This is a genomic window from uncultured Clostridium sp. (assembly GCF_963527835.1).
In the GTDB taxonomy this organism is placed as follows: Bacteria; Bacillota; Clostridia; order Clostridiales; family Clostridiaceae; genus Clostridium.
Genome location: NZ_CAURTC010000024.1, coordinates 1 through 55,362 on the forward strand (window position 1 = coordinate 1; position 55,362 = coordinate 55,362).

Consider the following 55,362-nt stretch of genomic DNA (forward strand, 5'->3'; position numbering starts at 1 on the left):
GTCACCAATTCAAGCATTCTTACACGAGGTGTCGCACTTAACTTGACAATTCATCTTATATTAAAATTATCTAATATTAATATTCCATGATTATTAATTAATCTACAAATTTGTTCAATAATAATTTCTGATTCATTATAATAATTATTTTCTATTAATGTATCTTTAAATATATTATTTATATATTCAATTAAATGATTGGATTGAATATCTTTTAAATCAATATATAACATATATTTATTAATTCTACGTGCTATTAATCCTGATAAAATAGTCTTTCCAGAATAAACAAATCCATAAATATTTAACAAATCTACATCACAAAATTTTCCAACAATATCATTAACAAATCCCTTTCTAGAAGATATTTTTGTTGGCATTACAATACTCGTATTATTTTTATATTCATCGAATAAAAGATTAATTTGTGGCAATTCATTAAACTGTGTAATAACATCATCTGAAGATATAGCTTTAAATATATCTTTTATATTACTTTTTTTCTTTTCATAAATAATATTATTCTTTTTAAAAAACTCTTCAAACTTTACAAAGCTTGCTGACTTTAAAGGTGTATCTCTTTCACTTAATTCCTCTTTTATAATCATTCCTACAATATTTTTACCAATTATTAACGGTGTACCTGAACATCCTCCAAATCCACCATACATTCCAGCTTTACTAAGATATTCTCCACCAAGATGTATGTTGTACACTTGTTTTCTAAATTCCTCATTCTGATAAATTTTTCCCTTTACCATTTCTTTTTCATAACTATTCTTTGATCCCTCATAAGGATCAAGGCAAGTATAGCTTCTCCATTCTTCGCTTTCATAAATATCTTTAACTAAAAGAGGAATTTCCTTTAAGATTCTATTATTATCAACTTTTATTATTGCTATATCAAGTTGTTTATCAAAATCAATAACCTTTCCTAAAGATTCATCTTCTCCTAAAATATCATTAATTATTTTTATCTTATCACCTTGAATCGCTTCATTTTCGACTACATGATATGCAGTAATTAATGTATTTTCGTCTATATAAAATCCAGTGCCTTCTTTTACTCCTTTTATTCTAACAACAATATTGAATAGTCTTTCATCAATCCCCAAAATCTCTCCCCCTACAATACAATATTGGTAGTTTTACATTTCTTGTTTGAAATGTTAATATCATTAGTAAATTCAATTGAATAATTGTATTTCTTCATTAATTTATTGTTTATAAATTTCTTAACTGATTGTGTTTTATAGTTTAGATATATTTTTTTGTGCTTTCCTTCATTACTATTTATTATTCTTGCTAATGTTTCTTCGTCTGGATGACTAAATTTCTTCCCATTTGTACATATTAAAAAATTATCACAATCTATCAATTCTAATAATTTAGTACTTGTATTATAACCACTTCCATGATGTGATATTTTAACTAAATCAAATTTTAATTTTTTCTCTTTTGTACTTAACAATATACTTTCAATATATTTTTCTATTGTATCTGAATGTGAATCTCCCAAAAACAACATTTTCTTTCCTTCACATTCTATAGTAAATGCTATTGAACTTCCATTTACTTGGCTTTCATCTTCATAAAATCTATCGTTAATAATTATTTTTTCTATTATGTCTTCCGAAGTAGAACAATTATTTAATTTTTTCTTTTTAACTAAATCTACAATGTTAATCATGATTTTTTCAAAGGCTTCATTAACTTCTTCATTGCTATTAAGTTCTTCATCTACACCCATTTTTATTAATTCCTCTATCCAGAGTTTCTTTAAATTTTCTATTTTGCCCTTTGTAGGTGATAGTACCTTTATTTTTATATATTCATCCAAATTAAAACATTTAGATCTACTAAACTCAACCATCTCTTTATTAATATTATATCCGCCATCACTAATTAATTTAGATAATGTCAAACTTTGTTCTGCACTTACATCATTTAAAACAGAAGTAAACAATTCATTTGGATATTTCTTTTCTAATATAATTTTTAATTTCTTCTTTGTTTTTTCATTTAATGGTAATTGCTTCTCGCTATAGAAATCTAATTTATTTATCCCATTAAGCCATATATTTTTTATTGATATAATTTTTGACTCATCATTACTTTTGTTATCTTTAAGCAAACTAATACCGCCACCTATATGATCTGCATCGAAATGAGTAAACACTAATAAATCAAGTGCTAAATTAGCTTTTTTCAACTCTAATAACTTATTTTTAATATGATTATTATAAGTACTAGCAAACCCTGTATCTATTAGCATATTTTTTTTTGATTCATTCTCACCTAAAGTTATCAATATACTTTCTCCATATGATGCTGGAAATGCTTGTATTTCTATCATAGTTTCCTCCTTGTTTTTACTTATATTATATATATTAACATAAAATTATCAATATAATTATTACCGCTTTAACAGCGTATCATATAACTATAGCTTAACAAAACATTAAAATTTAAAAATAACTGTTGAAAAATAAACACAATATCACCATTTCTTTATTCCAATTCTATATCATCACTTTTACATGGTTTTATGATACCTATTTTATATTCTCTCAAATCAACCCTTCCACAACACAAAACCCCTGATTTACAGCAATATTATAAACTGGCATGACTTCTTTCTTTATCATCTTATAAAATTCTTCAATAGTTTTTTCTTCTTTAAATTTCTTAGCATCTTCTATTCTTAATAGTTCTCTATACTCTTCAATCTGATTATCTCTTTTTTTATCTACTACAAATGAAAAAGCCTTATATTGCAAATCACAGAACTTGTCTATGTATTTATCATAATTTAATAAGTTATCACTTTTCTTGCTGTTTATGTTCTTAAATGTAGGTACTAAGTTCCATATCTGATCATGAAGTACAAAGCTCCAAGGTATAAAATGATCCATGCTTAAAACACCATACTCATCATAATTTTCTTTTGTAAATTCTAGTCCTGTATAAATATCATTAATATTATTAGTTTCTATTATTTTTTTCCAAATCTTTGTTTGAGCTATAAGATTTCTCTTCTTTGGAGCTTCTAATTTCATTGCTATTCCTGGTACATTAAGATTTCTTTTTTGAAGAAAGATAACAAGCTTATAATATGCCCACCCTTGAAGGATTCTATAGTTATTCTTTAAATAATTGCACCAATTTTCTCTAATTTTGATTTTTTTTCTCTTATTTGCATCTATATAAATTTCATAAACACAATTTTCATCAGTTCTTGAAAGTTCTTCAATTATCTTTTCAACCTTTGATCTTTCTCCACGGGTATGTTTTTTAAAAAATGGTGATAAAAATCTATATGGCACATTATAAGTTAAATCTCTAAGCATTTTATTTAATACCTTATCTTCACAACTATATATAAAATCTAATAATTTCTTATCATCATAATTACTTCCTAATTTATATATATCCTCAATATAATTAACTACTTTAACTAAATTGTCACACAAACCAAAACTAAGCTTGTACTTAAGTATTGGATACCAAGCAAAAGTTACCATCCTACTTATAAGTTTTTTAAAATCTATATCAAAATTATCAAGTTGTATTTCTTCTAACAAAGCTAAAAGCCAATACATTTTATATGTTGCAGACATTTTATTATCATCTAATACTGCTGAAAATGTTCTATAATCAACTTCATTACTATAAGGTACAAAACTTATTTCTTTAGGTAATATAATGCCTTCTGTTTCTGTGTAAATCTTATTCATTAAAATTCTCCCTATGTACATTTTACTTTCATGGATATTTTACCATAAAACTCATATTTTATTATACAAAAATAAGAGCCTGCATTACACAGACTCTTATTTATATTTACTTTATAATAATCACTAAATCTTATTATATCTCTTAACTATTTAATTAAATTCTCAATTCTTATTGCAAAAACATTTCTAATATTATCTTCAACTTTACATTCCTCTAAGAGTTCTAATAGTTTTTTTCTTAACTTTTTAATAATTAATTCATACTCCATCAATTCTTCATTTGTTATTGTCTCAATATTCCATTCTGAATATTGAATATGGTAATAATATATTGCATCAGCCAATATATAGCATAAGTATAATAAAAAGAAATTTACTTCTAAATATAAAGCATACGATTCCACCAAATAATGTGCATCATCTTTATTTCTATAATTTCCTGAACCTAGCATGTTAGGATGAATATGCTCAGATAAATACTTATAAATAATTTTATGAACTTTAATATCAAACTTATTAATACTACATTTAACACGCTTCCCATTACTTGTTCCATGTGGATATTCTTTTTCAGTATTTAAATCTATTACTACATTATAATTTTTCTGCTTATTCTCTTTAATTTTATAACTATATTTTCCGAACTCTAATCCAATAGTCTGTTCAACATATTCTCTAATCATTTCAGGTTCTTTTAAAACATGTGCAATATGTAAATAATTTTCATATACTGTTCGTAAAATAATCAAACAATCTTCTCTATAATATTTTTCTGCAAGATCAATAGATGCATATAAACTTCTTATTGATTTTGTAAAACAATAATAAATAAAGTCATGATATATATACTTTTCTTCATTGCTTCTATCATTTCCATATTTTATAAATTTCACCTCACCATGTTGTTCAACTAAATAATTAAAAAAATCTATAATATCCCTAGTAAATTTTAAAGCACTTTCATAACCATTCTTATCCATATACAGTCCTCCAAATAACACGAAATCATTTTAAAATCACCTATGTTACTATTTTCATTATCAAAATCATTTGACTTGTTATATCTATATTCTTTTAAAATAATTTCTAATATTTCATCACCATATTTATTTTACCATATATATTCAATTATAAAAAATAAGAGACTGAATTAATCAGCCTCTTTCATATTCTTAATAAACTAATAGTTTCTTTCTCATTCACATATTATCTCTTAATATATTACATCTTAACTACTTTACTTATAAATTCAACTTCTTCTTAAAGCTTCATTTCTAAAAGCTTATATTTTTCTTCTTTAAAATACAATTCCTATTTCATATTCCTTATTATCTCTTTGATAATTTCAAGTATTCTAGCTCTTCAAGTTTATTATATTCTTTATAATTTTTCTTCATAATAAAACGTTTCTCACCAAATGTATTTTCAAAAATATTGGGGTATAAAAAAAAGAAGATCCTACATTACATAGACTCTGAATAATTAAATACAATTACTACTTTGGTTGTATGAAGTTATTTCTATATCAATATATTTTTTCAATAATTCCTCTTTAACATCTTTTGCTTTAAATGTTGAGTCATCTACAATATTTACTATTTTTAAACAACAACCTTTTATATAACTTAATTCTCTTATAGGAATATCTATTTCTTTTTCATATTCACTATATGAATATATATTTTCTTCCACTAAAGTAACTTTTGATATAATGTCATATGAAATATTGTCTTTTACAAAATTACAAATAATATTAAAATAATCTATTTCTTTATCGCATAAACTCTTAATATTAATTTTCGTATACTCTTCTTTATAATTATCTGCAATAACATTTATATCGTTTAATTCAGGTTCTTTCATTAACTTTTTATAATAACTATTTAATAATACTATAGCTGTAACTCTATTATTCTCATTTAAAATTCTATAAAGCGTAATTAATTTGCCTTTACGTTGAGATGGAAAAATTACTATTTTTATATTATTTATAACTGTATATTTAATAGCACCTACTTGAGCCTCTGAATATATTAATTCTCCCTTTAAACTTCCATCTCTGCTCTTAATAATACTTTTATAATATTCTCCTAAAACTTTTTCATTATTTATATGTTTAATTATTTGTTTTAAACTATCCCTATACACCTCTCTACTAAGTTCAGTTCTTTCTCTAGAAATTCCATTTTTCAATTTATTGTCTTCACTTTTTATATTGTAAGAATATAAAAATGTATTTTCATATGCAATTTTAATTCCATTTAAATAAATTGTTCCGTTGTTATTACTATCATCTTCTAAAATTACATTCCATATTTTGTTTTGTCAATAACAGTAATTTTTTCTCTATACCTAATAAAATATGATTTTGCTTCATTTATAAAATTATCACAACAGTTATCTAATATGATTTGTGTACCTATCCATTTACTTTTGCTTTTAGCAATTTTAATAAAAAGACATTCTTCTTTAATAAGATTAATTTTCTTTTGGTATTCTGCTATATACTCATATTCACTTGTTATAATAGCAACTCGAATTCCTTTACTCATTAGCACACCAATAGCATCTTTTAAACCTATGCCAAACTTACCTATTTTTCCTTTCTTTTTCGATTTTTCACCCTCTTTAATAATAAAATATTCTGGTTTTATTTCACTCCCTTCATTCCGTATGCTCCACTTTTTATCACTTAACTTTTCAATGTCTATATCTCCATCTTCTGTTTCATCTATAGCATTAGCAAACAATTCTCTAATTGCCATAGCCTCATTCCACTGAGATAAATATATTTTTCCAATATTTAAATCTATTCTTTCCATTTTACATATAAATCCCTTTGATATTACTATAATAAATACTATTATAAATTTACTTATTATAGTACAAAAAATAAGAGCCTACATTACATAGACTCTTCTTCATATCTCATATTATTTACATTTAATAGGCTTCTAAGCTTTTCTCTTATTTTACTTTCCTCGTCACTACCATTAGTGCTAAATCTCAAAATTTCAATTCCATATATTTTAAGTATATGATCTTTCATTTTATCTCTTTTAAGTTGCTTATTATCTTCAGCATGATAAGCATACCCATCAACTTCAATTGCTAAGACAGGCATTTTATTCATCTTATTAAATAACAAAAAGTCTATATGAGTCAAGTTATTCATTGCAAATTTATATTCATCATCTTCTATTAATTTTGATGTATCTTGTATTAAACTTCTAAGTGGATAATGTAAAGCATAATCTAAACTTTTAAATTCTTCTTCACTTAAAACTTTTTCTAATAAACCATTCATCAAATTTTCTGAATTAAATTCTGATACCTTCTTATTCTTCTTTAGAAATTCTACTAATTTTTCATAATAACTCTTATAAAGTAAGTCAAATACAGAGTTTATATTACTATTAGCTACTTCTAGATTATTATATTGTATATATTTTATTAAATCACCTATATTGCTATTTTCATTATCAAAATCATTATCTGGAACTACTAAAATAAGTTTGTTCACAGCTCTTGATACTGCTACATTTATTAGATTAGGATTATCAATAAAATCATTAGTTTCATTAGCAACTGTAGTAATAATTATCACATCTTTTTCTCTTCCTTGGTACTTATGTACTGTATCTGCTTCTATGTGACTAATTCCAATAATTTTCTTGAGTTCATCAGCTTGTGATCTATATGGTGATATTATTCCTATGGATTCTTTGCTTATATCTATATCTTGCTTTGGAATCACTTCTTTAAAAATCACATCTATTTGTCTTTGATTGATTCTTTTTCTTGCATGATTCCCCTTAACTGTTTTATATACAACTAATGGCTTATCTTCACTTTTAGAATCTGTTAGTATTATAAGTTCATCATTATAAAATTTTTTGTTACAATATCCAATAATTTGTGGATGACATCTATAATGTTCCCTAAGTAATGTCTTTGGAATTTCACTATATAATTTAACAATTGATGATAATAAGCTATTATCAAAGTAACTATATGCTTCATTAAGATCATAGCTATCAAATATCTTCTTAGTTTTACTTGCAATATCAGAAGAAACTACATTAGGTAATTGTTTTAAATCTCCAACAATAACTGCATTTTTCCCACAAGATAATGCCAGTGCTCCTGTAACTATATCAACTTGAGATGCTTCATCAATAATTACATAGTCAAATAAATAATTTTCACTTGCACAGCTTCTCAAAGAATGTGTTGTACTAAGAATTACAGGATATTCAGATATAAAGTTTATAAAGCTATTTTTCCACAAATCATCTTTAGAAAATTGTGGTCTTACTTCTTTTCCATTGTGGCCTTCTGCTAGTATTGCTTTTAATAAATTCATTGATGTATTGCTATATTTTTTCATGTACTTGTCAAAATTAAAGTTATCTAATTGTTTTTCTAATTTGCCTATTTCTTTATTTAATTCTTCTATTTTTAAGTCATAATATTTATTTTGTAAAAAATCTACTATATCATCAATAGAATTATCATAAAACTTAAAAGTATAAATTCTGTATAATATGAAATTCTTAATCTTATTCTTCAATGAAAAATAGCCCTTTTCTTTTAATGTATATTTGTATTCAACTAGCATTTTCATTATTGAATTAGAAGTCTGATTAAATAAGTATTTATATGATAAATTTTCTTGATCTTTATAATACTTTTTAAAATGTTCATCTTCTATACTAATTGCTGAAAGCTCTTCTTTTAAAATTGCAACTTGATTTTGTATTTTAAGCATTTCATCAAGTTTCTTTTGAGAATTTACTAAATTAGATTTAAGTTCTTCTATTTTATCTTTCTCTAAAATCCAATCATTCATATCTGAATATGATAAATCTTGATTTTCGAAAAACTTCTCTTTATTATTGTTGTTTCCTAGAAAAGCTGCAATAAAGTCTACATTATACTTTTTTAATTTTTCATATACATTTTCAGTTGCAGAATTGTTATTAGAAACAACAGCTACTGTTTTACCTTGAAAAACAGCATTAGCAATAATATTTAGTATTGTTTGTGTTTTTCCTGTACCCGGTGGTCCTTCTATAACACTGATTTGACTAGTAAATGCATTTTTAGTAGCTTCTTTTTGGCTTATATTAAATCCAAAAGGAAATAACAAGTTAACCTCTTCATCATAAGATTTTAATTTATTATGTTCTAAATATTTAGCTAATACACTTTCTTTGCTAACTTTATTTAACTTATTATACTGTTTGCTCAAAAGACTAATTCCATCATCTATAGTTATGCTAACACAATTTGATAGCTTTTTTAAATAATCAAAACAACTAATAGATATCTTACTCTTTAAGCAACTCTTCTCTATTCTTATTTGGCTTTTAGAATAAAGTTTATTATACCCCTTCTTAAAAATCACTCTAACATATTGTCCATCAAATTCTATTATTTTAATTAAGCCTGATATCGGACTATTTTCTTCATATATTATATTTTCTTCTGGATCATATTCAATAACATTATTAAACCATTGAACACTATTATAGCCATATGTATATACCTTATCTGTGTTATTAAATGTTATTTTATATTTACCACTATCATATTTACAATATTTAATCTGCTCAGTTTTGTCTTTGCAGTTTAAAAATACAAGATTCTTTTCAATGTTCAATATCTAAATCTCCTTAAAATTTATCTGGTCCACTTACTTTATAATAATTACTAAATTTAATTGTATCTCTTAACTATTTCTAAAATGTCATTTCCATACTTATCAATTTTAACTTTTCCTAATCCCTTTATAATTATTAGTTCATCTTGATTTTTAGGACACTTTTCAACTATTTGATTTAACACATCATTAGTAAATACCATGTAGGCTTGTCTTTCTTCTTCCTTTGACTTGTTGTATCTATACTCTTTCAAATCTAAATGAAGTTTTTCTTTAGGATCGTTCCTTGAAATAACTTCTAATATTTCATCACCATATTTGTCCACTTTTACTTTTCCAATACCTTTTATATTTAATAATTCTTCTTTGCTTTTTGGATTATTCTTTATAATTTGCTCAAGAACTTCATTACTAAATATCATATATGGCTGTATTTTCTCTTCTTTTGCTTTACTATATCTATATTGTTTTAAATTTGAATACACTAAATTATAGTTATTGACTTGTCCATTAGTCTCAACTTCTTCTTTCTCAACATCATTTGCAGATAATTTTTCTTCTTCTATAACTTCTTTTACATTTTCTATTATAAGAGCTTTAGAACTCTTAGATTCATTATTACTTTCTTGTATATCTATATTTTTCTCACAATCCTGAATTGTGCATTCATTATTATAATTGTGCTGAATATCCTTATTTTCTATTTCCTTATTGCTTATACAATCTTCATCAATTAAGTATTTAGCTTTATAGTCATACATAGTAACCTTATTATTTGCTATTAAAAAGTTAGCTATATTATATAAATACTTTTCTAAAAGATCTCTTTCAATACTTGTATCTTCAAAATCCTTCTTTAATATACTATTTAATTGATCATACTTTACAACAATATCTTTTATATGTTTTGGACACTCTGCTTTTTTTATTATAGTTTTTGGATTTGCTATGACAACAAGTGATTTAATTGGAAAGTTATTCACTAAATTCTCTTTTCTTAAAATCTCTTTAAGTATATTAATATGTCTTTCATTTTGAGTAATTGGACTTTCCATGCCCTCTTTATAAAACTTACCTTGCTTAGTTCTTATAGTTCTTATGAAATCCCCATCTTCATTTATTTCAATATTTCCACTTAACTTTTTAGTTTCTAATACATAAATACATTTCTTGGTTATAAGTATAAAATCAAATTGAGCTGTATATTCCTCATATTCTAGTCTAATATCATGCAAAGCAAGCATTGGAATAAAGGAATTCTTTATTTGAAAATAAACATTTTGTTCTCCTTTTGATCCTTCTTTTAATAAAAGTATATCTTTATCAATTTTCTCTTTGCATTCTCCAGAAACTTTTTTGGAAAGTTCTATAAGTTCTTTTAACTGTGTATTTTCCTCTTCAAATTCCTTTAAAAATATAGTACTGTTAATGGTTCTTCTACCATTAAACATTCTATATAACCCTTTTTCTAATAATGACACCCTATTCCCCACCTATCTTTATAATTAACATATTTATTTTACCATATTTTATGTAACTATTTAGTATTTAAGAATAAGTAACTTCTAAGTATATGTATATATTATAGTTAAATACAAAAAAATAAGAGCCTGAAATTAATCAAGCTCCTTCATATTTTTATTTACTTTTGTGTAACCACTTCTTAAAACTATAAATACTGCAAATAAACTTAATAGAACATTTATCCAACTAAAGCTTGGTGGAAAAAATGTAAATACATAATAGTCCTTCATCTTAAATAGCAACTTAAAGGTTATTTCTGTATAAACACTTACAAAATATATTGCTGCTAAAAGTATACAAAATATAGCTGATGTTAAATATTTCTTATTACGTTTCTTTCTTTCAAGCAAAACTATTTTACCTTTTCTAACTTTAATAATAAAAATAACAATAAGTAGCGTTACTATTGCAAATAATACTGCTATACATTTATATACCATATTTACAAATACATTAATTTGTTTATCTATAACCTTTTCTCCTATTGTTTTTCCACTCCATTTTTCCATTAATTCATAAGTTAGAAAAAATGCTTTATCAGAGTTAGTAAGAATAACAATTCCATCCTTACTAATTGGCTCCATTACCATTTGTGCATTCCAACCAGTTAATGTTCCATTATGCTCATATACTATTTTCCCGCTTTTAAGCTCTCTTGGTATTATACCCAATCCATATTTACCTGCAACACTTTCAGTATTTTTTTGAGCTTTAAAAATCTCACCATTGCTATTATTATGGTAATTAATTAATTCTATTGTGAATTTTGCTAAATCACTTGCTGTAGTAGAAACCCCTCCACCACCATTCATTACAATTGGTGTAACCTTAATAGGCTTGTTAATTCCCGCATATGGCACAGCTAATAAACTTTCTCCAATTTCATTAGCATAATTGGTATTGTTCATACCTAGTTTTTTAAATACTTCATCTTCCATATATTTTTCAAATTTTTCGCCAGTTACTTCTTCAATAATTAGCTGACATATACCTAGTCCTGCAAATTCAGAATACTCAAAAACCTCCCCAGGTTCTCTTTTTAGTTTTATATATCTCTCCCTTAGAGCATCTTCTATTGTTGGCAGTGGATACTCATACCCAATTTCATCACTTCCTGTAATCCCGCTTGTATGTGACATTAACGTTCTAAGAGTTAATTTATTTTCATCAAACTCCGTGTCTGGTAGTTTCCATTTTGTTAAATATGTGTTGATTGGTTCATCCAAATTCAATTTTCCTTCATCTACTAATTTCATTACTGCATAAGATGTTATGGTTTTTGATATAGAAGCTATTTTAAACTGTGTTTCATTGTTAACTGAAATTTTACTTTCTACATTTGAATATCCATAATTTCTCACTTCAGTAATCTCACCATTTTCAATTACTGCTATTGCTGCCCCTTGTGGACTATATTTTTCTATTAATTTATCTATGTAATCATTGTCTTTATTTTTAATTACATTAAATACGCTAAAAGCAATTCCCATTAATGCAACTATTAAAATGATACTTTTCAATAGCTTCTTTTTTCTTTTCATTATATTCCTCATGTCTCCCATACTCCCTTTTATTTGCTCATTGTTCTTTACTTTATCATAGTTTGCCAATTCTTCTGCTAATTTTATCTTTGCTTCATAAATATCTTCACCTTCTTGTTTTGTTTCCTTTATCATTACTTTATCTCTAAATTTATTTACTAACACCTTTTAATAAAATTCCTTTTTCAAAGCCTCCACGTTCAACTTTCTTTTTATGTCTAGCCTTTAAAAGGTCTTCTTCACTATACCCTAAAGAATTAGCAAGTCCAAATATTACCTCCATTACATCTGCTAATTCCTCTAAATTTTTATCTTCAATAAATTCATTAACTTCTTCTTGAAGCTTCATTTCTAAAAGTTTATATTTTTCCTCTTTAGATACAATTTCTATTTCACATTCCTTATTATCTCTTTCTATAATTTCAGGTATTCTATCTCTTACAAGTTTATTATATTCTTTATAATTTTTCCTCATAATAAAACTTTCCTCTCCAAATGTACTTTCATGAATATTTTACCATAAATATCACATTTAATTATAAAAAAATAAGGGCCTGAAATTAATCAAGCTCCTTCATATTTTTATTTACTTTTGTATAACCACTTCTTAAAACTATAAATACTCCAAATAAACTTAATAAAACATTTACCCATATAAAGCTTGGTGGGAAAAACGTAAATACGTAATAGTCATTCATCTTAAATAATAACTTAAAAGTTATCTCTGTATAAACACTTACAAAGTATATTGCTGCTAAAAGTATACAAAACATCTGACTTACGGACAGTTATTTTCCATATATTTTAAAATCGATACTAAAATGTATTTTATGTAAATATAAATAAAATAATTTAATTGATATATTTAATTTTATATCTTTTGCCACTTCCCATAATGGACACATCCTTTCTTAACTAAATATTATTTTACTTAGTTCGACTTAATGTGTCCACTACTTTATACTAACACCAGTTAGTATCTTCTTTAATTGAGCAAATTTCATAAAATCTTAATATTGTATTCACTTATTCTTAAATTTTTGTTGATATTATAATCATGTCAATAATTAAATTTTGATTCAACAAGGAGAATTATTATGTTGCTAATTCAGTATTTATTTGTCTATATTCGTATATGTATTATGTATGTTACTCATACTGATTATTTAATTAACATTATTCGCATATGTATTTTATGTATTGTATTTCAAAAAGGATTTTATCTAAGGGCTAAGAAGAAGGAAGGAGGAATTTCCCGCAAGCATTTTCTAGGAGTATTTATTTTTTTATTGTATTTGGCAGCTGTTTATGGCGTAACAGGTATAGGAACACTTTGGGATGTGCAAAGGTTTGTTACCGCATCTACATCTGAATTTGATCGAATTTTTTTAGTTCCATTCTCTAGTTCCGAGGTAATAATGCCGTATGTTTTGAATATTATAATGACCATACCATTAGGATTCTTGTTACCATTGATTTGGAAACAATTTCGAACAATTAAAAAGGTTGCATTGTCGGGCTTTTTGTTATCTTTATGTATTGAGTTAAGTCAATTGTTCACTCAAAGTCGAACCACAACGACAGATGATTTAATTATGAACACTCTAGGAGCTATTATCGGATATTTCATCTTTAAAGCATTCTTTCACATCATCTTGAAAAAAAATAGCAACGAAAAAGATGAAATAACATCATCTTCAGTTGTCATCAAACACGAAGCAATATTTTATTTAGTATTATCATTTTTTGGGATGTTTTTATTTACTATTTAGGGCTTTTTGCCATCAATAATACTTGACAAAAAATAAAGTCAATATATTATAAATGACAGACTACAATCGAATGGGAGTAGTACATATAGTCTTAGGAACTTGGTATTATCAATGTTTCCAAGACTCTTTTCTTTTTATATAATTTTGTTATATTAATAGCTCTAAATGCATTTTTATCTCCTCCTTATGAACTTGTCTTTATAATAAACAATGTTACATAAGAAAACTTTACTAAAACCTTTCAAAGTTCTTAAATCTTATAAGTTGATTAAATGAATTAACAAACTAATGATTTATTAATCTATTTAATCAACTTATATCCCATTCCCCAAATTGTTTCTCATAATTTTTATTGTTAACACTTCCCAACTTGTTTCTTAACCTACTCATATGTACATTTACAGTATTGTCATCACCTAAAAATTCTTCCCCCATACACTCGCAAAAATATTAGATTCACTATATACCTTTCTTGGGTTAGTTAATAATAATTCTAATATTGCAAATTCTCTTGCTGTTAATATAATATTGCTTTGTGCAACTTTTACTTCGTTACTTTCTATATTTAAACTAATATCTTTAAACTTCAAAAATACTACAAAGTAATTTGTTTATATCATTTTCATCTTCAACAATTAAAATCTTAGTTTTTTTATTCATATCGTCCCTATCTCTACATATATAGCACATTTTATATATTTGCATTTATCTATTCCAGCTGTCATGTCTTTATAATTTTTGCTCATGCTAACACTTTCCTTTCAAATATACTCTTTATCAATATTTTACCATAAATATTGAAATATAAAAAAATAAGAGCCTACATTACATAGACTCTTCTTCATATCTCATATTAATTTTTAAGCTCTATTTTAAATATGTGTTGATATATGCAATATGTAAAGTGACATTGTAATTGGACTTTGAGAATCGTTAAGTGAGAGTCAAAATTTTATATTTTGTTTCTCGAACTTACTCAGGGAAGTCGAGTTTCCTTTTAATAATCACATTTACTGCTTGTCTCAATTTTATATTGGGAGCAAGCTAAAATGGGACTATACTCATTTTAGTATTCCTAAGTTCAATTACTCAGTTCACTTTACTTATGCATACATCAACACTCTACTAAAACTAATCCTAGAATATATTTACGTAAACTAAAGCTCCTGCTATTGCTCCTAATATTGGTGCTACTACTGGTATCCATGCATAGCCCCAATCTGAACCACCTTTATTTGGTACTGGCAATAAAAAGTGAACAAGTCTTGGTGCTAAATCTCTAGCTGGATTTATAGCATATCCTGTTGGACCACCTAAACATAATCCCATTGCTAATATTATTACACCTATAGCTACTGGCTGAGTTCCACTTACAAATGGTTGAGCTGTTGCTCCCATTATTGCAAAAACTAATATGAATGTTCCTACAAACTCAGTTATAAAGTTGAATACAGGTTTTCTTATTTCTGGAGCTGTACAAAACACTCCTAATTTTGTAGCTTGATCTTCAGTTGCTTCAAAATGATTATAGTAAGAAATAAGAACTAAAGTAGCTCCTATAAATGCTCCTATAAGTTGTGCAGCTATATACATAGGAACATCAGCCCATGGAAATTGTCCAACAGTAGCTAATGCTATTGTAACTGCAGGGTTAAAATGTGCTCCACTAATATTTGCAAACATATATACTGGAATTGCAACAGCTACAGCCCATCCACTTGATATAACCATCCATCCTGAGTTGTGACCCTTTGTTTTCTTAAGTATTACGTTAGCTACAACAGCATCTCCTAATAATACTAATATTAAAGTTCCAAACATTTCTGCAAAAAATGTTTCCATGTTCATTATATTAGTCCTCCTAAAATCTTATGTTTTTTTATTAATTTATCTTATGAATTTATATAATTTCATTTAAAGAACCCCTTTAAAAGTAAAGGGGTTCTCATAATAGTTATGTATTATCTACTTTTTAATTATCTTAAAATGCAGCTTTAAATATTGCAACTATATCTTTTTCATTTCCTTTTCTTGGGTTACTGAATGCATTTCCATCTTTTAATGCCATTTCAGCCATGTATTCGAAATCTTCTTCTTTTATTCCCATTTCTTTTAAGCTTGTAGGAATTCCGATATCAGTTGAAAGTCTGAACATAGCATCTATAGCTTTTTCTGCTGCTTCCATAACTGATAATCCTTGTATGTTTTCTCCCATGAATTCTGCTATATCAGCAAATTTTTGTGGGTTTGATATTAAGTTGTATTTTTCAACATGTGGAAGAAGCATAGCATTAGCTACTCCATGTGGCATATCGTATAATCCACCTAATTGGTGAGCCATAGCATGAACGTATCCTAAGTTAGCATTATTGAATGCCATACCAGCTAATAATGAACCGTATGCCATATTTTCTCTTGCTACTAAGTTTTCACCTAAAGCAACCGCCTGTCTTAAGTTGTTTGATATTAATTTTATTGCTTGTATAGCAGCAGCATCAGTTACAGGGTTTGCATCTTTTGATACATAAGCTTCGATAGCATGAGTTAATGCATCCATTCCTGTAGCAGCTGTTAAACCTGCAGGTTTTTTAACCATTAATTCTGGATCGTTGAATGAGGCTAATGGTAAGTTTCTCCAGCTAACTATAACATATTTAACTTTAGTTTTAGTGTTAGTTATAACACAGTGTCTTGTAACTTCACTTGCTGTTCCAGCTGTAGTATTAACTGCAACTATTGGTGGAAGAGCTTTAGTTAAAGTTTCTATTCCAGCATATTCATAAAGATCTCCTTCATGAGTAGCAACTATACCAATACCTTTACCACAGTCATGAGCACTTCCGCCTCCAACTGTAACTATCATATCGCATTTTTCGTCTTGGAATATTTTTAATCCATCAGCAACATTAGTATCTTTTGGATTTGGTTCAACTGCATCATAGTATGCAACTTCTATTCCAGCTTCTTGTAATGATTTAACAGTTAATTCTACTGCTCCACCTTCCATGCTTCTTAAAAATTTATCTGTTACTATTAGAGCTTTTTTTCCGCCTAATATTTGACATCTTTCTCCTACTAATTTTACACATCCAGCGCCCATAAAGTTAACACTTGGTACTAAATAATCGTACATTCTCATTGTAAATTCCTCCTATTAGTTAATTATATATTTAATCTTTTATATATTAATTTAAAATATATTTGCATTGTTAATACTATAGATATTTAAATTTAAAATATCTTATATAAAAATTATTATTTTAGATATCTTTTACTTATTAAAAGCATCTACTGCTGCTTGAGCTATAGCCATATCTTCTTCTACAGTTCCGCCACTTACTCCAACAGCTCCAACAACTTTTCCATCAACTATTATTGGTAGTCCGCCACCAAATGGAACTATCCTACAATTATTTGTAAGTTGTAGTCCATAAAGGCTTTCTCCTGGTTGAACACATTCAGCTATTCCATGACTTCCTTGTTTTAAACATGCTGCTGTATAAGCTTTATTTATTGCTATATCAATGCTTGTTATGAAAGCTTCTTCCATTCTGTGCATTAACATTAAATTTGCTCCAGCATCTACTGCTGCAAAAATTACTGGAACATTCATACTAGCTGCTTTTTCCTCAGCTGCTTTAGCCATTTCTTTAACTATTTCTAAACTTAATTGTTTGATTTCATTTAACTTTTTCATTATCTCATTCCTCCTCAAACTATTTTTCTTCTTCATATCTAGCAAATGCAAATAAAACATCTGATAGTCTATTCACATACATTTTAACTTGTTCACGTACATTTTCTTCTTTGCAAAGTGTAGCAATTCTTCTTTCTGCTCTTCTAGTTACAGTTCTTGCTACATGCAAAGCTGCTGATATTTTATTTTTTCCTGGAGTTACAAATCCTTTGAAAGGTCCTGCAAGCTCCATATATTTATCTATTAGAACTTCTAGTTTTTCTATATCTTCATCTGTTATTACTTCTTTTAAATATGTTAATCCCTTTTCATCACTAGCAAGTTCTGCACCTAGTACAAATAATTTTTTTTGTATTTCTTCAAGTGCATTTTTTTCTTCTTTATCTTCAATCTCAGCACAAGCTAAGCCAATAAATGAAATAACTTCATCAACAGTTCCATATGCTTCAACTCTTAAACTATCTTTATCTACTCTACTGCCACCATACAAAGCGGTAGTTCCTTTATCACCTGTTTTAGTATAAATTTTCATAATATAACTACTCCTAAAATACTATTTGAAAGCAATTCCTTTAACTAATCTTCCAGCATTAGCACCTAATTTTCTTAAGGCAGTGTCCCCATCATTAAAATTTGCAGTAAATAATGGTTCATCTTTTTCTAATTTATTAGAAGTCAAAGTTACCTTGCCAGCATAGTCTATTCCGATGCCTACTGAAAGTTTTGATGCTTGTGATGCTAAATAACTTAATTCTTCTGATGTAAATTTCTCTTTTTTACATAAAACTTCACATGGAATACCTTCTTCTTCTATACCCCATAAAATTTCATTTAAACGCTCTAAGTCTTTTAAATCTGAATCATGATACAACCATACACTAGGTACGTCGTATTCAAAATATCTCATCATCATTACTTATTTACTCCATTTCCATCAAAAGCTAATACAAGTCCCGTTGCAACAGCATTTCTTGGACCTTCTGTACCTCTTATGTTTCCTCTTCCAGCAACTACTCCATACTGTGATAAAGCGTCTGTTACTAATTGAGGAACCTCAAAGTCTAAAGAAGAACCTCCCACTAAAACAACGAATTCAATGTCTCTTATATTTCCTGTAGGTGAAACTATTTCTAATGCTCTTAAACAGTTAGTTACAAATACCTTTTCTTTTGCTGATCTTCTTATATTTTTGATTTTTTCTAATGATTTTTGGCCATCTATTGGAACCAATAAACCATCTTTTATTATTACAACTTTAGCGAATACTGCTGAATCTAATGGCTTCTTAAAGAATTCAACACTTCCATCTTCATGTCTTATGTGGAATAAACTTTCTACTTTAGCTAAAGGGTGTTTTTTTATATCTTCGGCTAAATTGAAATCTTCTAATCCAAGCTCAGATTTTATAAGCATAGTTACCATATTTCCTGCTCCAGCTAAGTGGATAGAAGAAATTTCACCTTGCTTATTTATAATTGAAGCATCTGTTGATCCTGCTCCCATATCAAGTATAGCAAGTGGTGTACTACTTCCTGGAGTTGTTAAAGCACCTCTTATAGCCATATCCGCCTCTACTCCGCCAACTTCTACAGGAACTTTAAGATTTTCTTTTAACTTATCTGCTATCATTTCCATTTGTAATTTATCAGCTTTAACCATTGCAGCTATTCCAACAGCATTTTCCATTGAAAACTCTTCTGCAAGACCACCTTTAACTTTCTGAGGAATAAAAGTATCCACTGCTACTAAATCTTGTATTGTTATATCAGAAATATTTTGCTTAGTAAGATTTGCCATGACCTGTCTTACTCTTTCAAGCATACCTCCAGCATTTGTACCTGGTTCTCCTTTAATATCCTGTATAGGAACACAAAGTTTTACTGCATCCATTATTTTTTCAGCACCATGTTCAACATCTACAGCTTCCTTACGTTTCAATCCATTTATATGAATTTTACCTGCTGGGATTCTTTTCTCTTGAACGTCTCCTTTAGGAGTTTTTATGACTACCGCTGATCTGTTTCCTATAAGTGCTCTTGAAACTGGAACTATCATTTTTGTTTCTTCAGATGTAAGATTAAATACAGTAGCTATACCATATGGATTTGATAAAGTTTCAACTACATTTCCTTGACCTGCAACTTCTACTGCTGCTCTCATTCCTACTGGAACTTTTTCTAAAAGCATAACCTCATCAACTATAGGTATCTTTTTATCTAATCTATTATTAATTAAAACTCCATCATCTCTTTGAACAACTGCTGATGTTATATTTATTCCTCTTTTAGTTGCAGCATTTATTCTAGCTGCAGCTTCTAAAAAGTTTATTTTACTTAAAATAAGTGGAATAAATTCATTTTTTTCTATAAATTCAATATCTAAATTATCTAAATCTTCTATGTATATAGTTTTACCTATTCCGACTCCTATTCCACCTGGTGTAGATGGATTATGTCCTATCATAGTCGATTCTGTAATTATAGTTTCCGTTATAGTTTCCATAGCCACATCACCTATAACTGGTGCTGCTTCATTTATTCTAACTAAATCTAAATTTTTAAGTCCTAAAGATGCCTTACCTAAAGCTTGTTTTAAGGAAGAAAAAACTCCTTCTATATTTTCTTCAGTTCCTTTAATTCCTGTTGTAGGAACTATTCCACTTGAAAGAAATTTTATTTTATCATTTTCAACACTAGATAATGCTACTTCCGTTGTAGCATTTCCAATGTCTACACCTGCTATTATTTTCATTATTTTTCCTCCCTAAATTACAGCTCTCTTATTCTTGTCTTAATTTTTCTCTTTTTTCGTACACTTCAACAGCTTCTCTTACAAAGTTTGCATTAACTTTTGCACCATATACATTTTCAAGTTCTTCAGCCATTGCTAAAAGTTCTTCTCTTGTTGAACGATATGGTCTTAAAGCATTATACATTTCTAATATTCTATCATCTGGTACTTTTATAAGTTCTGCAGCTCTTCTAAAGTTTCTAGCTATAGCATCTCTGTTCATTCCCTCAGCTATTTGAGCTTGCATTTCTAAAGTTTCTGGTGATATTCTAACGTCTTCTGGTTTAACATTTCCGTTTAATACATTTTCTAAAGTTATATCTTGTAAATTCATCCCTGTTGGAGTCTTTATATACTCTGGACTTTTTGTAGCCAAAGGATAATCTTTAGGACTCATCTTTCTTTGTTCCATGAATAATTCTCCCTTCTTACTATTAAAATTTAACTTCTATTTGTACAGGCTTAGCACCAACTACTACATATTTAGTTTCTTTTATGTGAAGTAAAGCAGCTATTGCCATAAATTTTGGTCTTGCCATTTGATCGTTCTTTGTTGGAACTGGTGTTGGAGATTCTCCCTTAGCATATTTTGCCGCATTTTTTCCTATTAATCTAAATGTATCAAGGGTTAAAAGCGGTGCTTGTGGAAATAATTCTAAGTTATTTAAAGGAAGTAAGTCTTTTTGATGTATAACTGTCGTTCCTTTTGATTGAATTCCTATTCCTATTCCTGATCCACTTAACTTAGCTGCATCATTTGATATAAATGAAACGTCTGAAGTTCTTGTTATTCTAACAACTCTAGCAGTTAATCCTTCTTCTTCTACACCTGCTATAAGTTCTGTTAAAACATCGCTATGTGATAATCCTACTATTGTTTTGTTTTGATGCTTAAGAAAAGCTGGTGCTAATCCTATAACAACTTCGTCTGCCTTAGCTGCAACCTTAGCTTCCCCTACCTCTGTAAGTTTAAGTTTTGGCATAGCATATTGATTTGTTGTTTTTTCCATATTTCTCACCTCTGCCTATTATTCTATATCTTCTGGTTTTATTACGTTAGGGATGTTCTTTATTTCGTTCCATCTCTCTTCGCTCATTCTATAACCTGTTCCTGGTCCCATGTAATCATTTTTATCATTAACAGCACTTATAACATCAAAGTCTGTATCTAATATAGCTGATGTTTGTAAATAATCACCTGTTACTCTTTGCTTAAGCATGTTTAATATGTTATTTGCAACATCATCAAATCCATTTGCACTTAAAGCTTTAACTATATCGATTCCTGTCACTCTGTTTTTAAGCATTTCTTCAGCTGCTTTTAAGTCTTCAACTACGTTTCTTTCAGGCATATCCTTACTTCCATGAGCATAAGTTGCTGCTTCAACTTCTTCATCAGTTATAGCAGGGAAACCTAATTCTCTAAATACTACTTGTATTGCTTTAGCTGCTTTATTTCTTATAGCTATAGTTTCTTCTTCTGATACTGGTCTTAATCCACCATCTACCATTAAGTCTCTTTGAAGAACATTGTAATCATCAAAATCTTCTGCATCAAAGTTTGAACCTGCAAACATATTATCATAATTTGGAACTGCACTATATCCTGAGAATATAAAATCTGTTCCTGGAAGCATTTGCATTAATGTTCTTGCAGTTCTTCTTATGTCTGAATGTGAGAATGTTTGGTCATTTGCTGATGCAACTTCTATATCAAGCATTGCTGCTATTAAGTTTTCAGCAAGTACAGCTCTTATTCCTGATGGAACAGCTCCTGTCATACCGATACAACTAACAGCACCATTTTGAAGTCCTTGAACTCCAGCGCCCTTAGTTATGTATATACATCTGGACTCTAAGTAAAGCATTGATTTTCCTTCTGAGTATCCCATTAATGCTTCTGAACCAGTTCCTGATGTATATCTCATCTTAAGTCCTCTTGAAGCATAAGCTGATGCTAAGAAAGCTTTTGACCATGGAGTATCATCTCCATCTGTAAATACTGACTCAGTTCCATATACTGAAACAGTTTCTGCATAACTTGTAAGTCCTCTCATTCCTAGGTCTAATTCTGTAGCTTCCTCAACTGAACATTGAGTTAAAACTCCACCTCTACCTACTTGTGAACCTATAAGTATTGCTAATGCATTAAAAGGCGCATATCTTACTATACCAACTGTAGTTTCTTGTTCTGAGAACCCTCTTATTCCAGCTTCTGCTGCATCTGCTGCAATTTGAACTGGATTATCTTTTAAGTTTGTGACATGACATTGATTTGATGGTGTTTTTCTTGCTCTCATTTTTTGAAGAGCCATCATCATTTCAACAACGTTCATGTGTGAAACAACATCTACAACTTTAGCTGGTGTTATTGCTGTTGTTAAATTAACGATTTCATCTCTACTAACATTTATATCTACAAGTTTTTTAGCGATTTCTAATGACTCTAAGCTCATTGCAGATTCTGCTCTATCTAAATTAATTGCATAATCTGCTATAAATCTATCGATCATATCAAATTCGTCTCTTTTTTTACTATCTAATTCTACTACTATTCCATTTTCAATTTTTATTGAAGGTTTAGGATCGTTAGGACTGTGCATTGCCACTAAGCCCTCTTCTGGCCACTCTCCGATAAGACCGTCTTGATTTACAGGACGCTTAGCTAAAACCTGGAATCTTTTTGATTTCACTTGCATTTCCTCCCTTGAACATAACATTTTATATTTTGATTTAAGTTATGTTTGCTTTGTTATTTTTTTATCATGCTCTGATTGTACTAAATTTTTCTACAAAACTCATTGCATTTTTTTGTTTTTTTCTTGTATTTTATTGTTTACTTTTTAGTTTAAAAATATAAATTTTTTGCTCATTTTCTTTTTTTGAAATTTTTAACTATAAAAAAATAGTCCTAAAATTTAACGTTATAGGACTATTTCTATATGAATGCAGTCAAAATTCAATAATATTCATTATATTTTTTAACATTCTATTTTGTTTTAATAATTTCTCTATATTTTTTAGGAGTAACTCCCTCATATTTTTTAAAGACTCTAATAAAATATCCACAATCTTCAAACCCCAAATCTAATGATATATTTAAAATTGGCATATTTGTATTTTCAAGTATTTCCTTTGCTTTTCCAACTTTCTTTTCATTAACATAAACTGAGAAATTCACTCCCATTTCTCTTTTGAAAAGCTTACTAAAATAGCAAGTACTTAAATTACATATAGATGCCATTTTTTCTAAACTCACCTTTTCCTCAAGGTTATCTTGTATATACTCTATAGCTGCTTTAACAGGCATTTCCTTGAGCTCATTTACTGATTTTTCCATATAAGTATCTTTGTTAATTTTTAAATTAACAAAGATATTATTTAAGGCATCTATTAATTCAGTTGGTTTTATTGGTTTCAAAATATAATCATCTACACCTAAAACTAGTGCTTTACGTACTAATTCGAAATCATCATAAGCTGTTATCATTATAATAATCTTATTTTTGTTTTGTTCTTTTATAACTTGCGATGCTTTTATTCCATCTATTCCAGGCATTTTAACATCCATTATTATAACATCAGGATTAAATTTCCTATCTAATTCTATAGCTTCTCTTCCATTACACGCTTCAGCTATAACTCTTCCGCTATCTGAGTTATTTATAATCATCCTTAAAGCCTGTCTTTCCAAAATTTCGTCATCAACAATCATTATCTTAAGCATTTATTCAACTCCTAGCTAGACTTCTTTCTTAATAGTTATTTTTACTGAAGTTCCTATTCTTATTTTGCTAGTTATTTCTATTTTATATTCATCTCCATAATAATAATCCATTCTTTTATTTGCATTGTTTATTCCTATTTTATCTAAATTATTATCATTTCTTATCTCTAGTTCTTCTTGCATTAAGTTAAGTTGTTCTCTAGGTATACCTGTTCCATTATCTTCTATATGTATTATTACATACTCATCTGAATCTTCTACAAAAATTTTTATATAGCCACCTTCTTCTTTTGTTTCAAGTCCATGTACAACAGAATTTTCTACAAAAGTTTGAATAACCATAAAAGGTAATCTTATATTTTTAAATTGTTTATCAATATTAATTTCATACTTTAGTCTATCTGAAAACCTTACCTTTTGAAGATTTAAATATGAATTTATATAGTCAAATTCTTCTTCTAAGCTAACAACTTTATTTGCCTTTTTTAAAGTGTATCTTAGCATATTAGATAGATTGTATATAACTTCTTGAGTTTTAGGTGCATTCTCAACTATTGATAAAGATGATATGCTATTTAATACATTAAATAAAAAATGTGGATTTATCTGAGATTGAAGGGCTTTTAATTGAGATGCTTTATATTCTTTTTCTAACTCAGCTTGCACCTTTTCGCTTTCTGCAAACTTTACTTTTTTTTCATCTAGCTCTCTTTGAACTATTTTAGCCACAGTTTCTTCTACAATATAGTTGCTTATATGAAACATCATTTGCGCCACTGCTTGTATTCTTTTAAAACTAACTACAGGCAATTTATTATAAGCCTCTAATAGCTTTTCTTTTTCTTCTTTTTTTAAACTATCAAAATTATTTTCTGAGTTTACTATTTTCTCTAAATTAACTTTTGAATCATCTTCCATTAACACTTGACCTGCCATTACTGAACCTAAGTACTGACCATCAACAATTATAGGAGTAGCAAAATCTATTAATCCTTTATGGCATTTATATATATATGGCTTTTCTAATCTAGCTGCTTCTAAACCACCACGTGAATCGCAACGTTCACACAACTGAGAATATGATTCACTTGCTCTCATAAGCTTACAGAATTCACTACATCTACTATGCTTAGTTGCACATTTTCCCATATAATCAACAGTTATTATAGACATTTCTGTAGCATCTGATATATCATCTTGTATTTTTTGAAAAGCATTTATATCAATAGCATCTTTCAAATGCAATACTTTTTTCATATTTTCATCTCCTTTCTCATTATTCTAACAAATTTTTAATTATTTTATTTAATTTTATTATATTATTTTTTATATGTAAATTATAAATTAAAATTAACTATCTATTTTTTGAGTATTTATGTCTTAAATCTATACATTTTGTCTGTTATAAACTTTTAAATATACTATTTATGAATATCTTACGTTATTACATATTTTTAGCAAAATAATTATTATTTTAATAATCAATATAGTTTTATTTATAAAGCATTAACAAATTTTCCCGATAAATATATGTAATAAAATATATTTAAATCTATAAATGTATTATTATGTAAAATACTTAACTACAAAGGGGAAATACATTAAAATGAAAAAAAGAAATCAAATTATTTTAAGCTTAATAGCAATAGCAATTACTACAAACATTACTAGTACCGTTGCTTATGCTGACGACAAAAAAACTAATGATACAGTTAACACAAAAACTTATAATAATGAGTTAGATAAAACCACTTTAGAATTAGAACAAGTTAAAGTTACTACTGGTGCAGCAGCCTTTATTAATCCAATAAAAAATAATGATGATGATGAGGCATTTCAAGAAAATAATGAAGAAGCTATTACACTTGAAACTAGTGCTCGAACTTTAGATGAATATTTAAAATCAAAACTGCCTAGAAATAATAGGCGTGTAAAAAGATATTCTAGTCTTAGCCTTTTTCAAAGTAATAAGGAAGATATTAAAGAAAGACTTAAAGATGGAATTGAAAATTATAAAACTGATATTGATATAAAAGATCTTATTAATCTAGATGATATAAATAACAATTCTAATAAAATTCTAGACTTATACTTTGATGTAATATATGAAAATCCACAAATTTTCTATTGTAATCCAACATATGTAAAATTTGATAATTGTACATACAATCCTTCAACTGGAAAATTAAATTCATGTGACATAAAGGTTACTTATGAATATAGTAATGATGTTATTGATAAAATGAGAGAAAAATTAAATAACAAAATAAACTATATCAAAAAAAGTTATTTAGATGAGTGTTCAACAGACTTAGAAATAGAATATGCTATCCATGATTATATTACGCAAAATTGTACTTATGACAAAGATAATTATGACAAAAAAACAGTTCCTAATATTTCGCATACATCATATGGTGCACTTATTAATCAAATAGCCGTTTGTGACGGATATTCAAAAGCTACTATGTTGCTATTAAATGAATATGGTATTGAGGCTGGGATAGTCACAAATGATAGCCATGCATGGAACTATGTAAATATAGATGGAAATTACTATCAAACAGATTTAACATGGGATGATCCTACTCCAGAAACTAATAGAATTACTTACAAAAATTTTAATTGTTCAGATAATGTGATGCGTAAAATACATTCATGGACATCTACAATACCTGAAAGTTGTACCGATACAACCTTTGATGATTTATTTAGAATAATAAATGGAAATAACGTTAATGGCAAAAATAGTGTACGGATTAAAGATAAATTATATTATTTAGCTGGAACTGATTTATGGAAATGCAGTTTAGACGGAAGTAATAAAACTTTATTTAGTAAAAACATAACTAAAAGTGCTAATATGGTAAATTTAGTGGCAGATGATAAAGATATATACTATTTATCTGAACTTGAAATCAAAAAAATTAATGTAAATGATAAAAAAATAGATACTTTTAAAGATTTAAGTGATGAATTTAATTTTACAAGTGGAAGATATTCTGTTCAATTTTATATAAAAAACAGTAAATTAAATATCAGATTTGGACAAAGCAAAAATGATAGTAATCTTAAATTTACTACAAAAGAATATGAATTAAATACTAGTACAGATACTAATACAGAAAGGTCAGAAGATAAATCTGAAAATATAACAAAAGTTGATAAATCTAATTTACAAACTATCTATAATCATAATAAAGATACATTAAAAGGAACTTTTACTTATGAAACTTGGATTGTTTTCTTACAATCATTAAACCAAGCTAAAAATGTATTAAATAGAGATGATGTAACTCAAGTTGATGTAAATAATGCTTTATCTAATTTACAAGCCGCAATTAATAATTTAAAAGATAAGCCTCAAAATATAGTAAAAGTCGATAATATAGATCATAGTTCTTCTGGTGGCAGTTCAAGAGGTGGTGGTTCTACTGGAAAATCATCTGAAAACAAAACATCTATGACAAATGAAAATAATGCTACTATTGGTGCTACTAAGATCACTGCTGTAATCCATCAAATTTAAGTGTAATAACCACAGTGAAAAATGTAGCTCAAACATTAACTGCAATTAATAATGTTAATAAAGAAATCTCTGTAGATGAAATTTATGAAATTAATAAGTTAATATTTATAAATACTGTTCAAGATGATTTAATCGAAATACAAGCTAACAACCAAGCTCAATATGTATTATCAGATACTGAAATACAATCCTTAAAAAATAATGATTGGAATAAAGTAAACAATGATTGGCTATATGTTGAAAATGGACACGCAGTAACTGGTTGGTTTAAAGAAGTTGATGGAAATTGGTATTATTTAAAGCCAAATGGTTCAATGGCAACAAATACTAATATAAATGGATATTATATAAACCAATATGGTATATGGCTATAAAAGTTTTATTTTAAGAATATTACTGGAAATTTTAATTTCCAGTAATATTCTTCTTTTTAATAAAAAATATACTTTCCTTAGCATTTACTCATTAATTTTAATTTAACTTCATAATTTCTTTATAATATTAAAATCCAGGAAGAATTACTTTAAAGCTATGCTCAATTCTTGAATTTATAAACTTAACTTTACCTCTGTTTTTAAAGGCATTTGTTATTCGTTTAAATCCCTGCCCATTATTTAAAAATCTCTTTTCATCATCTAAAGTTGTGAGTTTTTCATAAAGCCATATATTTCTCTTGTTATAATGTATCCTTTCACTTTTACTATTTTCATCTATAAGTTCTCCAGGGCTTGAAACAATAACATTCTTCTTTTCTATAGTAACTTCAATTATTCTATTTAAATCAAAATATTCTCTGTAAAGAACAGCATTCTTTATTGCTTCTGTTATAGCTGAACATGGATAATCACATTTAATTATTTCTGATAGTTTCTTTTCTGCCTTATCTATCATGGTCAAAAGATTCCCTTGAATAATATAAACATCACCATAAGCGTTGTTTAAGTTGTCCACAATTTTTATCATATTATTAGGAATACAAAGATAATTATCATCTGAAAAAACAAGAAGTCCTCCATATGTGCATATAAGCTCACTTCCATCCCTTTCTTGTGCTGCTATCCCAGATGAAAGAAACAAAAACTCTTTGTTTTCATCATTCAATTCAATTCCTTTATGCCTAAAATATTTTTTTACAAGTTCCATATTAAGCATATCTATTTTGCTATTAATAAGAGGACACGTTTCAATTGTCAAACTCAAGTTTTGCTCTAAAAGCGTTATAATTTCCTGTTTCCTCATAACATCAGTTGTTGAACCTCTTCTTATATAAAAAGCTCCATTTTCTCTAATCTGATAAGGCTTTTGTCCACCATCATAAATTGTTATTATTCCAATTTTTTTATTGTCTATATAAATGAAATCAACCTTTAAAGGTATAGGTGGCTCACACCTTGAAGTTATAATTTGCTGAATCTGTTCTTCTTTGAACAAATCTTCTTTTCCAACACCCATTATCTTCTTTGTTTTATCCTGTATTCCAACTATGATATATCCACGTCCATATCCAGTATTGGCAATTGCACATATATCCTTTGACATTTCCTTCTTTCCACTTTCTGTAACAAGATCAAGTTTCAATTTATAATCTAATTTTATTCCTTCTTCTCTCTTTAACAGTGACATGAATTTTCTTTTATCCATAAAACCCTCCACCTAAATATTAAAATCCCCGATAATACAATATATTTCTTTAAGCCCTTTAATATTTATAATATCGTTTATCTTTATTAGATACTAAATGAATCTCACAATCTATAGCATTTTATATGTTGCAGACATTTTGTTATCATTTAATACTCTTGAAAATGTTCTATAATCAACTTCATTACTATGAGGTACAATCCTTTTTCTTTAGGTGATATCATTCCATATTTTTCATGTAAATCTTATTCATTAAAAATTCTTCATGTTTACACATCACTATCATCAATATTTTACCATATATATTTATAGTTAATTACAAAAAAATAAGAGCCTGAAATCAATCAAGCTCCTTCATATTCTTATCTACTATATATCTCTATTCCATATTTATTAATTTGTTCTTTTACTTCTAAATTTAAAGAATCACTAAACAAAATGTCTGAAGAATAAATTCCAATAATATCATCTATATTCTCCACTATTTTATATCTTACTTTTTTGCTACAATTAATGCACAAGTCTATATCTGAATTTATTTTAGCATTACCTTTTGCTCTTGATCCAAATAATGTAACTTTATTTATATCCTTTTCTTTTTCAAAATATACTAAAATATTATTATACACTTTTTCATTTATTCCATACATATCTATCACATCACTTCTCGAGATATATTTAACAGTAACTTTTCTATAGCAACAATATACTCTTCAATTATTTTATTCTTAATTTCTTCATATTCTTGTTCATTATATATGTTAGCTGTAGTGTTCCTTGATAATAAGATATCATTCCATATATCAATATTGTCTATCCAACCATCTTTAAATGCTTGCCTATAACATCCTTTAGGATTGTTTATTTCAAGACCTGAATCTTTAAATATCTTAGATAATAACTTCCAAGTTAAATCTTCTAACATTTCATATTTTTTTATTATTGAATCTCTATATACTTCTTTTGTTATATCATCTGGGTTTTCAATAGCATTAAAATTATCTCTAATATTTTTTAGATGTGTTAATATTCTATAAACATAATTATATGTTAAGTTAATTGATTCTCCATACTTATTTAGTATTCCGTTCATTCCATATCTCCTTATCATAATAAGTTATCTTATATTTAATTGTACATATTATTTAATGTTAATTCAACATTTACACACACAGTATACAAAAATTAACTGAATGACTTAAACTTATTCTCATATACATATATAATGATAGATTAATTCCCCTTCAGTCTTTCTTTAATTTACAGTATAAATTTCATTTGAACAGTTACTTTATAAATTTAACATGGCAAATATAATATGCCTATTATGCTTAATCAAATAAGGAGGATTTACTATGCAAAACGTAACTTTGAATAACGGCGTTGAAATGCCTATCCTGGGCTTCGGAGTTTATCAAATTGAAGATGCTGCTCAATGTGAGCAAGCTGTCTATGATGCCCTTATGGCTGGTTATCGTTTAATTGATACTGCATCAGTTTATATGAATGAGGAAGCTGTTGGCCATGCTATCAAGCGCAGTGGTATCCATCGTAAAGAACTTTTCATCACTACAAAACTTTGGATTCAAGATACCGGCTACAATAGCACAAAAAAGGCATTTGCAAAATCGCTAAAACGTCTACAGCTTGACTATATTGATTTGTATCTTATACATCAGCCATTTGGAGATATCTATGGTTCATGGCGTGCCATGGAAAAACTATATCAGGAAGGTAAAATCCGTGCCATCGGTGTGAGTAACTTTCAGCCCGACCGTCTGGTTGATCTGATTATGCACAATGAGATTGTTCCGGCTGTTAATCAGGTGGAAACAAACCCATTCTGTCAGCAGGTTGAAAATGCCAAACTAATGAAAGACAACAAAGTGCAAATTGAATCTTGGGCTCCATTTGCAGAAGGACACAACAATATATTCCAAAATGATGTTCTAGTAACGCTTTCTGAAAAATACAGCAAGTCTGTGGCTCAAATTGTTCTTCGTTGGCTAATACAACGTGGTGTAGTTGCAATTCCTAAATCCGTTCATAAAGAGCGAATTATTGAAAATTTCAATATCTTCGATTTTGAATTAAGTATCAATGATATGGAGAAAATTGCAAGTCTAGATACAAAGGAGAGTTGTTTCTTCTCTCATAGTGACCCGGAAATGGTGAAATTATTCAGTGAAGTTAAATATGATATCTAACTTATTGTACAAAAAAGTGACTGCACCGCCCTCACTTCGTTATTAATATTTTTACTGCTCAATATCACTAAAGCCATTGATATTACTCAGCTTAAACAAATAAAAATTCTATAATTTTCTATACAACAAAAAGACTCTATATGGATAGACTCTCTTTTATGATTGTCTACTATATAGGGTCCATTTTACATTTGATGCACTCTTTTTTTCAATCACACAAAGAAAGAGAAATTATAGTTGCCATAGTACCTATTGCTAAGTCACTATCATATGTTTTAATAATAATCTACATATCTTTTCTTCTTTTAAAGCTTATTAATCCTTCATACCTTTCTCCTATACTACCATATCATAAGTTATGCATACTGGCTTTTGGGTTCTAGGATCACTAACTATTTCAGCATCTATATTAAATAATTCTCTAAGATTTTCTTTTGTCATAACCTCATAAGCACTTCCTTGACATACTACTTCACCTTTTTTTACACCTATCATATGATCTGCAAATCTAGCTGCATTATTAAGTTCATGTATTACCATAACTATAGTTGTACCTTGGTTTTTATTTAACTCTTCTAATAACTTTAGTACTTCTAATTGATGAGCTAAATCTAAATATGTTGTAGGTTCATCAAGTATAAGTATATCTGTTTGTTGTGCTAATGCCATTGCTATCCAAGCCCTTTGTCTTTGTCCTCCAGATAAAGCTTCCATAGGTCTGTCTCTAAACTCCTCTATTCCAGTTGATTTTAATGCCCATGTAACTATATCTTTATCTTCCTTTTTTAGTTTACCAAATCCCTTTTGGTGAGGAAATCTTCCATAAGCTATTAACTCTTCTACTGTAAGTCCACTAGGAGCTTGAGGACTTTGTGGAAGAACAGCCATAGTTTTTGCTAAATCCTTTGGATTTTGTTCTTTCATATTTTTATCATTTACATATATATCACCACTTTTAGGTTGTATGATTCTAGCTATAGTTTTTAATATAGTAGATTTTCCGCATCCATTAGAACCTATTATTGTAGTTATTTTACCCTTTGGTATATCTAAATTTAAATCCTTAACTATATCTAAATTTCCATAGGAAATATTCAAGTCCTTAGTACTTATACAATTCATTTCTTTCTCCTTTGTTTAAATTAATTATTTTTATCTATTCTGATAACATAAGATAAATAAAATATGGAACACCTATTATTGCTACAACTATTCCTACAGGAAGTTCCATAGGTGCTATTATATTTCTTGCTATAGTATCTCCAATCAATAATATTAAACTTCCAACAAGTGCAGATGTGGGAATTAATTTCTTATGTTTTGGTCCAACTAGTTTCCTAGCTATATGAGGTGCTACCAATCCTAAAAAGGCTATACTACCTGCTACAGATGTTGCTACCCCAGCTAAAATCACTGCATATATTATTAACTTTCTTCTCTCTTTTTCAACTTCTATTCCTAACCCTGTTGCTACTTCATCACCTAAATTTAATACATCTAAATATCTAGATTTGTACATTGTTATCAATGTAAATATTAGTATAAAAGGTAGAACTGCTAATACATATTTCCAACTTGCACCCCATATACTTCCCGAAATCCATGCCATTACTCTATTAAATTCTTGTGTTGTAAATCTTAATTGGAATATTGTAAGTATGGATGTAAATGCTACATTTATACCTATACCTATTAACAATAACTTTGATGAATCTATCCCATTTTTCCATGCTAGTATATAAATTAAAAATGCTCCAAATATAGCTCCACTTAAAGCAACTATTGGCATTGTAAATATAGTCATATTGCTTATACCATCATATATATTTCCATTCATAATATAAATATATATTACAACAAATAATGCTGCTCCTGAGTTTATTCCTAGTATTCCAGAGTCTGCTAAATCATTTTTAGTAACACCTTGTAAAATAGTACCTGCTATTGCTAAAGCTGTACCAACTAATACTCCAATTACTATTCTTGGTAACCTTAACTTAAATATAGCAATTTCATGACTTTTACTCCCTTGCCCAATTAAAGTTTTTATAACGTCGGATGGCCCTATAGCTAGAGAACCTATATTTAAACTAACTAAAATTGTAGTAATTGTTAGTATCATTAAAACACCCATAACTAATGCAAATCTTTTATTCTTATTTATATTTATCATCTATTTTTTATCCTTTCTAACAAGGTATATAAACATAGGAACTCCTAATAATGCAGTTAAAGAACCAATGGGAGTCTCATATGGAGGATTAATCATTCTAGCTAAAATATCACTATATACAAGTAAAACTGAGCCTAGAATCATTGAACTAGGTATTATATATTTGTAATCTGCTCCTACTATTGCCTTAGCGATTTGAGGAACTATTAATCCTACAAACACTATATTTCCTGCCACTGAAACAGATGCTCCAGTTAAAAATATTACTATTATTATGCTTACAAATCTTACTGCATTTGTTCTTTGTCCTAATCCTATTGCTACTTCTTCACCTAAACTTAAAATAGTTATTTTCGGTGCCATAATCATAGATCCTATTAATGCACTTCCTCCTACTATAGATAGTAGTTTCACACCTTCCCACTTAGCACTAACTAATCCTCCAGAAACCCAAAAGCTTAGTTGTTGAGATAGATTAAAGTACATTGCTATTCCCATAGCTAAAGATATTAGTAATGTACCTAATGCAGTTCCTGCAAGGGCAAGTTTTACTGTATCTACTTTTCTTGCTGATTTTGAGCTTATAAAATATACTAAAAGTCCACTTATACTAGCTCCAACAAAAGCAAATATCATAAGTCCAAAACTTCCTACAACTAAATTTGGATATATTCTTTGTAATACAAAAGTTACTGCTATCATAAATGTAGCGCCTTGCGTTATTCCCATTACAGATGGTTCTGCAATAGGATTTCTAGTTATACCTTGCATTATTGCACCAGCCACTGCTAAAAATCCTCCTACAAGAGAGGCTGCAATAGCTCTAGGTATTCTAACATCTCTAACTATTTTTGTATTTACATCATTACTATCTGTAACTAAACTTTTTATTATTGTTAAAAAATCTATATCTTTTGCTCCTAATGAAACAGACATAACTATTCCAGATATAAGAAGCATAATTCCTATAAACATAAATATATAAGCTAAAGTCTTTTTATTAAAATTCTTCATTGCTTCTCCTTAAACTAATTTGTCTATAAATTTAAATAGTAGGTGACAAAAGGTTTATTCCTCTCACCACCTACTCTATATAATTGTATTATTTTACAACTTCATCTTTGATTGATTGTAATAATAATTCTCTTCCTATTGGGTTATATGCTTGACTAAAGTATGGACTTGCATCAAGTATTGTTACATTATCTTCTTTAAAAGCCTTCATTTCTTTCCATACTGTATTTTCTTCTAAATCTGCTTTATCTGATTCTGTAGCGATAAGTATTATATGGTCTGCATTTATTTCAGTTAAACCTTCCACTGTAACTATTGGTAAAGTTATTCCATCTTGTGCTGGCATATTATCAGGTTGAGGTAATCCCATATCATCTTTTAATACTGTTCCTATACCGCCTTCAGTAAATACCATAAATTGTCCAGGTGATGCTAATACTGTTAAGTATGTTTTTTCTCCATTAGTTTCTTTTATTTCATCACCTAATTTTTTTGCTTTATCATAGTAGATATCTAACCATTTTTGAGCTTCTTCTTCTTGTCCAAATAATTCAGCTACATCTTTAAATTTAGCTTCCCAGTTATTTGATTTATCTTCTAACATAACTACTGGAGCTATTTCTTTTAATTGATCATATATTTTTTCTTGTCTTGGTGCCATTATTATTAAGTCTGGTTCTGCTGATAATATAGCTTCTATATCCATTGTATCCATCATTGAGTGTCCAACTATTTTTGCATTTCCTAATTTGTCTTCTATGTATGACGAAACTTTATCTGTTTGGTATGAATCTACATTTGCAGTAGCTACCAGAATATGTCCTAGTAATACTAATTCTTCACTGCTTCCTGATATATCAACTATTCTTTGTGGATTTTTGGGTATTTCCACTTCTCCTTTAACTGATTGCACTACTCTCGTTTCTTGTTTACTACTTGTGTTGCTATCACTATTGTTTGAACAACCAGCAACAATACCAAGAGTAGCTATAGTTAAACTTAATAATACTAGTGTCTTTAACTTCTTCATGTAATTTCCCCCGAATTTTATTGGTATTTTTTATTTTGCTATTGATAATCATTATCTTTTATTTAGTATTCTTATTATATCACATGATTTTGTATAGTCAATATAGTTTTTTAGATTTAAATATTAATAAATATATTTATATAAAAAAGATATTAACGTGAATTCATGTTAATATCTTTTCTTGATTTTCTTAATCATACTTATTTAATAAAATATAACCATATTTAATATTGATTATTAAATAAGCCAGCCCCTTCTATGATTTCCTGCTCCATAAATAAACTTACTACAGCTTCATTATAATCACTTAACTTTTGTGCCTTCTTTATTTTTTTAGCATATTTTTTATTATTTGAAAACATGTAAATCATATATCCCCACAATTCTTTCATTCTAAATATTGCATTTCTATCTTCATTAAATAATTCTTTATATTCATTAAAAATTTCATCATGAAAATCTTTCAGCACTTCTTTATCTATAAAAGTATTATTTTTAATCTCATTCATTAAACCTGGATTGGCCAGTATACCTCTTCCTAGCATTACTGTTTTTACTTCTGGAAAAGCTTTTATTAATTTATTATGATCACAAGCAGTGAAAATATCGCCATTATAACATACTGGATTAGTACTTAACGATAATGCATCTTTAAATATCTCTAAATTAGGTTTGTTTCCATAAAAATCTTTTTGTGTTCTAGGATGAATAATTAATTCTTCTATAGGATATTTATTGTAAATTTTTATCAGTTCATAAAATTCTTCCGGACTATCCTTTCCTATTCTAGTTTTTATAGAAATTTTAATATCATTTATTTTAAATATTTCATCTAAAAACATGTCCAATTCTTCTCTTTTTGCTAGAAATCCTGAGCCTCTATTTTTTGAAACAACAGTTCCAGCAGGACAGCCTAAATTTAAATTAACCTCATTATAACCTAATTGTTTTAACTTTCCCGAAGTATTAATAAAACCTTCTGAATCATTAGTAAGTATTTGAGGCACTATATTCATCCATTTATTATTTTCAGGCAAAACGTCCCTTAACTCTTTAGTCTTAAGACTTCTACTTTTATTTGTAACAATAAAAGGTGTAAAGTATTTATCAATATTATTAAAAAATTTTTCATAAGAATTTCTATATATGTATCCCGTAATTCCTTCCATTGGTGCTAAATAATATTTCATTTAATAACTCCTTTATAAATATTCTAAAAACATTATATCAGCATGATCTTTTCTTATCTACTTAATCTTAGTGAAACTTTAGATGAGCTAAAAGAAGAAGTTAAGCAATATATGATTTATTACAACCACTATAGATATCAATGAGATTTAGAAAAGATGACTCCTGTCCAATACAGAAATCATCTTCTCAATGTAGCCTAGACTTTTTTAAATTGTCCTTGACAAAGGGGTACCTTTTATCATCTTTTTTAATTTTTGTTGGTTTTATGGTTAAGATCATACATGATCTTTAAAATTACATATCTAACCTTTATTTTGTTTTTTTCTTACTGGTTTAAATTCTGAATTTTTATCATTAACGTCTATATAAGTATAGTCTCCATTTTCGCTTTTTTTAAGACCTAAAGATGCCATTTTCTTTTTAGTATTTTTATATTTTGTGCTCATTTATATCACCTCTTAGAGATTATTTTTGCCATTTATAATTATATTATCCTTGAGAATTATAAATTTATAAACATTATATTTTAACAATCTATGTTCTTTTTTCCGTATATACAAACAGTATATTTACTGTACTCCTAACAATTCCTTACAATTCCTTACAATTCCTTAACATCATCACCTTTTTCAAACAATATGCATCCACCATCATAATCTCCAAGTAGTATTTCATTATCCCTATAAATGCCTATACCACAAGTTACTTTCTAAAATTTATTTACAAAGATGAATAACGTAAACTTCTTCCGTGAATAATAAAAAATAAAGTAAGGTGGTGATGCTAGTGGTTAGTTCTCAATACAACAAGAACAAGAATGATAAGAGTAATACTGACAAAAATAAAAACAACAATAACAAAGATAAAGGCAATAATAAAGTAAAATAAAATATTGCATATATACTTTATATAAGTGGAGAAAATCTGCTCATAACAGTAATTAAGGTGACAGCAAATCCATTTTTTTAATGAAAAAGTAGCCCTTTGGGACTACTTTTTTCTGATGTTACTCCATTATTGAATCTTTACTTCACCAATGATATTGTGCAAAATTACCATTCTTATTAAACTTAAGAGTTATAATAATTTTCTATTACATTAATAATAAGTTCATGATTATTTTTTACGTTATAAAGACTATTATTTCTGCTTATGATGCTATCTAAATTCTAAAAAATTAGAAAAGCCAATATATTTACTACAAAAACTTACTTATATATTTTCAAAGTGCTTTTTATGTTCTTTAGCTATAAGAGGTTTGATTTTTTTGTATATCTTTATAGAACTTAAACATCAAACCAGCGGTAGTAGCTTGAGCCATTGTTAAGACCTTTGAAGTAATTATGTGAAACCTAACTTTCCTATTTTGCACATGGGAATGCTTTCTGTATATATTTATGGCTTCTTTGCTATTAAAATCAATATATTGTTTTAAGGAATTAAAATATATTCCCCCTTTTTCGATTTTAAACTCATCATGATGTCTATGGGTTCTAATTACCCAATTTTCATAACTTTTATGATTATTTAATAAGTTAACATTAGCATGCTGAGGAACTGTCAAGTCTTGAATTAAATGACAAGCAACACCTAAATAGAACATTGAATCTTTAATGTTACCATGGAAATATTCATTTAATGCTCTAGTATAGTAAGATATGCATTCTTTTTTTGCATCACTACTACCGTATAATCCCTTGTTTCTATGTGGATTATAAAAATGATTACTGCTTTTTAAATCCTGATCAGCCCAAACTACTCCAGCATTAATATCACTTATATATGATTTCACAAGTTTATAAGCTTCCATATATCCATCATTTTTTAATACTATTAAAGACTGAGTATTTATAAATTTATGAACTATACACTCAGCTTTCATTATTCTCTTCTTTACAGGATTTACAGTTTTCAGTATTTTTTTAAATACGTATGAATATGATTTTTCTAAAACTTTCATAATTATCATCCCTATGAATATATTTATAATCTAAATTATTATAAACATATATTTGACTATTATTCATGTTGCATGTGAATGAACTGTATGCCTTCATGGAAATATCAATACCCAAGAAATTTGTAGAATATTAGAAAACAGATACTTTTGAACTAATACTCCACATAAATGTAAATAGGAATAGTGGGATGTGCTAATAACTGTGTAAAAAATGTACTATGTATTAAACTTTAAATTACATATACTCCAAATAATTTCATAAGAGTTTCTTTTAACAACTATCTTAAAATAACATGAAACTAATGCATACTAAATAAATTACCTTTTATTTTTTCTTATATATTATATAATAATATACATAATGTATTTCATGGGAGGTTTATTTTTATGAATAATCAACTGACAGAAGAAAATATGAAAAATTTAAGAGAAGAATTAGACTATAGACTAACAGTAAAAAGAGCTGAAATAGCAAAGGAAAAATTAGTAGCTGCTGCACATGGTGATAGATCAGAAAATGCAGAATATAAAGAAGCTTGTGCAAACTATAGAGAAAATGATAATAGAATACAATATTTAATGAATATGATTTCAACAGCAACTATCATAGATAGTGAAACTATAGATAAATCAGTGCTTGGAATTAACAGTAAAGCTAAAATTAAATTTATAGAGGATGAAGATGAAGCTATTATAACATTAGTAACTACTATGGATTTAGACCCTGAAGCTATGCGTATAAGTATAGAGTCAGATTTAGGCAAAGCATTAACAGGCAAAAAGCAAGGAGATATAGTTGAAGTCAATGCTCCTGGAGAAAATTACAAAGTAGAAATTATGAAAATATTATAGCAATTATCGTTTTTCACTAAAGTCTATATTCGACTACTATTCTTAATATCACAAATCCGTTATATATTAATTGAATATACTATATATTTATTCAATTATATAAATCCGCGACAATACTTATAAAAGTATTATGAACAGCCCCCAGTTAAGTAGACAGGGGGGCTGTTCAAATTGCACTATTTGTTTTTTATTTTTACTATAACAGGCACATTTGCCCAATAAGTAGGTGCTCCTAAAATTATTACATCATTTGAAACTATTTCATTTGCCAAATCATTTAAGTCATCATTTATTATACAACGTCCAGTACTTCTGCATTTCATACAGCCTGTACAATAATTGATATTATAATTATATAAATTTATTGTTGAAATACAATCCCCTTTTGATTTGTATTCATCTAAAATTATATTTAAAACCTAAGCAACTTTTCCATTCTTTTTAGGACTACCTAATATACCAATTACTTTTTTTCCCATATTCTAATCCCCTTTAGTTTAAGTAATAATTAAAGAAAAAGAGTTAATGTAACTAAAGTTTCTTAGTTTCGTTAACTCTTTTTTGACTTTTAAGTAATTCGCACTTGAAAAACTAAAAGTTTTTCAGTGCCCTCTCATATATCATGTCCTTTTATAATAAAATACACCTAAAATCATAAAAAACAATTTATAATCTCTATATAATTATATAATAAAATTATGGCAAATTCATTTTTCTAATAATAAGATTTTTATATTAATTATTTTTAATATTAGATTCCAACTATTAAAAGTTCTCTAAACATGAATTTTAAATGCACTAAGACGATGCTTAGTGCATTTATTATTATTTATGTACTTATTATTTAAGTCCTTGTTCGTAGCTTTCAATCATGTGTTTAACCATGTTACCACCAACACTTCCATTTTGTCTTGAAGAAAGGTTTCCTTTATCTTGATTTTCATAGTCATTTAATCCAACTTCAGATGCAACCTCAGCTTTTAATCTGTTTAAACCTTGTCTTGCTTCTGGTACTAAAGTTCTATTACTTCCATTGTTATTTGATGACATATAAATCTACCTCCTCAAAATGTTTATTATTTATTATTTATTATTTGCCGGCAATAATATCTTAACCACTATAATAAAGAATAACCCATGTAAATATTAGTATAACTATTAATAATAACCTCATTTATATATATTTTAACTATATTTTGACTTTAAGATATTAGAGTCTACTAATAAATTTAAAATTATTATCTTAGAATTGATTCTGTTGTAAATAAAAAGTACCTTATAATCAAATCCAAGGTGATTATCCTGAAGAAGAAATACCCGAAATACATTCATCAGAACCCAGTGCTTCTAATATTGAAAAAGTAAAAAACTTTATCTTCCAAGTTCAAAAGAATTAGGAAAGATGGCTTATCTAATGCATTTGATAGATATGCTGAACAAGATGTAATATGGCTGTATGTAAAGAAGCAAATGCAGATGATATCTGATATATAGTAAATAATATACACAAGCCAATTTCTATAAGAGAATATAAAAAGGAGATTTGTTACATTGACAATGTGCAATTGTAATTGTAAGCGCCTAAATCATACCTTTAAATCTTCATACCGCATTACCTGTGGGTACGGAAGTGATGAAGGTGCAATTTATGGTTTTTCTCTTTGGGTTGCTTATTACAACTTTTTAATTATGCAATCAACTTTGTATTTGAAATCATCTCATTTATTTTGATGTTTTCATGAATATTAATAATAATAAAACAAATACTATAAAAGTAAAATTTATTACTTGGAGGTGTTTTTAATTTTTGAGCATAAAAAACAATTATTACATGAAGTAAAAGTTGAAAGACCGAATTCACAATATGCAGTATTAATGCAGGAACAATTAGGTGGAGGCAATGGAGAAGTTAAAGCAGCAATGCAATATCTTTCTCAAAGCTTTAGGATAAAAGACCCAGAAATAAAAGATTTATTTTTGGATATTGGCGCAGAAGAACTTAGCCATATGGAAATGGTCGCACAAACAATAAACTTGCTAAATGGTCATGATGTAAATAATACACAAGTTACTAGTGGTGAAATTCAAACCCATGTACAATGTGGATTATCTCCTGTATTAATTAATTCATCTGGAGCACCTTGGACAGCAGATTATGTAACTGTTACTGGTGATTTAGTTGCAGATTTATTATCTAATATAGCATCTGAACAAAGAGCTAAAGTTGTATACGAGTATTTGTATCGTCAAATTGAAGACAAAGAAGTTAGAGCAACAATTGATTTCTTACTTAATAGAGAAGAAGCTCATAATGCATTATTTAGAGAAGCCTTAAATAAAGTACAGAATACTGGTTCAAATAAAGATTTTGGTGTTACTCAAGATTCTAAACTTTATTTTGATTTATCTACACCTGGACCAGCACAAAATGCTCCAGATCCAACACCACCTTCATTTGAAAATCCTAGAAAATAAAGTTTAATATTACTATGTAAAATATTTAATTAACAGGAGGAAGAATATCATGCAATTATCATGTGGTGAATTACATAATTTAAGTGAATTAATTTTAAGCTGCGTAAATTCTATAACTAATATGGCACTGTATAAAAGTATAGTTACCGATTCAGAATTAAAATCTATTATTGAAAATCATTTTCCAGTTCATGTTCAAGACTATAATATGAAAGTTAAATTTGTTAAAGAAGCAACTGCACCTACAGAAAAACTAAATGTACCACAGTTAAAGAAAATTCTACAAGACTTTACTAAAGCACCAGTTGCAACAATTCCAGTTACTCCTAGAACAGATATACAACAATTAAATGACAGGGAAATAGCTACGGGATATCTTTTAACGTTAAAAAGAGCTGGAAGAGAATATGCATGGAGTGCTATGGAAGCAAGTAATCCAGAACTTCGAGAATTCTTAAAGGATGCATTTACAATGAGTTGTAATCATGCGTATGAAGTATATCAATGGATGGTTAAAAATGGCTTTTATGCTTTATCTCCAGCACCACAAACAGAAATAGATGCAACTGGAGCTATCTTCAATGTAGTACCACAATAAAATAAATTTTCTATAGCAATTATAGATTTTATTTCTAAAGAGTATCTGTATTTTATGGATACTCTTTATTTTACATATAAACGTATCAGTACAGTCATTATAATTAATGGAGGTAAATAATATGAAAAAGAAAAATAAAATTGTATTAGTTGTTATATTTGCATTTATTATAACAGGCGTTTTTATTATAAAAACCTTAACTGAAACAAGTGATGGTAAACTTAATACATATGTTGCAGTAAATTTAGAATTAGACAAAATCCTTAATCCTAAATCAATGAACGGTGAATCAATAGAAAAAATTAGAACACGCTTAAATAGGGATGCTACTAAATTATCTAAGAAGCCTGTACCCTTTTCAAATATAAAAAACATTACTATAAATGTAAACTCCGAAAAAATACCAGTGCGAATATATACACCTGAAGATGGACAAATATTGCCTATAATTATTTATTCACATGGTGGTAGCTGGATTGCAGGAAATCTTGATACTCATGACAATGTTTGCAGAAAGCTTTCACAAAATACAAAAGCAATTGTTCTATCTGTAGACTATCGTCTTGCTCCAGAAAACCCTTTTCCTGTTGGACTTAATGATGTATATAATGTACTACAATGGACTTATAAAAATGCAAAAAGTATAAATGGAAATGAAAGTCACATAGCTATTGCTGGAGATAGTGCCGGTGGAAACCTTTCAGCAGCAGTTTCCTTAATGTCAAAAGATAAAAATGGCCCTCACATAACTTGTCAGGTATTAATATATCCTTCCACAAACATATATGAATTGAATACTCAATCTTGGTCTGACTTTTCTAAGGATTTCAATATTTCAAAAGAAGAAATGGAAAAATACATTTCATTATATGCACCACAAAAAGAAGGTAGAAAAAATCCATATATATCTCCTCTTTTAGCTAAGGACTTTAATAAATTGCCAAATACACTTGTAATAACAGCAGAAATTGATCCTCTTAGAGATGAAGGAGAAGCTTATGGAAATAAATTAAAGGAAACAGGGATTCAATCTGAGGTTATAGGATTTAATGGTGTTACTCATGGGTTTATTACAATGGATAAGATTACGGATAAGGCAGATGAAGCATTAAATCAAATTTCTTCATATCTCAAAAATGAGTTTCAAAAACAAAAATAATAATAAACATATATTTTTTTAAATATCTGAGCATACTATATATCGTCCATTGTGCATAAAGAAAAAGAGTTAATAAAACTAAAATTTCTTAGTTTTATTAACTCTTTTTTGACTTTTAAGTAATCCACACTTGAAAAACTAAAAGTTTTTCAGTGCCATCTTTTTGTGGGTAACACTTTTTTATATCTATTCATATTATATATTACAAATAAACTTACGATAAGATAGGAGCGATATAAATGAATATTATGGATGAATTTGGATTATCAGATTGCAATTGTTTTTCAAGAAATGAAAGATCAAGTGACAGATCTGACAGATGTGAAAGATCTGACAGAAGAAGTGACAGATCTGATAGAAGCGACAGGTCTGATAGAAGCGACAGATCTGACAGAAGAAGTGACAGATCTGACAGATGTGAAAGACATGAAAGACAAGAACCTGGAAAAGCTATTTTAAAATGTGGTTGTGGTGGTTCAGCAGAAATTCCTATAGTAGGTAATAACACTTTAGGTACTTTTAGACGAATACCTATTGCTAGTGTTACTATTGATACTTGTAAATTAAAACGCCCAAAAACTCTTTTAACTTTCACTTGTGAAATAAAATCTGTTATTGACGTTGCCTTAAGATTAAATTTCTTTATTAAAAAGACTGATAAAAGAGGATGTTGTGAATATATTTGTGGAACTCATAGTTTCTCAGACGTTGCAGAGCTTGTAGAAACTCAATCATTCACATTCCAAGTTTGTGATACCTCACCATGTGATGACTGTGTAACCTATACTGTGGAATTTGCTCCAATAGATGTGGTTATAGCTCTTGGTGCTTCCATCAATAATGCTACTTTAACAGCACTTGCAGTAGAAGATCTATGCTAATATGCTAAATCTAATCTAAACATTAAATAGTAAATATGGATTGTCTCAAAATTAAAATCAATTGCAGCACATAGTATTAAACAATTGTATATCTTTAACTATGTGTTGTTTAAAAGAATATTTTGAGGCACCCATTTTTATATCAATTTTAAAAAGAGGTATTAAATGAAAAATTATAATGATATTAATTATGATTACTATGTTCCTATGGGTAAACCTGGTTCATTAGTTGCTAAAATACCAATAATCTTAACTTATTTTGAATTTTCTTTCCCATTATTTTTTAAACTTAAATCTAATAATTATATTAACTTAAATGATAATAGCCGTGATAGTAATAGAGTAATTATAGATAATATTTTATTAAATAAAAATAAACAATTGATAATTCATGGTGTTTTTATTAAAAAAATTGAATATTCAGATATGCGTGATGCTAAATCATCTATTAAATGTACTAGTATAAAGATACCTATAAACAAAGTATTAAATATAAATTTTCTACACAACCCTAATTTATCTACTGATAAAACAAATATTTTAAATAAACATAAGATTCAACCTATAAAATATACTATAGAGCATGTTAAAGTGTCTGATAGTTCTTATTCAGCACTAACTGATGATTCTGTAAATGCAATTATTTTATCTATTAAAATTTACTTATCTCAAGTTCAAAATGTATTCATTCCAGAACCTGATGGTAATTTTGCATTATTAAATAAAAACTCTCCACACTTTAAATATAGTGGATCTAATTGTAAAGATTTATATGTTGTAGGATTTAATAAAGATAGAGGCTTAATTGCTGATTATATGTCAAATATTTTTCAATAAAAGCTACTGCAAAATTACAGTAGCTCTTATTTATTACAAGAGATTTTCTAAACAATGCTGATAAGCATTTAAAGTATATTTTTAATCTACAGTAATGTTTTTGCAAATTCTAAATTATCAAATTCATTTTGTTTTATATGATTTAATGTATCAAATAAATATGTTTTATGATGTTCTGTTGTTTTAGTGAATACTTGAATAAGCTTAACTATATCATTTGGTAAATCCACTTTATTATTTAGATATCTACCAACTAAGTAGAATCTCAAAAATGAATATCTTGTTAGAAGCATTATATAGCCATCAAATACACTTTCTGTTTCTGAAAATGGGAATAAATTCTTATACATAAAATTAACAAGATAATTTTCAAAAATATAGCTATGAGTATTTATAAATTTTTCAATATAATCTTCAAATGCACTTATATAAAATTCTGAATTCTTAGTTACATCCTTTACTTCATCAAATTTAAATCCCTCTATAAGTTCTTTAGTATACTCTTTAAAAGTCTCACTATCAATTTCTTTAAATACATTTAAGTCATCTACCATCTTCTTAAAAAATGAAACTTGAAGAATATAATTCATGTTATTTTTTTCATATGAATCATCAATTGAATTTATATTATATCCCTTTATAAATTTATGTACATTACTAAAATTATAATCAAGTTCTTCTTCTAATTTTTCTAAAAATTCTCCTAAAATATAAAGTCTTTCGCTTAAATCAAACTTTCTATTTTTTATTATCTTAATACTTAAATCTCTAATTTCTTTAAAATACTTTACAGGTGAATCCTTAAACTCTTTAGATTTTGTATCGATATTACTTGATAAAATATGTTTTCCTAAAGTTTCTTGGCTCTCTTTAAATTCAATCCCCTCTTTTTTTAATAAAAGGGTTCTTGCAGCTTCAGGACATGCCACATCAAGGGACATTTCATAATATCCATCTATTCTATTTGTAATTCTAGGAAAAGATGTGCATACATTTGAAAGATATTCTTCACCTAACTTAGAATGAATTATACAGTAATTTTCATCATCTAAAAATGGACATCTTTTTCCTTTTTTTAATTTTACTTTTCCATAATCTATGTCATCACAACAGTAACCAGTATTATTATGAACATTCTTTTGAAACATTTTTCTCATTTCTTGATCTTGAACTTTGTAATATTGTTTAAATGTAGTTTTATCGATATCTACATCCCAGCCAATACAACAGCTATCTTCGCAGCTTCCACCTATACACTTAAACTCTTTAAGATACATTGGATATCTCATATTTATCTTTCTTTCCATTACTTTCTTCCTTATCTAATTTATTATTTAACTTTAATATTATATAATTTTATTGCCATACTTAATGTTTTATTAAGTTGCTTTACTTCCTTTAAAACTGGATCTAAAGAATCATGAACATTCTCTACAAATAAATCTATATGAAATCTTAATGTATTTCCAAGTTGTCTTCCATTAGGTGTTTGTGGCAGCATGGCAAATGGTGTTAGTTGTATTCTAGTTTTATCTCTTGCATAATCTCTAACAAACCAAGCAATAAACTCTAATGCCTCTAAACCTTCTTTTGATTTTTCAATTGTAAATCTAAATTGCACTAGTAGTTCATTTTCAAATCCACCATTTGTTCTTAAAATAGCTGCAATTGGTAAATGTGCATAATCTGTAGTTAATACCAAATCAGAATCTACACCTTCTAAGTCACAAACTCCACTTTCAATTGAATCAATCCCCACAATATTATAGATAGTATCTTGAAAATTCTTAACATCTATTGGGTATTTCATAAACTTAAAGCACCTCCCAACATATATTACTTTTATAAAATAAGTATATCATAAATATAAAAAGTAGCACTAATATTTCTAGGTATTAATGCTACTTTACTATCTGTATTGTTTTATTGTGAGTACAGTCCATTGGCTATTTAATTAGATACATTTCTTGCTCCTTAAACCATAATGGCATTATTTTAAATTCATGATTCTTATACCCAATGCCTTATTTTATCCATACAAATTCATAAGGTTTTAAGATGATATTACCATCTATTTTTCGTCCTGTAACCTTATCTACGCCTGTAATATTACAATAAACATTAGCTTCTTTACTATCAACATTTAAAATTAAAGTGATCTTTTCATCTGTTTTTTCATTAAATCTTTCTAATGCAAATATATTTTCGCCTAAATTTAAAGCTTTTTGCATTGCAAATGGTGAGAATGCTGATTCTTCTTTTCTTAAAGCAATTAATTTTTTAATTCTAGAGAATATGGCATTTCTTCTTTCATCTACTTCTAAATCCTTTGAAATTTTAGTGTACTCTAATTTTTCTCTATTGATTCTTCTGTTTATTCCTGATTCTTCTAATCCTTTATAATCATTTCTTGATCCTAATAATGAATGATAATAAATAGCTGGTACACCAACACAACTTAAAAGAATTGCATTGGAAGCTATAATTTTATCTACTTGTGTTTCAGTAGATATATCTTCATTTTTGTTAATAAGAGCATCATTGTAATTTATGTTTAATTCATATACTGATTTTGTCCCATCTGTATTATTCTTATATGAAACTCTTCCACCATTTTCAACTACTTTATCAACTAAAACTTGCTTTTCATCTTCAGTAAGAATGCCTTCTGTTGGTCTCATACCTATTCCATCATGGCTTGATAAGAAGTTAAAGTATGTAGCATTTTCTGAAACCCTATCTATAGTTTTTGCCCAGTCAGTAAGCTTTTTTGAATTATGAGTAGTTAGTGTATAAAGCACTAATGGAGGTAATGTAAATTGATAGACCATGTGAGCTTCATTGCTTTTATTCCCAAAGTAACTTATATTTTCAACATGTGGCACATTAGTTTCTGTGATTATTTGAGTATTTTTCTTAAAGTAATCTAATAATAATCTCCATATTTCTATAATCTTATGAGTTTCAGGTAAATGCATACAATTTGTGCCTGACTCCTTCCATAAGAATCCTATAGCATCTAATCTTATTGATGTTGCTCCATTTTTAGCATAGTTTAATAAAATATCTGTCATTTCAATAAACAATGGGAAATACTTTATATTAACATCTATTTGATCCTCACTGAATGTTGTCCAAGCAGTTTTAACCCCATCTTTACCTTCATATTCATGGAATAAAGGTGATGTTCTTGGCCTAACAACATTTTTAGTATCAAAACTTTTATCTTCCTTTATAAAATACTCTGCATATTTTTTTTCATTGTTTAAATAACCTTTAAACCAGCTACTGCTTTTTGATATATGGTTTGCAACAAAATCATACATTAATCTGTAATCCTTTGATAAAGTATTTATATCTTCCCAATTTCCAAGATTTTTATCTATCTCCATATAATCAACTACTGAAAATCCATCATCTGAAGTGTAAGTAAACATTGGAAGTATATGAACATCTGTAATTGTGTCCTTTACCTCTTCCTTTAAAAACTTATTTAAAGTTTGTATTGTAGGTACATCCTCTTCATAAATTGAATCCCCATAAGTAATTAAATAAACATTTTTTTCTGACACTTCATCAGCCTTATTAAACTCTTCATTTTCCCACTTGCTTACTAATTTATCAAATTCCTCTTTATATTCTTCTTTATAGTTTTCACCATAAATAAATTTTATTTTATCTATAACTGAGTTAATTAACTCTACTCTATTCATAACAGCTTACCTCCAAACTTCCTATAAAATCATCTTTATAGTTACATATCCTCTTGGTTTAATTACTACTTCATCCTTAACCTCTTCTAAAACTCTTTCATACAAATTAGTTAAGAAAATATTCTTTCCATTTTCTTTAGTTAAATTAACCTTAATTTCTTTTTCTCCTGGATTAAATAATCTTAATATAAAACCATCTTTTTCATAACTTTCCTTTAACACACTTTGAATTGCGTATTTGTTGTCTATTGAGAATAGTGAATATTCATCATTTATATTCTTTAGATTTAATGGAATTTCAAATCTTTCTACTCTCTCTTCGAATAGATTTAACTTTTGAAGTTGATAACTTGTATATCTATCTAAATATTTATCTAAAGTATTAAATAATTTGTTTTCAAAATCATTTTTAATTCTTCCAAGTGTTATAGCATATTCAAATGACATTTCTTTAAGCATTTGTGCATCTTTAGTGTACACTACTTTATTATTAATTCCTGATGCTCTACCTGGTCTCCATAAAAGATTATCTCTTCCTAATAAACCAACACTTCTAAATAAAGTTAACGCAATCTTAGAATCCTCTAACACTTCATATTCCTTTATCCCCTTAGCCATTACTGTGTATAATTTATCTTCTTCCTTTAAAGAAACAATATTTTCTAAAGCATAAACTGGAACTGGTGCCTCAGCAAACCCGTCTTCTCTCCAAGTATTAATGTATTTATTTTCATTATTTCTTTCTATTAATGAATAACCTTCATCACTTAAAGATGATTTGCTATTAATTCCTGTATTTAAAACTACTCTTACTCTATGATTTTCTATAGTATTATTGATTTTGTGATTTACTCTAATAAATTCTTCACCTAATCTAAGTTCTATCACAGTTTCAACTTTTCTTTCACCCTTTTTATGTTGTAGCTCCATTATTTGAATTGCTTTAGATTTTTTCACTTCTAAAACTTCAAATTCATTAATCACACTTAATTTTCCATCTTCAGTTGGCGAGAAGTCATATGAATCTCCTGCATCTTCATCTTCTTCAAAATACAATGCATTTATAGTTTTTTCACCAGTTATTTTATTTAAGATAGATATTACTCCAGCTTCAACATCTACTTTAAACACTTCATTTTCAATATGATTTGAAGCTTGCACCATTAAGATATCTTCTTCCATTTTCTCTACTTCATTAATTAATAAAGTCTTATACCCAATTGCAGGTAATTCCATGTTTTTAATTAATATTTCACTTCTATAATAACCTAGAAGTTCAATTTCTTTTTCACCTTCTGCTGTTACAACTACTTGTTTTCCGCCACTTAAATATTCACTTTTAATTAAGCTAAACTCTACTTTTTCTCCATTTAAGTCTATAACTTCAAAAGTATTATTATTTGTAAATATTACTGTCTTTACATTTTCTCTAGAATTTTTAACTTTCGTATTAAAGATTAACACTATATTATCTTTTTTAAGCTTTTTAGAAACAGCATTAGTAATTTGCTTTTTAATTATGTTAACTAAATCTGAAGCAATTCTATCTACTTTTTCAATTCTATTTATTATTTCTTTATTAGTTTCATCTGAATTACATCCGCCAATACTATCATGTGCATGAACATCAAACAAAAGCTTCCACATAGTATCAATCCATGGTGTAGGATACTTAAGCCCTAAAGATTTTCCTATTGTTGCTAATGGTTCTAGGATGTAAAGAATTTTATTTTCTACATCATAGTTACCTTTTTTAATATCATATCTTTGAGATTTTATTGTGTTATGTATTCTTGATTTTTGACAAGCAATTAACTCACCATTAATTTCATTTTCAAAGTTTTTATTTGTCCAAGTATCTTTCATAAATTCTTCATAGTCTGAAAGAATAAACTCATATTTATCTTGCTTTTCATTAAGCTCTTTTACTATAGCAGGGAATCTTTTTCTTACTAAAACTTGGTCTCCACCTGCTGGTAGTAAAATATTATTTGAGTCTTTATTTAAACCTTCTAATTTTTCAAGCATAGGGAATAATTTCTCTTCTATATATTTATCATCAGAATCTAGGAACTTTCCTGGTCCATATCCTAAGAAAATATTATTTGCATTTACTTTTTCTCCATCTGGTGAAGTCCATGTAAAGTTTAAGTTTCCATTTAACTCCTCTGTATAAATCCCTCTTTGAAGTACACTATCCTCTATACCAAATCCTTTTAAGATTGAAGGAAGATATTGATTTTGTCCAAATATATCTGGTAAATATCCTATTTTCATAGAATTTCCATACTTGTCACCTAATCTTGTCCCATATAATAAATTTCTAACTATAGATTCTTTATTTACCAATAGAGAATCAGTTTGTGTATACCAAGGTCCAACAAAGATTCTCTTATCTTTAATTAATTTCTCTAATCTCTCCCTATCTTCTGGATACAATTTCAAATACTCTTCAACTATTGATAATTGTGCATCAAAAGTGTAGGAACTAAATTCTTTATCTCCTTCTAAAACATCCATAAGATATGGTATATTTTCGCTAAGTAGTACATTGGAATCCTCTATTGAAAAGTACCATTCTCTATCCCAATGAGAATGTGGTACAACATATACCTTTTTTTTAATCATTGTAATCCTCCTGAAATATCTTATTAATGAAGGAACTAAAAACTATCATAAATAGCTTTTAGTTCTCTATTTTTTTAATTAATTAAGCATTTCTCTTTTCTTCTCTTTTTATAATGTAGAATCTTATAAAGATGTTAGCTAAAGCTATGAATAATACACCAACTAAAAGACCTAAAATATATGCCCAAAGATTTTCAACTAAAGGCCATCCCCAAATTGCTGGTAATGGATTCCATTGTACTGCTCCTAATGCAACAGCTGTACAAGAACCTAATATTGCTCCAAGAATGTTTATTGGAATTGTTATTAATGGGTTCTTTAACATAAATGGAATTGCACCTTCGCTTACTGCAATAAATCCAAGTAAAATTGAAGTGTTACCAACAACTCTTAAATTTTCATCGAATACTCTTCTCTTAACAACAAACTTATCAAGTACTGTAGCCAATCCTAAACCAATTGGAGGTATTACAATTGCTAATACTCTACCTGTTAGTGGAAAAATCGAATCTGCCGCAAGTCCTATTGCAATAGCACCTGCTGCTTTGTTAACTGGTCCACCTAAGTCAAATGCTGTACATGCTGCAATTACTGCTGTTAACATCATAGTACTTCCTGTATCAAATGATGCTATCATGTTTGATAACCATCCATTTAGCCCACCAAATACTGGATCAACAACATAAAAGTTTAAAATAAATATTACTAAAACTGAGATACCTGGTAATAAAAACATTGGCTTCATAGCTTGTAAATTTTTTGATAACTTAATTTTTTGATTTAAAAATCTTGTTAAGTAACCTGCAACTAAACCTAAAACTAATGCACCTAAGAAACCAGAAGGAATCCCATCTTTAACTCCCCAGAATGTGAAATGTAAACCACCTGCAAATACACCACCTATAAGCCCTGGTACAATACCTGGTCTATCAGCTATTGAATAAGCAACGTATGCAGCAAATATTGGGTAAATAAACTTAAATATTAATCCACCAAACTTATCTAAATAATGAAGGAATACATGTAATTGATTTGTACTTTCTGCAAAAGTACCTAAGTTATCAATTTGACCGATTCCCATTGCCCAAAGCTTTGCAATACCCATCATCAAACCTGCAGCAACAATAACTGGAATCATATATGAAATCCCTGTCATTATAGCTTCCATCATTTCTGAGAATAAACCTTTTGGCTTATCACTCTCTGCTGATGCTTCTTGAACATCACCTTTAACTTTTCCATCTGGATTATTTAAAACTCTTTCTATTAATGCCTTAGAATCCTTTAGTGGTTCTGCAACTTTAACTTTTATAAAGTTTTTTCCATTATATCTTTCTACATTTTTAGCGGCTATGTCACAAGCAAAAATAACTCCATCAGCATTTTTAATATCCGCTACTTTGTGCTTATCTTCAATTCCATTAGCTCCTTGCTTTTCAACAAGAACTCTAACTCCCATTTCCTTACCTGCTTTTTCTAAAGCTTCAGCAGACATATATGTATGAGCAATACCTGCTGCACAAGCTGTTATAGCTAAAATAGTTTTGTTATATTCTTTTACTTCATTATCAGCTTTCTTATAATCTAAAGCTTCTAATAATTGTTTTGAATTCTTAGCATTTTTTATATTTGTAGTAAAATCTTCATACATTAAAGCAGAAGATAATTCAGCTAATAATTTTAAATGAGTAGATCCTTCTTCTGACTTAGGTATAGCTAATAAAAATACTAAGTCTACATTATTATCGTCAGTAACACTTTCCCAATCAGTTAATGGCTTTTCTAATCTTGCAACAGCAAAAGCAGCCTTCTTAACTATTTCCGACTTACCATGTGGAATTGCTACTCCTCTCTCTAATCCTGTTGGAGAATGAGCTTCCCTTTCCATAACCACATCAAAAAATCCCTCTTTTGATGTAATTACTTTTTCTTCATATAATTTTTCAATTAATTTTTTAATAACTTCTTCTTTATTTCTACATGTTTGATTTAAAAGAACAAGTTTTTCATTTGTCATTTTCTTTAAATCCATTTGTACTTCCCCCTTATTTAATAAAGTAAGTCGATTTTTTCTTTTGAAACCTTTTACAAATTTATTATTACACATATTTTTTTAATTTTGTTATACGATAAAAGTATAATTTTACTTTTTAATGTCGAAATTAATGTAAAGCTTTAGTATAATAAGCTTACACTTTAAATTGGGAGGACTAATATGAGCACCCTTATTAATTATTTTTCCGATAAACTTAATAATTTAACCTATGCTGAAAAACATATTTTTTACTTTATTAATTCTGATTTAGAAAAAGCTAAAAAACTTTCTCTTACAAGAATGGCTGAAGAAAATAACGTTAGTACTACAACTGTAGTTAGAATGTGCACAAATCTTGGTTTATCAGGGTATTCTGAATTAAAATATATACTAAAAAATATGAATACTAACTTAACGCCAAATATTGACAATTATATTGGAACAATAAAGAGTAGTATAAATCTCTCTTTAGATAAACTTTCAATAAAAAATATTAATAAATTAGTAGATGCTATTCATAAGGCAAAGAAAGTAATAATTGTTTCTGTAGGCCTATCAAAACCTATGGGAGAATACTTTTCAAAGCTTTTAATGCAAGCTAATAAAAGTAGCTTTTACATTTATGAATCACATATTATAGATCTTTTGGATAAAAGTACATCACATGATGATCTAATTATTTTCATATCAAATAGTGGAAATACATCAACATTAACAACAGTTGCAGAAAAACTAAGTTACCGAAATTTTAAAACAGCAGCAATAGTTAATACCCCTGACTCATCACTTTCAAAGTTTGTGGATATCGCTATTAATACACATTCAGAAAAAAACACATTATATGGATATGATATTACTCCTCGTTCAACTCTTTTAATAATTTTAGATGTTATATTTGCTTATTATATCAATAAAACTAAATAATATACCCATAATCGAGTAGGAGCTAAATAATTATTTTATTTAGCGTCCTCTCACACCACCGT

The 55,362-nt window shown here is 27.8% G+C and carries 51 protein-coding genes and 3 pseudogenes; 13 read left to right on the forward strand and 41 right to left on the reverse strand.

Annotated elements, in window-relative coordinates; translation table 11 throughout:
* Positions 1-50 precede the first annotated feature (50 nt).
* The 11 genes from RYM86_RS11835 to RYM86_RS11885 all read right to left on the reverse strand — a co-directional run bounded on the left by RYM86_RS11835 (position 51) and on the right by RYM86_RS11885 (position 13,240).
* Positions 51-1,115, reverse strand: coding sequence for a serine protease (locus RYM86_RS11835; protein WP_315080680.1), 1,065 nt, complete (start codon positions 1,113-1,115; stop codon positions 51-53).
* A gap of 11 nt (positions 1,116-1,126) precedes the next feature.
* Complete coding sequence (locus RYM86_RS11840; protein WP_315080681.1) at positions 1,127-2,356, reverse strand: MBL fold metallo-hydrolase; 1,230 nt, start codon at positions 2,354-2,356, stop codon at positions 1,127-1,129.
* Between the two features lie 214 nt (positions 2,357-2,570).
* Positions 2,571-3,737 (reverse strand): HNH endonuclease domain-containing protein, encoded by a 1,167-nt coding sequence (locus RYM86_RS11845; protein ID WP_315080683.1) that lies wholly within the window; start codon positions 3,735-3,737, stop codon positions 2,571-2,573.
* A 146-nt stretch (positions 3,738-3,883) separates the two neighbouring features.
* Positions 3,884-4,717, reverse strand: coding sequence for a DUF5677 domain-containing protein (locus RYM86_RS11850; RefSeq protein ID WP_315080684.1), 834 nt, complete (start codon positions 4,715-4,717; stop codon positions 3,884-3,886).
* A 502-nt stretch (positions 4,718-5,219) separates the two neighbouring features.
* On the reverse strand, positions 5,220-5,930 hold the full coding sequence (locus RYM86_RS11855) for a hypothetical protein (RefSeq protein ID WP_315080687.1): 711 nt from the start codon (positions 5,928-5,930) through the stop codon (positions 5,220-5,222).
* A 110-nt stretch (positions 5,931-6,040) separates the two neighbouring features.
* Positions 6,041-6,559, reverse strand: a complete 519-nt coding sequence (locus RYM86_RS11860; RefSeq protein WP_315080688.1) for a hypothetical protein — start codon at positions 6,557-6,559, stop codon at positions 6,041-6,043.
* A gap of 83 nt (positions 6,560-6,642) precedes the next feature.
* Positions 6,643-9,402 (reverse strand): AAA domain-containing protein, encoded by a 2,760-nt coding sequence (locus RYM86_RS11865; protein WP_315080689.1) that lies wholly within the window; start codon positions 9,400-9,402, stop codon positions 6,643-6,645.
* A gap of 56 nt (positions 9,403-9,458) precedes the next feature.
* The gene (locus RYM86_RS11870; protein WP_315080690.1) at positions 9,459-10,883 is read right to left on the reverse strand and encodes an HRDC domain-containing protein; all 1,425 of its coding nucleotides are present in this window, start codon (positions 10,881-10,883) and stop codon (positions 9,459-9,461) included.
* Positions 10,884-11,018: 135 nt separating this feature from the next.
* Complete coding sequence (locus tag RYM86_RS11875) at positions 11,019-12,602, reverse strand: serine hydrolase domain-containing protein (protein WP_315080692.1); 1,584 nt, start codon at positions 12,600-12,602, stop codon at positions 11,019-11,021.
* 16 nt (positions 12,603-12,618) lie between these two features.
* Positions 12,619-12,942, reverse strand: a complete 324-nt coding sequence (locus tag RYM86_RS11880; protein WP_315080693.1) for a nucleoside triphosphate pyrophosphohydrolase — start codon at positions 12,940-12,942, stop codon at positions 12,619-12,621.
* An 85-nt stretch (positions 12,943-13,027) separates the two neighbouring features.
* A complete protein-coding gene (locus tag RYM86_RS11885; RefSeq protein ID WP_315080694.1) occupies positions 13,028-13,240 on the reverse strand; it encodes a hypothetical protein in 213 nt (70 codons plus the stop codon).
* A gap of 369 nt (positions 13,241-13,609) precedes the next feature.
* On the opposite strand from RYM86_RS11885, the gene RYM86_RS11890 reads away from it, so the two are divergent.
* Positions 13,610-14,239 (forward strand): VanZ family protein, encoded by a 630-nt coding sequence (locus RYM86_RS11890; protein WP_399547710.1) that lies wholly within the window; start codon positions 13,610-13,612, stop codon positions 14,237-14,239.
* 301 nt (positions 14,240-14,540) lie between these two features.
* Here the strand turns inward: RYM86_RS11890 and RYM86_RS11895 are convergent.
* The 13 genes and pseudogenes from RYM86_RS11895 to RYM86_RS11955 all read right to left on the reverse strand — a co-directional run.
* A pseudogene (locus RYM86_RS11895) lies at positions 14,541-14,829 on the reverse strand (winged helix-turn-helix domain-containing protein); the annotation flags it as partial.
* On the reverse strand, positions 14,819-14,944 hold the full coding sequence (locus RYM86_RS11900) for a hypothetical protein (protein WP_315080696.1): 126 nt from the start codon (positions 14,942-14,944) through the stop codon (positions 14,819-14,821). The gene RYM86_RS11900 and the pseudogene RYM86_RS11895, both read right to left, overlap by 11 nt.
* A gap of 432 nt (positions 14,945-15,376) precedes the next feature.
* On the reverse strand, positions 15,377-16,087 hold the full coding sequence (locus RYM86_RS11905; RefSeq protein WP_315080697.1) for an MIP/aquaporin family protein: 711 nt from the start codon (positions 16,085-16,087) through the stop codon (positions 15,377-15,379).
* 133 nt (positions 16,088-16,220) lie between these two features.
* Complete coding sequence (locus RYM86_RS11910; protein WP_315080699.1) at positions 16,221-17,378, reverse strand: iron-containing alcohol dehydrogenase; 1,158 nt, start codon at positions 17,376-17,378, stop codon at positions 16,221-16,223.
* Between the two features lie 132 nt (positions 17,379-17,510).
* Positions 17,511-17,936 (reverse strand): heme-binding protein, encoded by a 426-nt coding sequence (locus RYM86_RS11915; protein ID WP_017353856.1) that lies wholly within the window; start codon positions 17,934-17,936, stop codon positions 17,511-17,513.
* A 19-nt stretch (positions 17,937-17,955) separates the two neighbouring features.
* Entirely contained in the window at positions 17,956-18,468 is a 513-nt protein-coding gene (locus RYM86_RS11920; protein ID WP_017353857.1) for a cob(I)yrinic acid a,c-diamide adenosyltransferase, read from the reverse strand.
* Between the two features lie 21 nt (positions 18,469-18,489).
* Positions 18,490-18,849 (reverse strand): glycerol dehydratase reactivase beta/small subunit family protein, encoded by a 360-nt coding sequence (locus RYM86_RS11925; protein WP_315080701.1) that lies wholly within the window; start codon positions 18,847-18,849, stop codon positions 18,490-18,492.
* Positions 18,849-20,687 carry a diol dehydratase reactivase subunit alpha gene (locus RYM86_RS11930; protein WP_315080702.1) on the reverse strand — a complete coding sequence of 613 codons (1,839 nt, stop codon included), beginning with the start codon at positions 20,685-20,687 and terminating at the stop codon, positions 18,849-18,851. Before RYM86_RS11930 ends, RYM86_RS11925 begins: the two co-directional genes overlap by 1 nt.
* 28 nt (positions 20,688-20,715) lie before the next feature.
* Positions 20,716-21,138, reverse strand: coding sequence for a diol dehydratase small subunit (locus RYM86_RS11935; RefSeq protein ID WP_315080703.1), 423 nt, complete (start codon positions 21,136-21,138; stop codon positions 20,716-20,718).
* Between the two features lie 22 nt (positions 21,139-21,160).
* Complete coding sequence (locus RYM86_RS11940) at positions 21,161-21,736, reverse strand: propanediol/glycerol family dehydratase medium subunit (RefSeq protein ID WP_315080705.1); 576 nt, start codon at positions 21,734-21,736, stop codon at positions 21,161-21,163.
* An 18-nt stretch (positions 21,737-21,754) separates the two neighbouring features.
* Complete coding sequence (locus RYM86_RS11945; RefSeq protein ID WP_315080706.1) at positions 21,755-23,419, reverse strand: propanediol/glycerol family dehydratase large subunit; 1,665 nt, start codon at positions 23,417-23,419, stop codon at positions 21,755-21,757.
* Between the two features lie 296 nt (positions 23,420-23,715).
* Positions 23,716-24,453, reverse strand: a complete 738-nt coding sequence (locus RYM86_RS11950) for a response regulator (RefSeq protein ID WP_315080707.1) — start codon at positions 24,451-24,453, stop codon at positions 23,716-23,718.
* Positions 24,454-24,468: 15 nt separating this feature from the next.
* Positions 24,469-25,710, reverse strand: a complete 1,242-nt coding sequence (locus RYM86_RS11955) for a PocR ligand-binding domain-containing protein (protein ID WP_315080708.1) — start codon at positions 25,708-25,710, stop codon at positions 24,469-24,471.
* A 349-nt stretch (positions 25,711-26,059) separates the two neighbouring features.
* Here RYM86_RS11955 and RYM86_RS11960 point away from each other — a divergent pair, with 349 nt between their 5' ends.
* Both RYM86_RS11960 and RYM86_RS11965 read left to right on the forward strand, forming a co-directional pair.
* Positions 26,060-27,982: a transglutaminase domain-containing protein gene (locus tag RYM86_RS11960; protein WP_315080710.1), complete on the forward strand. Its 1,923-nt coding sequence runs from the start codon at positions 26,060-26,062 to the stop codon at positions 27,980-27,982.
* 14 nt (positions 27,983-27,996) lie between these two features.
* Positions 27,997-28,356 carry a hypothetical protein gene (locus RYM86_RS11965; protein WP_315080711.1) on the forward strand — a complete coding sequence of 120 codons (360 nt, stop codon included), beginning with the start codon at positions 27,997-27,999 and terminating at the stop codon, positions 28,354-28,356.
* A gap of 127 nt (positions 28,357-28,483) precedes the next feature.
* On the opposite strand, the gene RYM86_RS11970 is transcribed toward RYM86_RS11965, so the two are convergent.
* From RYM86_RS11970 to RYM86_RS11980, 3 genes are all read right to left on the reverse strand, one after another.
* Positions 28,484-29,623, reverse strand: coding sequence for an RNA-binding domain-containing protein (locus RYM86_RS11970; protein WP_315080712.1), 1,140 nt, complete (start codon positions 29,621-29,623; stop codon positions 28,484-28,486).
* Positions 29,624-29,985: 362 nt separating this feature from the next.
* On the reverse strand, positions 29,986-30,273 hold the full coding sequence (locus tag RYM86_RS11975; protein ID WP_315080740.1) for a nucleotidyltransferase domain-containing protein: 288 nt from the start codon (positions 30,271-30,273) through the stop codon (positions 29,986-29,988).
* A gap of 5 nt (positions 30,274-30,278) precedes the next feature.
* A complete protein-coding gene (locus RYM86_RS11980; protein ID WP_315080714.1) occupies positions 30,279-30,716 on the reverse strand; it encodes an HI0074 family nucleotidyltransferase substrate-binding subunit in 438 nt (145 codons plus the stop codon).
* Positions 30,717-30,978: 262 nt separating this feature from the next.
* Between RYM86_RS11980 and RYM86_RS11985 the strand changes: the two genes are divergently transcribed.
* Positions 30,979-31,830, forward strand: a complete 852-nt coding sequence (locus tag RYM86_RS11985; protein ID WP_315080716.1) for an aldo/keto reductase — start codon at positions 30,979-30,981, stop codon at positions 31,828-31,830.
* A gap of 336 nt (positions 31,831-32,166) precedes the next feature.
* On the opposite strand, the gene RYM86_RS11990 is transcribed toward RYM86_RS11985, so the two are convergent.
* From RYM86_RS11990 to RYM86_RS12010, 5 genes are all read right to left on the reverse strand, one after another.
* On the reverse strand, positions 32,167-32,952 hold the full coding sequence (locus RYM86_RS11990) for an ABC transporter ATP-binding protein (RefSeq protein ID WP_315080717.1): 786 nt from the start codon (positions 32,950-32,952) through the stop codon (positions 32,167-32,169).
* 34 nt (positions 32,953-32,986) lie between these two features.
* The gene (locus RYM86_RS11995; protein WP_315080718.1) at positions 32,987-34,003 is read right to left on the reverse strand and encodes an iron ABC transporter permease; all 1,017 of its coding nucleotides are present in this window, start codon (positions 34,001-34,003) and stop codon (positions 32,987-32,989) included.
* Positions 34,004-35,017: an iron ABC transporter permease gene (locus RYM86_RS12000; RefSeq protein WP_315080720.1), complete on the reverse strand. Its 1,014-nt coding sequence runs from the start codon at positions 35,015-35,017 to the stop codon at positions 34,004-34,006. It lies immediately after the preceding gene.
* Between the two features lie 88 nt (positions 35,018-35,105).
* Positions 35,106-36,047, reverse strand: a complete 942-nt coding sequence (locus RYM86_RS12005; protein ID WP_315080721.1) for an iron-hydroxamate ABC transporter substrate-binding protein — start codon at positions 36,045-36,047, stop codon at positions 35,106-35,108.
* 224 nt (positions 36,048-36,271) lie between these two features.
* Positions 36,272-37,237 (reverse strand): tRNA-dihydrouridine synthase family protein, encoded by a 966-nt coding sequence (locus RYM86_RS12010; RefSeq protein ID WP_315080723.1) that lies wholly within the window; start codon positions 37,235-37,237, stop codon positions 36,272-36,274.
* A gap of 96 nt (positions 37,238-37,333) precedes the next feature.
* On the opposite strand from RYM86_RS12010, the pseudogene RYM86_RS18515 reads away from it, so the two are divergent.
* Positions 37,334-37,438: pseudogene (locus RYM86_RS18515) on the forward strand (IS3 family transposase); the annotation flags it as partial.
* Positions 37,439-37,540: 102 nt separating this feature from the next.
* Here RYM86_RS18515 and RYM86_RS12015 read toward each other — a convergent pair.
* Both RYM86_RS12015 and RYM86_RS12020 read right to left on the reverse strand, forming a co-directional pair.
* On the reverse strand, positions 37,541-37,684 hold the full coding sequence (locus RYM86_RS12015; protein WP_315080724.1) for a hypothetical protein: 144 nt from the start codon (positions 37,682-37,684) through the stop codon (positions 37,541-37,543).
* Positions 37,685-38,481: 797 nt separating this feature from the next.
* Positions 38,482-39,198: a zinc dependent phospholipase C family protein gene (locus tag RYM86_RS12020; RefSeq protein ID WP_315080725.1), complete on the reverse strand. Its 717-nt coding sequence runs from the start codon at positions 39,196-39,198 to the stop codon at positions 38,482-38,484.
* An 82-nt stretch (positions 39,199-39,280) separates the two neighbouring features.
* Between RYM86_RS12020 and RYM86_RS12025 the strand changes: the two are divergent.
* Together RYM86_RS12025 and greA are read left to right on the forward strand one after the other, a co-directional pair.
* A pseudogene (locus RYM86_RS12025) lies at positions 39,281-39,408 on the forward strand ((4Fe-4S)-binding protein); the annotation flags it as partial.
* A gap of 177 nt (positions 39,409-39,585) precedes the next feature.
* Complete coding sequence (gene greA / locus RYM86_RS12030) at positions 39,586-40,050, forward strand: transcription elongation factor GreA (protein WP_315080726.1); 465 nt, start codon at positions 39,586-39,588, stop codon at positions 40,048-40,050.
* A gap of 176 nt (positions 40,051-40,226) precedes the next feature.
* Here the strand turns inward: greA and RYM86_RS18520 are convergent, their stop codons facing one another.
* Together RYM86_RS18520 and RYM86_RS12040 are read right to left on the reverse strand one after the other, a co-directional pair.
* Positions 40,227-40,373: a hypothetical protein gene (locus tag RYM86_RS18520; protein WP_399547705.1), complete on the reverse strand. Its 147-nt coding sequence runs from the start codon at positions 40,371-40,373 to the stop codon at positions 40,227-40,229.
* Positions 40,374-40,890: 517 nt separating this feature from the next.
* A complete protein-coding gene (locus RYM86_RS12040) occupies positions 40,891-41,100 on the reverse strand; it encodes an alpha/beta-type small acid-soluble spore protein (RefSeq protein ID WP_315080727.1) in 210 nt (69 codons plus the stop codon).
* A gap of 753 nt (positions 41,101-41,853) precedes the next feature.
* Between RYM86_RS12040 and RYM86_RS12045 the strand changes: the two genes are divergently transcribed.
* From RYM86_RS12045 to RYM86_RS12065, 5 genes are all read left to right on the forward strand, one after another.
* Positions 41,854-42,525, forward strand: a complete 672-nt coding sequence (locus RYM86_RS12045) for a manganese catalase family protein (RefSeq protein ID WP_315080744.1) — start codon at positions 41,854-41,856, stop codon at positions 42,523-42,525.
* A gap of 49 nt (positions 42,526-42,574) precedes the next feature.
* Positions 42,575-43,123: a spore coat protein gene (locus RYM86_RS12050; protein WP_315080728.1), complete on the forward strand. Its 549-nt coding sequence runs from the start codon at positions 42,575-42,577 to the stop codon at positions 43,121-43,123.
* 121 nt (positions 43,124-43,244) lie between these two features.
* Positions 43,245-44,282, forward strand: a complete 1,038-nt coding sequence (locus RYM86_RS12055; RefSeq protein ID WP_315080730.1) for an alpha/beta hydrolase — start codon at positions 43,245-43,247, stop codon at positions 44,280-44,282.
* A 239-nt stretch (positions 44,283-44,521) separates the two neighbouring features.
* Complete coding sequence (locus RYM86_RS12060) at positions 44,522-45,163, forward strand: DUF4489 domain-containing protein (protein ID WP_315080731.1); 642 nt, start codon at positions 44,522-44,524, stop codon at positions 45,161-45,163.
* Between the two features lie 165 nt (positions 45,164-45,328).
* On the forward strand, positions 45,329-46,000 hold the full coding sequence (locus RYM86_RS12065; RefSeq protein WP_315080732.1) for a hypothetical protein: 672 nt from the start codon (positions 45,329-45,331) through the stop codon (positions 45,998-46,000).
* A gap of 86 nt (positions 46,001-46,086) precedes the next feature.
* Here the strand turns inward: RYM86_RS12065 and fliB are convergent, their stop codons facing one another.
* The 5 genes from fliB to RYM86_RS12090 all read right to left on the reverse strand — a co-directional run bounded on the left by fliB (position 46,087) and on the right by RYM86_RS12090 (position 54,373).
* Positions 46,087-47,307, reverse strand: a complete 1,221-nt coding sequence (gene fliB, locus RYM86_RS12070) for a flagellin lysine-N-methylase (protein ID WP_315080733.1) — start codon at positions 47,305-47,307, stop codon at positions 46,087-46,089.
* A 23-nt stretch (positions 47,308-47,330) separates the two neighbouring features.
* Positions 47,331-47,810, reverse strand: coding sequence for a hypothetical protein (locus RYM86_RS12075; protein ID WP_315080734.1), 480 nt, complete (start codon positions 47,808-47,810; stop codon positions 47,331-47,333).
* A 214-nt stretch (positions 47,811-48,024) separates the two neighbouring features.
* Positions 48,025-49,713: a sugar phosphorylase gene (locus RYM86_RS12080; protein ID WP_315080735.1), complete on the reverse strand. Its 1,689-nt coding sequence runs from the start codon at positions 49,711-49,713 to the stop codon at positions 48,025-48,027.
* 21 nt (positions 49,714-49,734) lie between these two features.
* Positions 49,735-52,341: a glycoside hydrolase family 38 C-terminal domain-containing protein gene (locus RYM86_RS12085; protein ID WP_315080736.1), complete on the reverse strand. Its 2,607-nt coding sequence runs from the start codon at positions 52,339-52,341 to the stop codon at positions 49,735-49,737.
* Positions 52,342-52,423: 82 nt separating this feature from the next.
* Positions 52,424-54,373 carry a fructose-specific PTS transporter subunit EIIC gene (locus RYM86_RS12090; protein ID WP_315080738.1) on the reverse strand — a complete coding sequence of 650 codons (1,950 nt, stop codon included), beginning with the start codon at positions 54,371-54,373 and terminating at the stop codon, positions 52,424-52,426.
* Positions 54,374-54,556: 183 nt separating this feature from the next.
* On the opposite strand from RYM86_RS12090, the gene RYM86_RS12095 reads away from it, so the two are divergent.
* Positions 54,557-55,300 (forward strand): MurR/RpiR family transcriptional regulator, encoded by a 744-nt coding sequence (locus tag RYM86_RS12095; RefSeq protein ID WP_315080739.1) that lies wholly within the window; start codon positions 54,557-54,559, stop codon positions 55,298-55,300.
* Positions 55,301-55,362 lie beyond the last annotated feature (62 nt).

Excerpts from the sequence above, each read along its gene's own strand:
- RYM86_RS12085 (WP_315080736.1), bottom strand. The coding sequence starts at position 52,341 with ATGATTAAAAAAAAGGTATATGTTGTACCACATTCTCATTGGGATAGA.
- RYM86_RS11885 (WP_315080694.1), bottom strand. The coding sequence starts at position 13,240 with ATGTTTTGTATACTTTTAGCAGCAATATACTTTGTAAGTGTTTATACA.
- RYM86_RS11975 (WP_315080740.1), bottom strand. The coding sequence starts at position 30,273 with ATGTATGGAATAAATGAAAAAGTGTATAATAATATTTTAGTATATTTT.
- RYM86_RS11890 (WP_399547710.1), top strand. The coding sequence starts at position 13,610 with ATGTATGTTACTCATACTGATTATTTAATTAACATTATTCGCATATGT.
- RYM86_RS12095 (WP_315080739.1), top strand. The coding sequence starts at position 54,557 with ATGAGCACCCTTATTAATTATTTTTCCGATAAACTTAATAATTTAACC.
- RYM86_RS11850 (WP_315080684.1), bottom strand. The coding sequence starts at position 4,717 with ATGGATAAGAATGGTTATGAAAGTGCTTTAAAATTTACTAGGGATATT.
- RYM86_RS11915 (WP_017353856.1), bottom strand. The coding sequence starts at position 17,936 with ATGAAAAAGTTAAATGAAATCAAACAATTAAGTTTAGAAATAGTTAAA.
- RYM86_RS12050 (WP_315080728.1), top strand. The coding sequence starts at position 42,575 with ATGCAATTATCATGTGGTGAATTACATAATTTAAGTGAATTAATTTTA.
- RYM86_RS11960 (WP_315080710.1), top strand. The coding sequence starts at position 26,060 with ATGAAAAAAAGAAATCAAATTATTTTAAGCTTAATAGCAATAGCAATT.
- RYM86_RS12015 (WP_315080724.1), bottom strand. The coding sequence starts at position 37,684 with ATGAGCACAAAATATAAAAATACTAAAAAGAAAATGGCATCTTTAGGT.
- RYM86_RS11880 (WP_315080693.1), bottom strand. The coding sequence starts at position 12,942 with ATGAGGAAAAATTATAAAGAATATAATAAACTTGTAAGAGATAGAATA.
- RYM86_RS11935 (WP_315080703.1), bottom strand. The coding sequence starts at position 21,138 with ATGGAACAAAGAAAGATGAGTCCTAAAGATTATCCTTTGGCTACAAAA.
- RYM86_RS11995 (WP_315080718.1), bottom strand. The coding sequence starts at position 34,003 with ATGATAAATATAAATAAGAATAAAAGATTTGCATTAGTTATGGGTGTT.
- fliB (WP_315080733.1), bottom strand. The coding sequence starts at position 47,307 with ATGGAAAGAAAGATAAATATGAGATATCCAATGTATCTTAAAGAGTTT.
- RYM86_RS11985 (WP_315080716.1), top strand. The coding sequence starts at position 30,979 with ATGCAAAACGTAACTTTGAATAACGGCGTTGAAATGCCTATCCTGGGC.
- RYM86_RS11905 (WP_315080697.1), bottom strand. The coding sequence starts at position 16,087 with ATGAACATGGAAACATTTTTTGCAGAAATGTTTGGAACTTTAATATTA.
- RYM86_RS12010 (WP_315080723.1), bottom strand. The coding sequence starts at position 37,237 with ATGAAATATTATTTAGCACCAATGGAAGGAATTACGGGATACATATAT.
- RYM86_RS11900 (WP_315080696.1), bottom strand. The coding sequence starts at position 14,944 with ATGCAAATATATAAAATGTGCTATATATGTAGAGATAGGGACGATATG.
- RYM86_RS11970 (WP_315080712.1), bottom strand. The coding sequence starts at position 29,623 with ATGGATAAAAGAAAATTCATGTCACTGTTAAAGAGAGAAGAAGGAATA.
- RYM86_RS11950 (WP_315080707.1), bottom strand. The coding sequence starts at position 24,453 with ATGCTTAAGATAATGATTGTTGATGACGAAATTTTGGAAAGACAGGCT.
- RYM86_RS12040 (WP_315080727.1), bottom strand. The coding sequence starts at position 41,100 with ATGTCATCAAATAACAATGGAAGTAATAGAACTTTAGTACCAGAAGCA.
- RYM86_RS11925 (WP_315080701.1), bottom strand. The coding sequence starts at position 18,849 with ATGATGATGAGATATTTTGAATACGACGTACCTAGTGTATGGTTGTAT.
- RYM86_RS11955 (WP_315080708.1), bottom strand. The coding sequence starts at position 25,710 with ATGAAAAAAGTATTGCATTTGAAAGATGCTATTGATATAAATGCTTTT.
- RYM86_RS12060 (WP_315080731.1), top strand. The coding sequence starts at position 44,522 with ATGAATATTATGGATGAATTTGGATTATCAGATTGCAATTGTTTTTCA.
- RYM86_RS11875 (WP_315080692.1), bottom strand. The coding sequence starts at position 12,602 with ATGATAAAGGAAACAAAACAAGAAGGTGAAGATATTTATGAAGCAAAG.
- RYM86_RS11840 (WP_315080681.1), bottom strand. The coding sequence starts at position 2,356 with ATGATAGAAATACAAGCATTTCCAGCATCATATGGAGAAAGTATATTG.
- RYM86_RS12005 (WP_315080721.1), bottom strand. The coding sequence starts at position 36,047 with ATGAAGAAGTTAAAGACACTAGTATTATTAAGTTTAACTATAGCTACT.
- RYM86_RS12000 (WP_315080720.1), bottom strand. The coding sequence starts at position 35,017 with ATGAAGAATTTTAATAAAAAGACTTTAGCTTATATATTTATGTTTATA.
- RYM86_RS12075 (WP_315080734.1), bottom strand. The coding sequence starts at position 47,810 with ATGAAATACCCAATAGATGTTAAGAATTTTCAAGATACTATCTATAAT.
- RYM86_RS11910 (WP_315080699.1), bottom strand. The coding sequence starts at position 17,378 with ATGAGAATGTACGATTATTTAGTACCAAGTGTTAACTTTATGGGCGCT.
- RYM86_RS11940 (WP_315080705.1), bottom strand. The coding sequence starts at position 21,736 with ATGGAAAAAACAACAAATCAATATGCTATGCCAAAACTTAAACTTACA.
- RYM86_RS11920 (WP_017353857.1), bottom strand. The coding sequence starts at position 18,468 with ATGAAAATTTATACTAAAACAGGTGATAAAGGAACTACCGCTTTGTAT.
- RYM86_RS12090 (WP_315080738.1), bottom strand. The coding sequence starts at position 54,373 with ATGGATTTAAAGAAAATGACAAATGAAAAACTTGTTCTTTTAAATCAA.
- RYM86_RS18520 (WP_399547705.1), bottom strand. The coding sequence starts at position 40,373 with ATGAAATGCAGAAGTACTGGACGTTGTATAATAAATGATGACTTAAAT.
- RYM86_RS11990 (WP_315080717.1), bottom strand. The coding sequence starts at position 32,952 with ATGAATTGTATAAGTACTAAGGACTTGAATATTTCCTATGGAAATTTA.
- RYM86_RS12065 (WP_315080732.1), top strand. The coding sequence starts at position 45,329 with ATGAAAAATTATAATGATATTAATTATGATTACTATGTTCCTATGGGT.
- RYM86_RS12080 (WP_315080735.1), bottom strand. The coding sequence starts at position 49,713 with ATGAATAGAGTAGAGTTAATTAACTCAGTTATAGATAAAATAAAATTT.
- RYM86_RS11930 (WP_315080702.1), bottom strand. The coding sequence starts at position 20,687 with ATGAAAATAATAGCAGGTGTAGACATTGGAAATGCTACAACGGAAGTA.
- RYM86_RS11980 (WP_315080714.1), bottom strand. The coding sequence starts at position 30,716 with ATGAACGGAATACTAAATAAGTATGGAGAATCAATTAACTTAACATAT.
- RYM86_RS12055 (WP_315080730.1), top strand. The coding sequence starts at position 43,245 with ATGAAAAAGAAAAATAAAATTGTATTAGTTGTTATATTTGCATTTATT.
- RYM86_RS12020 (WP_315080725.1), bottom strand. The coding sequence starts at position 39,198 with ATGAAAGTTTTAGAAAAATCATATTCATACGTATTTAAAAAAATACTG.
- greA (WP_315080726.1), top strand. The coding sequence starts at position 39,586 with ATGAATAATCAACTGACAGAAGAAAATATGAAAAATTTAAGAGAAGAA.
- RYM86_RS11860 (WP_315080688.1), bottom strand. The coding sequence starts at position 6,559 with ATGGAAAGAATAGATTTAAATATTGGAAAAATATATTTATCTCAGTGG.
- RYM86_RS11845 (WP_315080683.1), bottom strand. The coding sequence starts at position 3,737 with ATGAATAAGATTTACACAGAAACAGAAGGCATTATATTACCTAAAGAA.